The sequence below is a fragment of the Viridibacillus arvi genome, from assembly GCF_001274945.1.
Classification (GTDB): domain Bacteria; phylum Bacillota; class Bacilli; order Bacillales_A; family Planococcaceae; genus Viridibacillus; species Viridibacillus arvi.
This window is the reverse complement of the sequence record NZ_LILB01000005.1, coordinates 1,028,659-1,086,329: the sequence shown is the minus strand read 5'-3', so window position 1 is coordinate 1,086,329 and position 57,671 is coordinate 1,028,659. Positions and strand designations below refer to the sequence as shown.

General features: G+C 35.5%; 60 protein-coding genes, 1 pseudogene and 2 other annotated features (1 of these 63 running past the window's edge). Of the genes and pseudogenes, 42 read left to right on the top strand and 19 right to left on the bottom strand.

The window, feature by feature from the left end:
- Window positions 1-33: 33 nt before the first annotated feature.
- Window positions 34-1,023 (bottom strand): tryptophan--tRNA ligase, encoded by a 990-nt coding sequence (gene trpS, locus AMD00_RS14550; protein WP_053417730.1) that lies wholly within the window; start codon window positions 1,021-1,023, stop codon window positions 34-36.
- 45 nt (window positions 1,024-1,068) lie between these two features.
- Window positions 1,069-1,286 (bottom strand) — a binding site (T-box leader).
- Between the two features lie 60 nt (window positions 1,287-1,346).
- Window positions 1,347-1,691 (bottom strand): DUF3899 domain-containing protein, encoded by a 345-nt coding sequence (locus AMD00_RS14545; RefSeq protein WP_053417729.1) that lies wholly within the window; start codon window positions 1,689-1,691, stop codon window positions 1,347-1,349.
- 245 nt (window positions 1,692-1,936) lie between these two features.
- On the opposite strand from AMD00_RS14545, the gene AMD00_RS14540 reads away from it, so the two are divergent.
- The 9 genes from AMD00_RS14540 (at window position 1,937) to pepF (ending at window position 12,812) form a co-directional block, all read left to right on the top strand.
- The gene (locus AMD00_RS14540; protein ID WP_053417728.1) at window positions 1,937-3,634 is read left to right on the top strand and encodes a peptide ABC transporter substrate-binding protein; all 1,698 of its coding nucleotides are present in this window, start codon (window positions 1,937-1,939) and stop codon (window positions 3,632-3,634) included.
- 218 nt (window positions 3,635-3,852) lie between these two features.
- On the top strand, window positions 3,853-4,785 hold the full coding sequence (gene opp3b / locus AMD00_RS14535; RefSeq protein WP_038179629.1) for an oligopeptide ABC transporter permease: 933 nt from the start codon (window positions 3,853-3,855) through the stop codon (window positions 4,783-4,785).
- Window positions 4,785-5,804 carry an oligopeptide ABC transporter permease gene (gene opp3C, locus AMD00_RS14530; protein WP_053417727.1) on the top strand — a complete coding sequence of 340 codons (1,020 nt, stop codon included), beginning with the start codon at window positions 4,785-4,787 and terminating at the stop codon, window positions 5,802-5,804. Before opp3b ends, opp3C begins: the two co-directional genes overlap by 1 nt.
- Before the next feature lie 16 nt (window positions 5,805-5,820).
- Window positions 5,821-6,888, top strand: a complete 1,068-nt coding sequence (locus AMD00_RS14525; protein ID WP_053417726.1) for an ABC transporter ATP-binding protein — start codon at window positions 5,821-5,823, stop codon at window positions 6,886-6,888.
- Between the two features lie 2 nt (window positions 6,889-6,890).
- Window positions 6,891-7,829 carry an ABC transporter ATP-binding protein gene (locus tag AMD00_RS14520; RefSeq protein ID WP_053418309.1) on the top strand — a complete coding sequence of 313 codons (939 nt, stop codon included), beginning with the start codon at window positions 6,891-6,893 and terminating at the stop codon, window positions 7,827-7,829.
- Between the two features lie 448 nt (window positions 7,830-8,277).
- On the top strand, window positions 8,278-8,673 hold the full coding sequence (gene spxA / locus AMD00_RS14515) for a transcriptional regulator SpxA (protein ID WP_179078282.1): 396 nt from the start codon (window positions 8,278-8,280) through the stop codon (window positions 8,671-8,673).
- Between the two features lie 362 nt (window positions 8,674-9,035).
- A complete protein-coding gene (mecA, locus tag AMD00_RS14510; protein WP_038179621.1) occupies window positions 9,036-9,707 on the top strand; it encodes an adaptor protein MecA in 672 nt (223 codons plus the stop codon).
- A 127-nt stretch (window positions 9,708-9,834) separates the two neighbouring features.
- Complete coding sequence (locus tag AMD00_RS14505; RefSeq protein WP_053417725.1) at window positions 9,835-10,941, top strand: competence protein CoiA family protein; 1,107 nt, start codon at window positions 9,835-9,837, stop codon at window positions 10,939-10,941.
- Between the two features lie 53 nt (window positions 10,942-10,994).
- Window positions 10,995-12,812 carry an oligoendopeptidase F gene (gene pepF, locus AMD00_RS14500; RefSeq protein WP_053417724.1) on the top strand — a complete coding sequence of 606 codons (1,818 nt, stop codon included), beginning with the start codon at window positions 10,995-10,997 and terminating at the stop codon, window positions 12,810-12,812.
- Between the two features lie 932 nt (window positions 12,813-13,744).
- Here the strand turns inward: pepF and AMD00_RS14495 are convergent.
- From AMD00_RS14495 to AMD00_RS14480, 4 genes are all read right to left on the bottom strand, one after another.
- Window positions 13,745-14,557, bottom strand: a complete 813-nt coding sequence (locus tag AMD00_RS14495; RefSeq protein WP_053417723.1) for a ClpXP adapter SpxH family protein — start codon at window positions 14,555-14,557, stop codon at window positions 13,745-13,747.
- On the bottom strand, window positions 14,554-14,955 hold the full coding sequence (locus AMD00_RS14490; RefSeq protein WP_038179615.1) for a globin domain-containing protein: 402 nt from the start codon (window positions 14,953-14,955) through the stop codon (window positions 14,554-14,556). The genes AMD00_RS14495 and AMD00_RS14490 overlap by 4 nt, the downstream gene beginning before the upstream one ends.
- Before the next feature lie 253 nt (window positions 14,956-15,208).
- A complete protein-coding gene (locus tag AMD00_RS14485; RefSeq protein ID WP_053417722.1) occupies window positions 15,209-15,997 on the bottom strand; it encodes a lytic transglycosylase domain-containing protein in 789 nt (262 codons plus the stop codon).
- 3 nt (window positions 15,998-16,000) lie between these two features.
- Window positions 16,001-16,588, bottom strand: coding sequence for a CYTH domain-containing protein (locus AMD00_RS14480; RefSeq protein WP_053417721.1), 588 nt, complete (start codon window positions 16,586-16,588; stop codon window positions 16,001-16,003).
- A 173-nt stretch (window positions 16,589-16,761) separates the two neighbouring features.
- On the opposite strand from AMD00_RS14480, the gene AMD00_RS14475 reads away from it, so the two are divergent.
- From AMD00_RS14475 to AMD00_RS14450, 6 genes are all read left to right on the top strand, one after another.
- Window positions 16,762-17,157, top strand: a complete 396-nt coding sequence (locus AMD00_RS14475) for a UPF0738 family protein (RefSeq protein WP_053417720.1) — start codon at window positions 16,762-16,764, stop codon at window positions 17,155-17,157.
- An 11-nt stretch (window positions 17,158-17,168) separates the two neighbouring features.
- On the top strand, window positions 17,169-17,849 hold the full coding sequence (locus tag AMD00_RS14470; RefSeq protein WP_038179606.1) for a GTP pyrophosphokinase: 681 nt from the start codon (window positions 17,169-17,171) through the stop codon (window positions 17,847-17,849).
- Entirely contained in the window at window positions 17,846-18,649 is an 804-nt protein-coding gene (locus AMD00_RS14465) for an NAD kinase (protein ID WP_053417719.1), read from the top strand. Before AMD00_RS14470 ends, AMD00_RS14465 begins: the two co-directional genes overlap by 4 nt.
- Window positions 18,649-19,548: an RluA family pseudouridine synthase gene (locus AMD00_RS14460; RefSeq protein ID WP_053417718.1), complete on the top strand. Its 900-nt coding sequence runs from the start codon at window positions 18,649-18,651 to the stop codon at window positions 19,546-19,548. The genes AMD00_RS14465 and AMD00_RS14460 overlap by 1 nt, the downstream gene beginning before the upstream one ends.
- Window positions 19,549-19,771: 223 nt before the next feature.
- Entirely contained in the window at window positions 19,772-21,148 is a 1,377-nt protein-coding gene (gene mgtE, locus AMD00_RS14455; RefSeq protein WP_053417717.1) for a magnesium transporter, read from the top strand.
- Between the two features lie 48 nt (window positions 21,149-21,196).
- Window positions 21,197-21,595, top strand: coding sequence for a hypothetical protein (locus tag AMD00_RS14450; protein WP_053417716.1), 399 nt, complete (start codon window positions 21,197-21,199; stop codon window positions 21,593-21,595).
- Between the two features lie 181 nt (window positions 21,596-21,776).
- Here the strand turns inward: AMD00_RS14450 and AMD00_RS14445 are convergent, their stop codons facing one another.
- On the bottom strand, window positions 21,777-22,292 hold the full coding sequence (locus AMD00_RS14445; protein WP_053417715.1) for a CotY/CotZ family spore coat protein: 516 nt from the start codon (window positions 22,290-22,292) through the stop codon (window positions 21,777-21,779).
- Window positions 22,293-22,422: 130 nt separating this feature from the next.
- Between AMD00_RS14445 and AMD00_RS14440 the strand changes: the two genes are divergently transcribed.
- From AMD00_RS14440 to AMD00_RS14410, 7 genes are all read left to right on the top strand, one after another.
- Window positions 22,423-22,845 carry a YhcN/YlaJ family sporulation lipoprotein gene (locus AMD00_RS14440; RefSeq protein ID WP_053417714.1) on the top strand — a complete coding sequence of 141 codons (423 nt, stop codon included), beginning with the start codon at window positions 22,423-22,425 and terminating at the stop codon, window positions 22,843-22,845.
- Window positions 22,845-23,300: a stage V sporulation protein AC gene (gene spoVAC, locus AMD00_RS14435; protein WP_053417713.1), complete on the top strand. Its 456-nt coding sequence runs from the start codon at window positions 22,845-22,847 to the stop codon at window positions 23,298-23,300. The genes AMD00_RS14440 and spoVAC overlap by 1 nt, the downstream gene beginning before the upstream one ends.
- Window positions 23,300-24,304, top strand: a complete 1,005-nt coding sequence (locus tag AMD00_RS14430; protein ID WP_053417712.1) for a beta-ketoacyl-[acyl-carrier-protein] synthase family protein — start codon at window positions 23,300-23,302, stop codon at window positions 24,302-24,304. Before spoVAC ends, AMD00_RS14430 begins: the two co-directional genes overlap by 1 nt.
- Before the next feature lie 9 nt (window positions 24,305-24,313).
- A complete protein-coding gene (gene spoVAE, locus AMD00_RS14425; protein WP_053417711.1) occupies window positions 24,314-24,679 on the top strand; it encodes a stage V sporulation protein AE in 366 nt (121 codons plus the stop codon).
- Between the two features lie 66 nt (window positions 24,680-24,745).
- The gene (locus AMD00_RS14420) at window positions 24,746-24,901 is read left to right on the top strand and encodes a YjcZ family sporulation protein (RefSeq protein ID WP_053417710.1); all 156 of its coding nucleotides are present in this window, start codon (window positions 24,746-24,748) and stop codon (window positions 24,899-24,901) included.
- Between the two features lie 28 nt (window positions 24,902-24,929).
- On the top strand, window positions 24,930-25,175 hold the full coding sequence (locus AMD00_RS14415) for a stage VI sporulation protein F (RefSeq protein WP_053417709.1): 246 nt from the start codon (window positions 24,930-24,932) through the stop codon (window positions 25,173-25,175).
- A gap of 85 nt (window positions 25,176-25,260) precedes the next feature.
- Complete coding sequence (locus tag AMD00_RS14410) at window positions 25,261-25,575, top strand: hypothetical protein (protein ID WP_053417708.1); 315 nt, start codon at window positions 25,261-25,263, stop codon at window positions 25,573-25,575.
- 228 nt (window positions 25,576-25,803) lie between these two features.
- Here the strand turns inward: AMD00_RS14410 and AMD00_RS14405 are convergent, their stop codons facing one another.
- From AMD00_RS14405 to AMD00_RS14395, 3 genes are all read right to left on the bottom strand, one after another.
- A complete protein-coding gene (locus AMD00_RS14405) occupies window positions 25,804-26,232 on the bottom strand; it encodes a GNAT family N-acetyltransferase (RefSeq protein ID WP_053417707.1) in 429 nt (142 codons plus the stop codon).
- Window positions 26,233-26,235: 3 nt separating this feature from the next.
- Complete coding sequence (locus AMD00_RS14400) at window positions 26,236-26,751, bottom strand: YjcG family protein (RefSeq protein WP_053417706.1); 516 nt, start codon at window positions 26,749-26,751, stop codon at window positions 26,236-26,238.
- 87 nt (window positions 26,752-26,838) lie between these two features.
- Window positions 26,839-27,561, bottom strand: a complete 723-nt coding sequence (locus AMD00_RS14395) for an alpha/beta hydrolase (RefSeq protein WP_053417705.1) — start codon at window positions 27,559-27,561, stop codon at window positions 26,839-26,841.
- Between the two features lie 104 nt (window positions 27,562-27,665).
- Here AMD00_RS14395 and AMD00_RS14390 point away from each other — a divergent pair, with 104 nt between their 5' ends.
- Window positions 27,666-28,226, top strand: coding sequence for a phosphatidylglycerophosphatase A family protein (locus tag AMD00_RS14390; protein WP_053417704.1), 561 nt, complete (start codon window positions 27,666-27,668; stop codon window positions 28,224-28,226).
- Between the two features lie 102 nt (window positions 28,227-28,328).
- Window positions 28,329-29,102, top strand: a complete 774-nt coding sequence (locus tag AMD00_RS14385) for a thermonuclease family protein (RefSeq protein WP_245639525.1) — start codon at window positions 28,329-28,331, stop codon at window positions 29,100-29,102.
- Window positions 29,103-29,166: 64 nt separating this feature from the next.
- Here the strand turns inward: AMD00_RS14385 and AMD00_RS24215 are convergent, their stop codons facing one another.
- The gene (locus tag AMD00_RS24215; protein ID WP_322787049.1) at window positions 29,167-29,322 is read right to left on the bottom strand and encodes a hypothetical protein; all 156 of its coding nucleotides are present in this window, start codon (window positions 29,320-29,322) and stop codon (window positions 29,167-29,169) included.
- 20 nt (window positions 29,323-29,342) lie between these two features.
- Window positions 29,343-29,732: a GNAT family N-acetyltransferase gene (locus AMD00_RS14380; protein WP_322787048.1), complete on the bottom strand. Its 390-nt coding sequence runs from the start codon at window positions 29,730-29,732 to the stop codon at window positions 29,343-29,345.
- A gap of 152 nt (window positions 29,733-29,884) precedes the next feature.
- Between AMD00_RS14380 and AMD00_RS14375 the strand changes: the two genes are divergently transcribed.
- The 5 genes from AMD00_RS14375 to AMD00_RS14355 all read left to right on the top strand — a co-directional run bounded on the left by AMD00_RS14375 (window position 29,885) and on the right by AMD00_RS14355 (window position 35,020).
- On the top strand, window positions 29,885-30,295 hold the full coding sequence (locus tag AMD00_RS14375; protein ID WP_083446235.1) for a VOC family protein: 411 nt from the start codon (window positions 29,885-29,887) through the stop codon (window positions 30,293-30,295).
- Between the two features lie 40 nt (window positions 30,296-30,335).
- Window positions 30,336-30,929, top strand: a complete 594-nt coding sequence (locus AMD00_RS14370; RefSeq protein ID WP_053417702.1) for a histidine phosphatase family protein — start codon at window positions 30,336-30,338, stop codon at window positions 30,927-30,929.
- A 715-nt stretch (window positions 30,930-31,644) separates the two neighbouring features.
- On the top strand, window positions 31,645-32,265 hold the full coding sequence (locus AMD00_RS14365) for a DUF47 domain-containing protein (RefSeq protein ID WP_053417701.1): 621 nt from the start codon (window positions 31,645-31,647) through the stop codon (window positions 32,263-32,265).
- 15 nt (window positions 32,266-32,280) lie between these two features.
- On the top strand, window positions 32,281-33,279 hold the full coding sequence (locus AMD00_RS14360) for an inorganic phosphate transporter (RefSeq protein WP_053417700.1): 999 nt from the start codon (window positions 32,281-32,283) through the stop codon (window positions 33,277-33,279).
- A 139-nt stretch (window positions 33,280-33,418) separates the two neighbouring features.
- Window positions 33,419-35,020 carry an ABC transporter substrate-binding protein gene (locus tag AMD00_RS14355; RefSeq protein WP_053417699.1) on the top strand — a complete coding sequence of 534 codons (1,602 nt, stop codon included), beginning with the start codon at window positions 33,419-33,421 and terminating at the stop codon, window positions 35,018-35,020.
- 594 nt (window positions 35,021-35,614) lie between these two features.
- Here AMD00_RS14355 and AMD00_RS14350 read toward each other — a convergent pair.
- Together AMD00_RS14350 and AMD00_RS14345 are read right to left on the bottom strand one after the other, a co-directional pair.
- Complete coding sequence (locus AMD00_RS14350) at window positions 35,615-36,652, bottom strand: ABC transporter permease (RefSeq protein ID WP_053417698.1); 1,038 nt, start codon at window positions 36,650-36,652, stop codon at window positions 35,615-35,617.
- A complete protein-coding gene (locus AMD00_RS14345; protein WP_053417697.1) occupies window positions 36,649-37,371 on the bottom strand; it encodes an ABC transporter ATP-binding protein in 723 nt (240 codons plus the stop codon). Before AMD00_RS14345 ends, AMD00_RS14350 begins: the two co-directional genes overlap by 4 nt.
- 107 nt (window positions 37,372-37,478) lie before the next feature.
- Between AMD00_RS14345 and AMD00_RS14340 the strand changes: the two genes are divergently transcribed.
- Window positions 37,479-38,324: a class I SAM-dependent methyltransferase gene (locus tag AMD00_RS14340; protein WP_053417696.1), complete on the top strand. Its 846-nt coding sequence runs from the start codon at window positions 37,479-37,481 to the stop codon at window positions 38,322-38,324.
- A gap of 394 nt (window positions 38,325-38,718) precedes the next feature.
- On the opposite strand, the gene AMD00_RS14335 is transcribed toward AMD00_RS14340, so the two are convergent.
- On the bottom strand, window positions 38,719-39,702 hold the full coding sequence (locus tag AMD00_RS14335) for a diaminopimelate dehydrogenase (protein WP_053417695.1): 984 nt from the start codon (window positions 39,700-39,702) through the stop codon (window positions 38,719-38,721).
- A gap of 408 nt (window positions 39,703-40,110) precedes the next feature.
- Here AMD00_RS14335 and AMD00_RS14330 point away from each other — a divergent pair, with 408 nt between their 5' ends.
- The 4 genes from AMD00_RS14330 (at window position 40,111) to AMD00_RS14315 (ending at window position 45,082) form a co-directional block, all read left to right on the top strand.
- The gene (locus AMD00_RS14330; RefSeq protein WP_053417694.1) at window positions 40,111-41,298 is read left to right on the top strand and encodes a hypothetical protein; all 1,188 of its coding nucleotides are present in this window, start codon (window positions 40,111-40,113) and stop codon (window positions 41,296-41,298) included.
- A 16-nt stretch (window positions 41,299-41,314) separates the two neighbouring features.
- Window positions 41,315-42,490 (top strand): M20 family metallopeptidase, encoded by a 1,176-nt coding sequence (locus AMD00_RS14325; RefSeq protein ID WP_053417693.1) that lies wholly within the window; start codon window positions 41,315-41,317, stop codon window positions 42,488-42,490.
- Window positions 42,491-42,645: 155 nt separating this feature from the next.
- Window positions 42,646-42,887: a binding site (T-box leader), on the top strand.
- A 57-nt stretch (window positions 42,888-42,944) separates the two neighbouring features.
- Complete coding sequence (locus AMD00_RS14320) at window positions 42,945-44,537, top strand: 2-isopropylmalate synthase (RefSeq protein WP_053417692.1); 1,593 nt, start codon at window positions 42,945-42,947, stop codon at window positions 44,535-44,537.
- An 83-nt stretch (window positions 44,538-44,620) separates the two neighbouring features.
- Window positions 44,621-45,082 (top strand): GNAT family N-acetyltransferase, encoded by a 462-nt coding sequence (locus AMD00_RS14315; protein ID WP_053417691.1) that lies wholly within the window; start codon window positions 44,621-44,623, stop codon window positions 45,080-45,082.
- A 398-nt stretch (window positions 45,083-45,480) separates the two neighbouring features.
- Here AMD00_RS14315 and AMD00_RS14310 read toward each other — a convergent pair whose 3' ends face one another.
- Window positions 45,481-46,359 carry an exosporium glycoprotein BclB-related protein gene (locus tag AMD00_RS14310; protein ID WP_053417690.1) on the bottom strand — a complete coding sequence of 293 codons (879 nt, stop codon included), beginning with the start codon at window positions 46,357-46,359 and terminating at the stop codon, window positions 45,481-45,483.
- A 424-nt stretch (window positions 46,360-46,783) separates the two neighbouring features.
- Here AMD00_RS14310 and AMD00_RS14305 point away from each other — a divergent pair, with 424 nt between their 5' ends.
- Window positions 46,784-47,755, top strand: a complete 972-nt coding sequence (locus tag AMD00_RS14305) for a S66 family peptidase (RefSeq protein WP_053417689.1) — start codon at window positions 46,784-46,786, stop codon at window positions 47,753-47,755.
- A gap of 76 nt (window positions 47,756-47,831) precedes the next feature.
- On the opposite strand, the gene pdxR is transcribed toward AMD00_RS14305, so the two are convergent.
- Window positions 47,832-49,202 (bottom strand): MocR-like pyridoxine biosynthesis transcription factor PdxR, encoded by a 1,371-nt coding sequence (gene pdxR / locus AMD00_RS14300; RefSeq protein WP_053417688.1) that lies wholly within the window; start codon window positions 49,200-49,202, stop codon window positions 47,832-47,834.
- 94 nt (window positions 49,203-49,296) lie between these two features.
- Here pdxR and AMD00_RS14295 point away from each other — a divergent pair, with 94 nt between their 5' ends.
- The 6 genes and pseudogenes from AMD00_RS14295 to AMD00_RS14270 all read left to right on the top strand — a co-directional run.
- Window positions 49,297-49,881: a GNAT family N-acetyltransferase gene (locus AMD00_RS14295; protein WP_053417687.1), complete on the top strand. Its 585-nt coding sequence runs from the start codon at window positions 49,297-49,299 to the stop codon at window positions 49,879-49,881.
- Between the two features lie 69 nt (window positions 49,882-49,950).
- A complete protein-coding gene (locus tag AMD00_RS14290; protein ID WP_053417686.1) occupies window positions 49,951-50,838 on the top strand; it encodes a PhzF family phenazine biosynthesis isomerase in 888 nt (295 codons plus the stop codon).
- 216 nt (window positions 50,839-51,054) lie between these two features.
- Window positions 51,055-51,732: a YdeI/OmpD-associated family protein gene (locus tag AMD00_RS14285; protein ID WP_053417685.1), complete on the top strand. Its 678-nt coding sequence runs from the start codon at window positions 51,055-51,057 to the stop codon at window positions 51,730-51,732.
- A 540-nt stretch (window positions 51,733-52,272) separates the two neighbouring features.
- Window positions 52,273-53,790, top strand: a complete 1,518-nt coding sequence (gene cls, locus AMD00_RS14280) for a cardiolipin synthase (RefSeq protein WP_053417684.1) — start codon at window positions 52,273-52,275, stop codon at window positions 53,788-53,790.
- A 48-nt stretch (window positions 53,791-53,838) separates the two neighbouring features.
- Window positions 53,839-54,378 (top strand): DUF1572 family protein, encoded by a 540-nt coding sequence (locus tag AMD00_RS14275; RefSeq protein WP_053417683.1) that lies wholly within the window; start codon window positions 53,839-53,841, stop codon window positions 54,376-54,378.
- Window positions 54,379-54,441: 63 nt separating this feature from the next.
- Window positions 54,442-54,639, top strand: a pseudogene (locus AMD00_RS14270) (hydroxymethylglutaryl-CoA lyase); the annotation flags it as partial.
- Window positions 54,640-54,984: 345 nt separating this feature from the next.
- Here the strand turns inward: AMD00_RS14270 and AMD00_RS14265 are convergent.
- The gene (locus AMD00_RS14265) at window positions 54,985-55,788 is read right to left on the bottom strand and encodes a hypothetical protein (protein ID WP_245639524.1); all 804 of its coding nucleotides are present in this window, start codon (window positions 55,786-55,788) and stop codon (window positions 54,985-54,987) included.
- A gap of 383 nt (window positions 55,789-56,171) precedes the next feature.
- Here AMD00_RS14265 and AMD00_RS14260 point away from each other — a divergent pair, with 383 nt between their 5' ends.
- A complete protein-coding gene (locus AMD00_RS14260) occupies window positions 56,172-57,245 on the top strand; it encodes a CotH kinase family protein (RefSeq protein WP_053417680.1) in 1,074 nt (357 codons plus the stop codon).
- A gap of 205 nt (window positions 57,246-57,450) precedes the next feature.
- Here the strand turns inward: AMD00_RS14260 and AMD00_RS14255 are convergent, their stop codons facing one another.
- A protein-coding gene (locus AMD00_RS14255) for a hypothetical protein (protein WP_053417679.1) crosses the window boundary here: on the bottom strand, window positions 57,451-57,671 show its 3' end. The gene runs 457 nt beyond the window's last position; 221 of the gene's 678 nt are visible here — the last part of the coding sequence; the start codon falls outside the window, past its right edge; its stop codon occupies window positions 57,451-57,453.

Here is a 57,671-nt window from a genome sequence, read left to right as displayed (position 1 = left end):
TCAAAATTTTCATCGGCTCAAGTATTGGACTAGTTATCGTCTATTTCTCCCAAGGCCCATCGCGTCTTCCATTTTCTTGATTGTTGCACTTGCAATAGCATTCGCTTTTTCAGCACCAGCGTCTAAAATATCATCTAATTGTGGTGAATCTATTAACTCGTTAAAACGTTCTTGGATAGGTGCTAGATGATTAATAACACTTTCAGCAACGCCTGCTTTAAAAGCACCATAACCTAGCCCAGCGTATTTTGCTACAAGATTATCAATGGATTCATTTGTTAATGATGCTTCAATTGTTAGTAAATTAGAGACACCAGGTTTAGATTCAGTATTGAAAGCAACAACGCCTTCAGAATCTGTCACAGCAGATTTGATTTTCTTCTCGATCTCTTTTGGGGTATCTAGAAGGCGGATTGTTGCTTTTTTGTTTTCATCCGATTTACTCATTTTTTTCGTTGGTTCTTGAAGTGACTTAATGCGAGCTCCGTTTTTTGGTAATTGAATAGTAGGAATCGTGAATACTTTACCGTAACGTTTATTGAAACGTTCAGCTAAGTCACGTGTAAGTTCTAAATGTTGTTTTTGGTCGTCACCAACTGGCACGATATCTGTGTTGTATAGAAGAATATCTCCAGCCATAAGTGGTGGGTAAGTAAGTAAGCCTGCAGAAACTGCCTCTTTACCAGTAGATTTATCTTTGAATTGTGTCATACGCTCAAGTTCACCAGTGTAAGAAATACATTGTAACATCCATCCAGCTTGTGCGTGTGCAGGTACTTCTGATTGAATAAATAGTGTTGATTTTTCTGGATCAATACCTGTTGCTAAATATGTTGCAGCAAGCGTGCGAATGCTGTTACGAAGTTCTTTACTATCTTGAGGCATTGTAATTGCGTGTTGGTCTACAATACAAAAAATACAATCGTACTCATCTTGCAAAGTTGTAAACTGTCTGAATGCACCAATGTAGTTACCTAACGTAATGACACCTGTTGGTTGTACACCTGAAAAAATACGTTTCATAATTAAATTCCTCCTTGGATATAAAAAAACATCATGCGTCTCCTAAATAGGGACGAATGATGTTGAATCCGCGGTACCACCCAAGCTTGTCGATAAATCGACCACTCATCCTCGTAACGTGAGGTTAACGAACTGAGCTACTACATAAAGGTTCGCAAAGTTAACTCGGAAGTCCATTCCATTTAGCGTATCATCTGTTTGCACCAACCACAGACTCTCTTTACATACGACATAAATGTACTACTCTTCGTCTTCGTTTTTCTATATTACTTTGTGTGATTATAATATAGTACAAAGCCAAAAATCAAGCAATCATCTACAGATTATAAATAATAAAAAATAAGGGCAATGAACATCATCATAATGGTAGCTCCACCGATTTGTAAAATACCCAAATATGGCATTGAAACAATTTCAGATGGGGCTCTCATACTTTTAACATCCTCTAATCTAGATGACTTCACAAAAACCTTACGCATACTAACTGTAAAAATATCAAAAAAGCCCGAAGATAGAATATATGAGGCAAGTCCAATAAAAAGCACAATACCTCCAATGATAAATGAAACATTAATGTAATCGATTAATCTTAGCATTTTATATTGGAAGAGCATGATGATCACGATTAAAAATTGTAGTGCTAAGAAGAGAATACCTTTCTTTTTCAAGCAAAAACCCCCAATTCTGTATTCATTTTAGTTGAAAAAAGTTGAAAAATCAAAGAAATTTCACATCATTATATATTCAGAATATTAGAACTTTGTGCTGATAAATGTTGATGTTATCGCATTTGATAATCAAGTATACGTCAAAAAAAGACATTTTTATCAAAAGGTTACTGTACAACTTTTTTTGAATATGTATAATTAGCAATGTAATGATTTTTCAGAAAATTCAAGGGGGTTAGTTATACATGAAGAAAAGTAAACTAGTATGGCTATCAAGTCTTATCCTTGTACTAAGTGTTTTCTTAGCTGCTTGCGGCACTGGAAATGACAAAGATACAAGCAAAGAATCTGGTAGTGGTAGCAAAGAAAATTCAGGTAGTGTTGATGCTACTCAAGAACTAAATGTAATGGAAAGTGCTGAAATTCCAACAATGGACTCAGTATTAGTAACAGATACAGTAGGATCTAACGTTTTAAACAACGTTAATGAAGGATTATATCGTTTAAATCAAGAAAACTTACCAATTCCAGCGATGGCTGCTGAAGAACCAAAAGTAAACAAAGAAGGTACAGTTTACACATTTAAGATTCGTGATGCTAAATGGTCAGATGGCTCTGCAGTAACTGCCAATGACTTCGAATATGCATGGAAGCGTGCAATTGATCCTAAAACTGGATCGGAGTATGGTCCATATATGATGGACGGAGTAGTTAAAAACGCAAGTGAAATTGGTAAAGGTAAAGCAAAAGTTGCTGACCTTGGTGTAAAAGCTCTAGATGAAAAAACACTAGAAGTTACACTTGAAAAACCAGTTCCTTATTTCTTGTCTTTAATTTCACTAAGCACATTCTTACCACAAAAAGAAGAATTCGTAGTAGCGCAAGGTAAAAAATACGCTTCAAACTCAGATACAACTTTATACAATGGTCCATTCGTTCTTGAAGGCTGGGATGGAACAGGATTAACTTGGAAATATACTAAAAACGATAACTACTGGGACAAAGATAATGTAAAACTTGACACAATCAATGTTGACGTAGTGAAGGAAGTTCAGACTCAATTAAATCTTTACACTTCTGGTAAAAAAGACCGTGCAGGATTATCAGGTGAATTTGCAATGCAATATGCTGACAATCCAGATGTAGTGAAAGACGTTGAATCTTCACCTTTCTACTTGAAATTAAACCAAAAACGTGATGGTAAAACAGATACAGCTCTTGCAAATGTAAACATTCGTAAAGCAATTGCTATGGCTTTCAACAAAGAAGATTTAACTAAAGCAGTATTAGCTAATGGTTCATTCGAAGCTAACTACCTAATTCCAGCTGAATTCACATTTGATGAAGAGGGTAAAGACTTCCGTGAAGTAAACGGAGATATGAACAAATACAACCTTGAAGAAGCTAAATCATATTGGGAAAAAGGTCTTAAAGAACTTGGAACCGACAAACTTGAATTAGACTTCTTAGGCGATGATAGTGACTTAGCTAAAAAAATGGACGAGTACTTGAAAAACCAATTAGAAAAAAATCTACCTGGTTTAAGTATTAAACTGAAAGAAGTTCCTTTCTTAGTACGTGTTGATTTGAATTCTAAACAAGATTACGATATCCAAGTTGCAGGTTGGGCTCCAGACTTCCAAGATCCATACACATTCTTAAATTTATGGTTATCAGATAGTCAACAAAACAATATGAGCTATGCATCTGAAAAGTACGATAAATTAGTAACAGATGCTCAAACAATTTATGCAACTGAGCCAGCAAAACGTTGGAAAGCAATGGCAGATGCAGAAAAAACATTGATTGAAGAAGATGCAGCACTTGCACCTATTTATCAACGTGGTACTATGGCACTTCAAAAACCTTATGTTAAAGGTTTAGTGAAACATAACTTTGGTGCTCAATATAGTTATAAATGGACATATATCTCAGGTAAATAATAGTATTCTATTTTTTGAGATTATGTTAAAACCCTGAATAGGGAGAGTATGTGGTTGATTTTAAGCCATATACTCTCTTTTTAATCAAATATTAATTAATTGGAAAATCATGCTACTAAGGGTTTTGTTAATAACAACATTTACAAAGGAAAGAATTTTCTAATTGAGATATTTCTATTAGTTCCATAGTTACGACCACTATTTTAGGAGGTGCAAGAATGGCAAAGTACATTTTAAAACGAGTATTGTATATGATACTAACATTATTCCTGATTGCAACATTTACGTTCTTCTTGATGAAGATGTTGCCGGGTTCCCCTATAGCTAGCTCACCTAAACTAACCCACGAACAGTTAGCTGCGGTGGAAGCAAAATATGGATTAGATAAACCGCTTCCAGTTCAGTATGGTATATATATGAAAAAGATGGTACAACTTGATTTTGGCGTTTCTTATCAATTTAAAGGTGCAAACGTTACAGAATTAATTATTAACCGTGCTGGTCCTTCATTCCTTTTAGGTATTCAAGCGCTTATACTCGGTACTATAGGCGGTATTATTTTAGGGATGATTGCAGCTTTAAGGCAAAATACTGTATGGGATTATGGCAGTACCTTAATCGCAATATTCGGTATCTCCATTCCTTCATTCGTATTTGCTTCATTACTTCAATATTGGATTGGTGTTAAGGGAGGATTCCTTCCTGTTGGATTATGGGAGAATGGCTGGCAATCTAGTATTTTGCCGACAATTGCATTAGCAATGGGTCCTCTAGCGACATCAGCTCGTTTCATTCGAACAGAAATGATAGAGGTATTGGGAACTGACTATATTACTCTAGCAAAAGCTAAAGGTGCTAGCGGCCTTGAAATTGCATTTAAGCATGCATTTCGTAATGCATTAATTCCATTAATAACAGTAATGGGTCCTTTAGCAGCAGGTTTAGTAACAGGTTCTCTTGTAGTTGAACAAATCTTTGCTATTCCTGGTATTGGTGAACAATTCGTTAAAGCGATTAATTCTAGTGATTATTCCTTAATAATGGGAACAACAATGTTCTTTTCAGTACTATTGATTTTAGTTATTTTCATTGTTGATATTTTATATGGCATTGTAGATCCACGTATCCGTTTAACAGGAGGTAATAAATAATGACAAATGAATATCGTAAATTACCACCTGAAGCTTTTAAACACGTGCATATGGATGGCAGTCACTCTGAGAAAATTTCTAAACCATCCTTAAATTTCTGGCAGGATGCTTGGTTGCGTATACGAAAAAATAAAGCAGCTGTAGTGAGTATATTTGTACTATTATTCATTATTCTGATGTCATTTATCGGACCGATGATTAGCCCGCATGACTTTGAAACGCAAGAAATAACTCATGCAAATTTACCTCCAAAAGTACCTGGTTTAGAAAAGTTGGGAATCTTTGATGGTACAGGTAATATGGGTGGTCAAAAAGTCAATTTGTATGAAATGAAAAACGTTGATACTTACTACTGGTTTGGTACAGACGGACTTGGCCGTGATATGTTCTCACGTGTTTGGAAAGGTACTCAAATTTCATTACTAATTGCACTTGTAGCAGCTGTAATTGATATGGTTATTGGTGTAGCTTACGGTGGTATTTCGGCATTTTATGGTGGTCGTGTTGATGATGCGATGCAACGTATTGTTGAAATTTTATATGGAATACCGACATTGATTGTTGTTATTTTAATGATTCTTGTAATGGATCCGGGTATTGTGGCCATTATTATTGCCATTTCAATTACTGGATGGATTGGTATGTCTCGTATTGTTCGAGGACAAGTATTGAAATTTAAAAACCAAGAGTTCGTACTTGCAGCTAGAACTTTAGGGGCAAGTAATGGGCGTATAATTAAAAAACATTTATTGCCAAATGTTATGGCGGTTATCATTATTAACACAATGTTTACAATTCCTAGTGCGATATTCTTTGAAGCATTTTTAAGCTTTATCGGGTTAGGGTTACAATCACCAGACGCATCATTGGGTACTTTAATTAATGATGGTTACAAGCTAATACAGTTCCAACCTCATATTTTAGCTATTCCAGCAGCAATTATAAGTCTATTAATGATTGCATTTAACTTAATTGGTGATGGTCTACGTGATGCACTTGATCCAAAAATGAAAGATTAATAGGAGGAAAGCAGTTATGGAGAAAATACTTGAAGTAAAAAATCTTGAGCTTTCCTTCCACACGTTTGCTGGTGAAGTGAAAGCGATTCGTGGTGTGAACTTCGATTTGAAAAAAGGAGAAACACTAGCAATCGTTGGGGAATCAGGTTCAGGTAAATCGGTTACGACTAAAGCTATTATGCGCCTTCTACCTGAATCTAGTTCGGAATTTAAAAATGGTCAGATTTTATTTAATGGAAAAGATTTGACGAAATTAACTGATAAAGAAATGCAGAAAATTCGCGGGAAAGATATCTCGATGATTTTCCAAGATCCTATGACATCTTTGAATCCTACGATGACAATTGGTAAACAAATAATGGAGCCGATTTTAAAACATCAAAATGTAGCGAAATCAGAAGCTCAAAAAATGGCCATTGATCTATTAAAACTAGTAGGGATGCCGCAACCAGAGCAACGTATGAAACAATATCCACATCAATTTTCAGGTGGTCAACGTCAACGTATCGTAATTGCAATTGCATTAGCATGTAACCCAAAAATTTTAATTGCTGATGAACCGACAACTGCACTAGACGTTACAATACAAGCTCAAATTCTTGAACTGATGAAAGATCTACAAAAGAAAATTGATACATCTATTATTTTTATCACTCATGACCTTGGTGTTGTAGCAAATGTGGCTGATCGTGTAGCTGTTATGTACAGTGGTAAAATTGTTGAAATTGGTACAGTAGATGAAATATTCTACAATCCACAGCACCCATATACTTGGGGACTTCTAAGTTCTATGCCTTCTTTAGATGTACAGGAAGAGAAACTATATGCAATTCCAGGCACACCACCAGATCTATTGAATCCTCCAAAAGGGGATGCCTTTGCGCTTCGTAGTGAATATGCTATGCAGATCGATATGGAAGAAACGCCGCCATTCTTTAAAGTAAGTGATACACATTATGCGGCAACTTGGTTATTACATCCAGATGCTCCAGAAGTGACACCACCTGCAACAATTATTGAAAGAATGAAACGATTCCCTAATAGTCGCTATTACGAAAGTGCTAATGGAGGTATTTTAAAATGAAAATACAAAAAAAACTATTAGAAATCAAAAATTTAAAACAATACTTCAATTCTGGAAAACCAAATGAAGTTAAAGCCATCGACGATATTACATTTGATATTTATAAAGGAGAAACTTTAGGGTTAGTAGGGGAATCAGGTTGTGGTAAATCTACGACAGGGCGTACGATTATTCGCCTATATGATGCCACTGACGGTGAAGTTCTTTATGATGGTGTAAATGTCCATGGTCGTAAATCTAAAACGGAACTAAAGTCGTTTAACCGTAAAATGCAGATGATTTTCCAAGATCCGTATGCATCATTAAATCCTCGTATGAAAGTAATGGATATAATAGCGGAAGGTTTAGATATTCACGGCCTTGTGAAAAATGCAAAAGAACGTCAAGAACGTGTCTATCAATTATTAGAAACAGTTGGATTAAATAAAGAACATGCTAACCGTTATCCACATGAATTCTCAGGTGGTCAACGCCAGCGATTAGGAATTGCTCGTGCACTTGCAGTAGAACCAGAATTCATCATTGCAGATGAACCAATATCTGCACTAGATGTGTCAATTCAAGCACAAGTTGTTAACCTATTAAAAGAGTTACAAGAAGAAAAAGGATTAACCTACTTATTTATCGCCCATGATTTATCAATGGTTAAATATATTTCAGACCGAATCGGTGTAATGTATTTTGGTAAATTAGTAGAACTTGCACCTGCAGAGGATCTTTATAAATATCCAATGCATCCTTATACACAATCACTACTATCAGCTATTCCACTTCCAGACCCTGATTATGAGCGTAATCGTGTTCGTAAAACATACGATCCAAAGTCTCATAATTATAAAGATGGAGAGGACGTAACAATGCGTGAAGTACGTCCCGGACATTTTGTCTATTGCTCTCAAGCTGAATTTAAAGTATTACAAGCTCAACATGCAAATAATTAAGCATCATGATTAATTAAAGGCTGCCTCTTTAGTCAATGAAATCGGTTGACTAAGGGGGCAGTTTTGTTTTTTGTCAAATTTGATTTATGAAATTTATTTAAAATTGAAACTTTTTTGAGGATTGAACGTATAATTAGTGTAAATATAATAGACATTTTTTCAATATAGAGATTCTAAATGAGAATATTTTTTTGAAATAATAGGTTTACCGCAATGCTTTATTGGGGATACTACATATATACGCGTAATAAAGAGGTCTAACCTGTATGGAAAAACTTGAAATGATAGAAAAAACGGTCATAACTTACAATGGAAATTTTTCTTAATAGCATATATTCAAATTGGACAAAATGTTGTATAATATGCTTACAGTTCTTTTTTTAAAGTCATTCTAATTTAGGAATGTTATTATATTCGCTACACATTTTGAAAGGATGTGTTTTATATGATGGTGACATTATTTACTTCACCCAGTTGTACATCTTGTAGAAAAGCAAAAGCATGGTTAGAAGAACATGATATTCCATATACAGAAAGAAATATTTTCGCGGAGCCTTTAAGCATAAGTGAAATAAAAGAAATTTTACGCATGACTGAGGATGGGACAGACGAAATCATCTCAACTCGTTCTAAAATTTTCCAAAAACTAAAAGTGGATGTAGAAACTTTACCTTTACAACGTCTTTATGAGTTAATTCAAGAACATCCAGGACTTTTACGTCGTCCGATTATTTTAGACGAAAAACGTTTACAAGTTGGGTATAACGAAGATGAAATTCGTCGATTCTTACCTCGTAAAGTTCGTGCTTATCAATTACAAGAAGCACAGAAGATGGTTAACTAAAAATAAGAGCCATTTACATGTTGCATGCTTGCTCGGAATAGTCAGCAGTATGCAATATGTTTTTAGAGCCAGTTGTTGTTAAGTGTTACACAACTGGCTTTTTTTTATGCATTAAAAAAGTTCATTATTTACGATATAAAAGAGGCAAGTACACTTATACATAGTAGCGTTATGACTTGATTTACTAAACCTTGTCTACTACAATTCATATACTGTTGTAATTTTCCGAGTTATTTCCTTTCCATTTTCAACAAACTCATCATACAATAGTATTAGACACTGTATTATCAAGAAATTTTAAAGACTTGTTCATAAGTGGACTCGATGCATCTATTAGTATTGACCGAAGGGAGTTGTGTAATATGGACATCGAACGCATAAATGAGAATACACTTAAACTCTTCATTTCTTATCATGACATTGAAGAACGTGGATTCACGAAAGATGAAGTATGGTATAACCGGGAAAAAAGTGAAGAACTCTTCTGGTCTATGATGGATGAAATAAATGACGAAGAATATTTTGAAGTTGAAGGACCATTATGGATCCAAGTGATAGTTCAAGAGAATGGCCTTGAACTAACTATCACACATGCTAAAATTTATAAGGACGGTCAGCATATCGAACCGCCCTTCGATATAGAAGATAAACAAAGAATGATGTCATCCGCATTTGGTGGCGATGAGCCAAAAGCGCATGAATTTGATGATTTTGAAGATCTTGTAAATAGTACAATTGATGAGGACTCCGATTTTATCTTTAAATTACAGGAATTTGATGATATTATTCCTCTTGCACAAAAAATACAAGAGACATCACTATTCCATAATGCGTTGTATCAGTGGGAAGGTAACTATTATTTACACATCCGTTTTAATGAAGAGGTTTTACATGATGAAGCTGAGGACATTTTCAGTGTTATTACTGAATTTTCCACAGACGCAGAAGTAACAATCCACATTCTTCAAGAATACGGTAAAGCATTAATGGAAAAAGACTGCTTTGATACAGTCATAAAATATTTTGTTAAATGACAGTGGAAATCCTCCGAAAACCGGAGGATTTTTTTCTTGCAATTTATCCCATTAATTAATAGAATGGATAAAAATAGGAGGTGTTTGTATTTTAACTGCATTAACAATAAAAAATGAACTCTTTATATTGTCTATTTCACATTCTAAAGAAAAGCTAAAACAGTTAAGGCGGACCCATAAGTTTTTTTGTCCACAATGTAAAGAAGAGTTACGACTTCGAATAGGAGATATTGTTGTTCCTCATTTTGCTCACAATAAGAATTCGAATTGTCCTCAATTATTTTCGGATGGAGAGTCAAAAGAGCATTTAATAGGTAAGCAACAACTGTATCATTTTTTTGAAAACAAAGGAATAACTGTTCAACTGGAGCCATTTTTAAAGAACTTGTCTCAACGGCCGGATTTATTGGTAACAACTCAAAATGAGCAATTTGCGATTGAATTTCAGTGTAGTAATATTCCTATTGAAGTTATACAAGCTCGGACTAAAGGTTATATAAATGCAAGTATAGTTCCTCTTTGGCTTCTTAAAACCCCTAATTTTAAGCAGCTAACATCTACACGTATTCAACTTATTCAGCTCTCTCCATTTCGTCAGCAATTTATTACTTGTCATCCCCAACATGGATCAACCCTTCTTACTTACAATCCAACTACAGCAACGTTTATTTATTATTCTCATCTATTGTTCATACAAGGGTATCGCTTTATTGCCAAGGTACAGCAGTTACCTATTTCACATCAACATTTTCCGTTTTTGCATTTAAAAGAGCCTACAAAGGAGGAATTCGCTCAATATTGGCAATTCCATTTACATATCCGCCAGCGCTTTTTAAGGCAACGTTTCTACTTAAGTAGAAAGGGAGTTCAGGATAGGCTCTTAAAAACCTGTTACAGTGCGCGTATGAGACTTGACCAATTACCTCTTTTCATTGGCTTACCTGTTCGAAATGCCCAGTATATTGATGTTTACATTGTAGAATGGCAAGCTAAATTATTATTCTTTTTACAAGATTGTCAAATTAGTATATTACAAGTGGATGATGAGGTTATTTCAATATTTATCTTAAATAATCCGAATTATTTCCAAGATGAGCGAGGTAAAGAAGCGATTCTTCATTATATTTTGTTGTTGAAAGAACTAGGTATTCACTCTATTCATTGTTCAACAAAAGAAGCTAATATCTTACAATTATTGCATAGTGAATTCCTTGCAAAGTGTTATGAAAATTGAGAAAATAATAAAGTATTTGTTTCTCAACGTATTTACTATAGGAGGTCATAATTATGACAACGAAATCAGAACAAAAAGTATTAACAAGACAAGAAGTACCTGTTGAACTTACTTGGCGTCTTGAAGATATCTTTGAGACAGACGAAGCTTGGGAAGCAGAGTTTAAGAAAATTAGTGCTTTGAGTGAAAATGCTGCATCTTTTCAAGGAACAATTGAAAACGGTGCACAGGCACTTTTAGCGGTTCTACAATACCGAGATGAATTGTATTCAAAATTAATGCGTCTTTACACATATTCACATATGCGTTTAGATCAAGACACAGCGAACAGTTTCTATCAAGCAATGGATAGTCGTTGTAAATCACTTTATGCAAAGGTTTCAACTGGTCTGTCATTTTTAACACCTGAAATTTTAGCATTGGATGAAAAAATAATTGAACAATATCTTGCTGAAAATGAGGAACTTCAATTATACAGACAAGAATTGCTTGAAATTAACATTGGGCGTCCACATATTTTACCAGCAGAGCAAGAAGCAATCCTTGCACAGTTGTCAGAAGTAACAAGTGCATCGTCTGAAACATTTAGCACATTAAATAACGCTGATTTACAGTTCCCTACGATTGAAGACGAAAATGGTCATCAAGTTCAGCTAACACATGGGAATTATACACATTTCTTAGAAAGTGGCGATCGCAAAGTACGTGAAGCAGCATTCCGTGCAATGTATAAAACGTACGGAGAATTCCGTAACACATTTGCAACGACCCTTGCTGGTAATGTTAAAGGTGATAATGTAAATGCGCGTATTCGCAAATATGAATCAGCTCGTCAGTCAGCCATGGCTGCCAATCATATCCCAGAAAAAGTGTATGATCAACTTATCACGACAATTCATAAGTATTTACCGTTAATGCATCGTTATATTGCGCTACGAAAAAAAGTATTAGGTGTTGAGGAACTTCATATGTGGGATATATATACACCACTTGTACAAGAGTCAAAGGTGGATATGCCATATGAAGAAGCAAAAAACCACATGTTAAAAAGCTTTGAAGTACTTGGTGAAGAGTATGTAAGTATTGTCAAGCAAGGTTTAGAGGATCGTTGGGTAGATGTACTTGAAAACAAAGGGAAGCGAAGCGGCGCATATTCTTCTGGTGCATATGGTACGAATCCTTATATCCTAATGAACTGGCAAAATAATTTAGATAATCTATTTACTCTTGTTCATGAATTTGGACATAGTGTCCATAGTTACTTTACTCGTAACAACCAACCGTTCGTATACGGTAACTATTCTATTTTCGTTGCAGAAGTTGCATCAACTTGTAATGAAGAGTTATTAAACCATCATTTATTAAATACGATTGAAGATCCACAACAACGTATTTATATATTAAATCACTGGTTAGAAGGATTCCGTGGTACAATTTTCCGCCAAACAATGTTTGCTGAATTTGAACATATTATTCATCAGCTTGACCAAGACGGGGAAGCGCTAACAGCAGAAAAAATGACAGAAGTCTACTATAATCTAAATAAACAATATTATGGTGACGATATTGTTGTGGATGAAGAGATCGGTCTAGAGTGGGCACGTATCCCTCACTTCTACTACAACTACTATGTATACCAATATGCTACAGGTAAGAGTGCGGCAACGGCTCTAAGTGCTCAAATCCTTGAAGAAGGACAACCTGCAGTAGATCGTTATATTAATAATTTCCTTAAAGCCGGATGTTCTGACTTCCCGATTGAAGTATTAAAAGCAGCGGGCGTTAATATGGAATCTGCTGAGCCTATCGAAGAAGCTTGCAAAGTATTCGAGAAAAACTTAGAGGAACTAGAAAAACTTCTAGATGTATAATAATTTATGATTAAAAGTCAAGGTGGTAATATTGCATTGCGACCGTTATTGAGACAATATTTATTTATTAATTCTTCATACACAAAGGAGAAATCAACAAGGTCATTGATTTGACTGAGCTGATTATCTTTTGGCACAACGATATCGTAAATTGCCATAAATGGAGCGTTTCTTGATTAGCAATCATCGGGGACACCATCTACATTTGATAATACGATTATCTAATAAAATAGCGATTCATTCCTCTAATTAAATTTGGAATGAATCGCTTATTTTTTTATGTTTTATTTTATCTTTGTATGGAATATATTCCGTTGATTGAAGTGTAGAGCGGCGACTCCTGTGGGATTAGCGGGACAGGTGAGACCCCGCAGAAGTGAAGCGACGAGGAGGCTCACCGCCCGCCCGGAACGTAAATCAACAGTTTTAAACGTAATCCTATTTAAAAGGACTTTTTCAGTAGCCTCGTAATATTCCCCCTCGGCTTTTTAATTTGAAATCATTCTGTATAGAAAAATATTAAACAGGTAATATTTAATTAAAAACCCACAAATAATACTAATATGACTCGACAAAACCATGTCAATTTGAAGTTTAAATGGCTGTTTACTACTTGCAAACGCTTTCCTTATGACAACTTTGTGAAATCAGTTCTGAAACATTGCTATATCATTTTTTCCATGCTAAAGTGTTAGATGTGAAATAAATCACAAACAAACATACACCCCTTTGTTTGAACGTGAACATTTCTCCCATCCCCTTTGTGAAAAGAAGGCGTCTCTCGTAGAGGCGCCTCTTTTATTTTGTTTAATTTTATTAATTGGTAACTGTCATGGACATGTTAACTAGTACCTTACATATAATCAAGAAGATTTATAATTAAAAAAAAGACTAGCAACGACATAATAGATCGTTACTAGCCTATATATAATTTATTTTAAACGCCACAGCGATGATTCTTCATAATTGATGCGGTCGACTTTTTGTTGTAGCATTTTCTTTTTTAACTCTCGGTCAGCAGTTTGTTCAGTAATGTTATAAATTGATGCTACTTCTTTAGTTGATAATGTATGATACCGTTTAAATAATTCTTCTACTGATGGTGGCTGTTGACAAATAAGTTCACCGTCTAATAATTCTTCTAATATTTGTTCATAAACTTCATATGAATAATTTCCGCTTACTTTTAAACCTTCATCTTCAATATTTTCATTAAAGAATACGAAGCTTGGTACTTCTTCTACATCCATCTCACGTGTTATACATAAGTCACTTTGAAATGCACGAGAAGCTTCCAATGACTGGAAATCTGTTTGGAACTCTTGAATATCTAAATTTGCCTCTTTGGCAATTTCGAGTAAGGTCGAGCATGAACGAACGTTTTTCATATTCAATAATACATATTCTTGCAATTTCATTAGGTAGCGGTAGCCAGCTTTTTTCCCTTGTAATTCAGCAGCCTTCACTGCGATTGAAGGAAGAACCGGATGAGAGACATCGATTTCTTCATATTCACTATTACAGCTATTTACACGTTGGCAAGCGACATTAAGCGAAGCTAATTCTGTACTAAGAACAAATCGTAAAGTAAAGTATTGATTATAGTTTACTTGAAGCTTACGGATAATTGCTTGTAAATCCCAACTGTTTGGAGCAAGTGGATCAATGAATACATAAAGTTCAATCGGTCTACTAAGAGTAGTAGTAGGCGAAGGCGGTGCCGGCATGATCTGAATAGTATTCACTCTAATACCTCCTCGTCGTTATCAGGTGAATTAATCATGTGGTGCGCTGTAAGGACGAGGCGTTTATAGTATATTTCTCGAATCTTTCCATCTAATCCAACCTCATCCATTGCTTCAGCCATACATTCTAACCATGCTTGTGCACGTTCAGGTGTAATTTTGAAGGGCATATGGCGGGCTCTCATCATTGGATGCCCATGCTCTTCTGTAAAAAGATTTGGACCACCTAAATATTGAGTTTGAAATTGAATTTGCTTGCGTGCTGTTTCAGTTAAATCATCAGGAAATATCGGCTTTAGCTTCGGATTTTTAGCGACTTTGGAGTAGAAAATCTTAATCATTTTTGATAGTGTTTCTTCGCCAATTTCCTCATAAGGAATAATAGGTTTTTGCGTCATTGATGATGCTCCTTTGCTTTAGCTGTAATTCTATTCTATCAACCTAAACGTTTTTTCTCAAACAAATCGATTAAATTACATTACTTTTTTCATATAGTTTAATAAAAAAGTCCGTAAAAGTGTATGATTACTATGAAAAATCGTGTCTTCTATTCAATTTATTCATAAAAAAAATCGACATAATAATAAGTTATATGTCGATTCTAAGAGTGAATTGATATGTAATTATTCGACAACTACGGCAGTTGACTAATTAGGCTTGATAGCTATTCATGATTTTAGAAACATAGTTTGTCGTCTCTTTAAATGGTGGAATACCATTATATTTAGAAACATTCCCTGGCCCTGCATTATATGCAGCTAACATTAGATTCATATCTCCACCGAATTTATCATACATTTGTTTCAAATATTTCGTACCGCCCATAATGTTTTGTTCTGGGTCAAAGACATTGGAAACACCAAGGAATTTGGCTGTACCTGGCATTAATTGCATTAGACCAGCAGCCCCAGCATGGCTAACGACAGAGTTATTAAAATTAGATTCTTGTTTAATTACGGATTTAATCATCTTTTCGGGAATACCATAAGTTTCGGACGCTTTTTTTATAATGGTATCGTATTGCGTATTTGATGTGACATTAGTAGGTCCCGCAGTATAACCTGTTAATACTGGATTCAAAGGTGTTGTACTATATGTATTATTAGACACCGAAGTTGGTCTATAAATAGGTGAAGTACCATTATAGTACAAGCCCGACACTGCATTAATTGAGTTCGTTATTGATGACCCCATTAAACCACTACCTAATAACGAAGAATAATCCGAAGCAGGTAAAACGTTTGAGCCCGACATTGAGTTTGTTAAGCCTAGTAATTGTGAAGGGTTGTTCTGAGATGTTGATGAAGTCATCATTTCATTCATTAGTTGGGTAAACATATTAGATGAAGAAGATGATGAATCCGTAGCAGATAAGCTAGTCGATCCCATGGATTGAAGCCCTTGAATTTCAAGGAGCGTTTTCAATGCTGATATATCCATTTGTTAACCTCTTTTCTTGTTGACGGCGGCCATGAAGCGAGCAATTTTTTTATCAGCTACTCTAATAGGTATTGAATGTTTTGCTAAAAATTCCTCGAATATTAATCTACCTGTTTCCTCATTTGTCACTTCAAATTCTAGTTCATAATCGTCAGTGTCCAAATATCGAGAATGGTCGAAAACGAGAAGACCGCCATTATATTTTATTTCGGCACGCTTTGTAAAAAGTGTACCTAATAGTTGTAAATCAGCTGGATTAATCTGAAGTTTTTTCAATCGAATATCTACTTCATCTGCTTTTAGGGTAGCTCCATTTAACACGGCATTTACGTGTTCCTCAGTTAATAAATCCGTTGTTTCTAATAATCCAATACCAGCCGCAGGTTCTTTAAGTGTACATTCAAAGCGATTTTGAACTTCGCGTATTCTTAAGCCAGAGCGTACTTTCTTCAATCTGAAATCAGCTGTATCGAAATAATGATTTGCCTGTTCGTGAAAATTTTCATTTGGAATTGCAAAAGTAGTACAAAGCGCTTCATATTCCTCTTTCGAAAGTAGGTTTTTAAACTCAATTTCAAGTTGTTGTGCCATACCAATCACCCTTTCTTTTTTTGAAATCATATTAATTAATTATAGGTGAAGTATAGATGGCATTGCAATGATTGTCGAAATGGGGAAAAGCATAACAATTCACCGAAAAAGTGGGTAGTAATGAGGCTTACTATGATAAAATGATAGGAGATTCACGGAAAGGAAGATAGGCTTTGCGTAAAACATATATAGTAGAAAATGGATCACAACAAGAAAAACAAGTGCATTTACAAATATGCGGAGAAATATCTGATTGTGAATGGCGAGCTGCAGGTCAGGTTATTACTGATTCAGACGCCATGGCTTTTATCTATTTAATGGATGCAGGGGAAGACTACCATTACATAAAATTCCCTCAAGCTATTTGGCCACTATTAGTCAAAACATTACAATCTGATTTAGAGCCAATATTAACTTGGGGGAATGGACAGACTGAATTAGTGAACTTTCAGGATGAATTAAACGCACTTATATTTAATATTGAAGGAAATCATAATTATGGAGCAGACTTTTCAACAGCTGTTGAAGAAGCTTTTGCGGAAATATTGAACGAATCCCGAGAAGATTAGGGGGACTTATCATGGGACAATGGGATCGCTTTTTACAGCCCTATAAGCAAGCAGTAGATGAATTGAAAATTAAGCTAAAAGGAATGCGCGCACAATTCGAAAAATCAAATGAAACGTCACCAATAGAATTTGTAACAGGTCGGGTGAAGCCACTTGCGAGTATTTATGACAAGACGTTAGAAAAAGGCCTAGTCTTTGAACCTTCAGATATGCTAGCTCATGAGTTACAAGACATTGCAGGGGTACGTATCATGTGTCAATTCGTGGATGAAATTCCTACTGTTATTGAATTATTACGCCAGCGCAATGATTTAACAGTTGTAGAAGAAAGAGATTATATCACCAATGTTAAAGTTAGCGGATATCGTTCTTATCATATGATAATCGAATATCCTGTCGGAACAATTCAAGGTGAGAAAAAGATTTTAGCTGAAATTCAAATTAGAACACTTGCAATGAACTTCTGGGCATCTATTGAGCATTCATTGAACTATAAGTATAAAGGGATTTTTCCAGAGGAAATAAAAAATCGTCTGCAAAGTGCAGCAGAGGCAGCGTTCCGCTTAGATGAGGAAATGTCTTTAATCCGCGAGGAGATACAGGAAGCTCAAAAATATTTTACCGAATACAAAGAGGCTTCAAATCCAAAAGTTAGAGAGGATAATTCGAAGGGAGCTCATGAAAATCTATGAAATTTGCTGTTCAATCACGTAACGATCCACAATCAAATGAATTAATGGAAAGAGCTATCTCGTACTTAACTGATTTTGGATTAGAAATAGATGAAGAAAAACCAGATATCGTGTTGTCGATTGGTGGAGATGGTACACTGCTACATGCATTCCATCGATATAGTCATATCTTGTCAGATGTTGCGTTTGTTGGTATTCATACGGGGCATCTAGGTTTTTATGCTGACTGGAAGCCAATTGAAATCGAGAAATTGGTTATCTCCATAGCAAAGAGTGACTATAAAGTAATCGATTATCCTCTGTTAGAAGTTGTGATTAATTATCAAAACTCAGATGAAAATTACACTTATTTAGCTTTGAATGAATCTACAGTTAAATCCCCAGAAGTAACATTAGTAATGGACGTTGAATTAAATGGGAGACCGTTTGAACGCTTCCGTGGAGATGGGCTATGTGTTTCTACACCTTCAGGAAGTACAGCTTACAATAAGGCTCTTGGGGGTGCCATTTTACATCCATCAATAGAAGCTATTCAAGTGACTGAAATGGCGTCTATTAATAATCGCGTTTTCCGTACAGTCGGATCTTCACTAGTATTACCAGCACATCATAGTTGCGTGCTAAAGCCAGTGAAGGCTAAAGATTTTATGGTCACAGTCGATCATGTGCAGTTATTGCATAAAAATGTAAAATCAATCCAGTACAAAGTTGCGAAGGAAAAGGTGCGGTTTGCACGCTTTAGAGCATTTCCGTTTTGGCAACGTGTACATGATTCTTTTATTGATAGTGATTTGAAATAATGAAAGATTTACGATATCGCTTAACGTTTAAAGTAGAGCAAGACCAACTTTTTAGAGATGCACTTGCTATGTGGGGAATTTCTAAGAGAGCTTTAACTGCAATAAAATTTCAAGGTGGACAACTTTTAGTAAATAATATAGAGCAAAATGTCCGTCATATTCTAAAGAAGAACGATTTAGTCACAATCATCTTTCCTCCGGAAGAAATTAGTCAGGGACTAGTTCCTGAAGATGGGGAGCTCGAGGTCATTTTCGAGGATCATGAACTGCTAGTTATTGCTAAACAACCTTATCAAAATACGATTCCTTCCCATGATCATCCTAGAGGTAGTGTTGCTAATTTTGTAGCTGCTCATTTACAACAGCAGGAATTAGCTTCAACTGTGCATATTGTAACACGTCTAGATCGGGATACTTCAGGCCTTATGTGTATAGCAAAGCATCGTCACGTTCATCATCTTATGAGTGAAGCTCAAAAGAGACATGCTATACATCGAACGTATGAAGCAATCGTACATGGCCATATGGAGCAAGACCAGCAAGACATTATTGCTCCAATTGGGCGCAAAGATGGAAGTATTATTGAACGTGAAGTACGAAGTGATGGACAGTTTGCACATACCGATGTTGTCGTATTAAAACGAACAATGTTAGATGGAGAAGCAATTACTCATATCCGTTTAAAACTGCACACAGGACGTACGCATCAAATTCGTGTACATATGGCATCTATTGGGCATCCACTTATTGGAGATACATTGTATGGAGGGCGTAGAAATTTAATAGATCGCCAAGCTTTACATTGTGTAGAGCTACAGTTACACCATCCAGTGACGAAACAATATTATAGCTGGCAAATAAATTTACCAAAAGATATGCAATCACTACTAATAGAATAATTAATGTAAGGTGCTTTTATACAAAAAGCACCTTATTTTTGATTTCCCGGGAAATTTAAAGATGCCATTTGTAAAAGTGCATTAACGAATGTTAGTATTAGGGGTGTTCAAAGAGCTGTAATTAAAAAGTTTTAAAAAAATAATTGCACTTTTGAAGGTCTACACACTATTATAGTAAGGTGTTATTTTAACTGACTTAATGAGTCGAGAGGAGGGGACATGCATGATAGAAGAAACAAAGGAAAAAGATGAAGTACAATTCGATGAGCAACACCTACGTCAATTACTGGAGAATCTAGAAACAGATAATTTTCGCGAGGAGTATCTAGCACTTCATCCGTATGATCAGGCACAGTTTTATGAGAAGGTGGGGCCAGATATACGACAGATTATCTATCAGTATCTCTCCCCTAAAGAGATGGCTGACATTTTTGAAGCTATTGAACTCGATGATGATGAATATAAAGGTATTTTAGAGGAAATGGATACGACATATGCAGCGCAAATGATAGCTGCTATGTATACAGACGATGCGGTTGACGTTTTAAATGAATTAGATAAAGATCAAATCACTCATTTCCTTAAAATAATGGATAAAGATTCAGCACAAGATATTAAAGAGCTTCTGTACTATGCGGAGTATACAGCCGGTTCTATAATGACGACAGAATATGTCGCTATTCCTGAGAATTCAACCGTACGTTCAGCGATGACAATTTTACGCAACGCAGCGCCGGATGCAGAAACGATTTACTATATATTTGTAGTGGATGATACAAATCATTTAACGGGTGTTATTTCTTTACGTGACTTAATCATTGCAGAAGAAGACACATTAATACGTCAAATAATGAATGATCGTGTGGTAAGTATTAATGTAACTGATGATCAAGAGGCAGTCGCTCAAATTATGAAGGACTATAACTTTTTAGCTGTACCTGTTATTAATTCAAAAAACGAAATGCTGGGTATTATTACAGTCGATGATATTATTGATGTCATTGATGAAGAAGCGTCAGATGACTACTCCAAATTAGCCGGGGTTTCAGACATGGTAACATTCGACAAAAGCCCGTTTGCTGCAGCGAAAAAACGCTTGCCGTGGCTTGTTGTATTATTGTTTTTAGGCATGTTAACCGCTAATTTAGTAGACTTATTTACTGGAACATTAGAAAAAGTGGCGATACTTGCTGCTTTTATTCCTTTAATAGGTGGTACTTCTGGGAATAGTGGAACGCAAGCATTAGCCGTTGCTGTTCGAGGGATTGCAACTGGTGATGTTGAAGAAGAAAGTAAGATGAAGTTATTAATACGAGAAGCAATTACAGGCATAATTACAGGTGTTGTTTGTGGTGTTATTGCGTTTGGTATTGTGTTCTTTTGGAAACACATGTGGCTTTTAGGGTTATTAGTAGGAACCGCTATTTGTTGTTCAATTATTGTGGCAACAATTGCAGGATCTTTTATACCGTTATTAATGCATCGATTGAAAATTGACCCTGCGGTAGCATCTGGTCCGTTTATTACAACATTAAATGATATAACAAGTATTTTAATTTATCTTGGGATTGCAACGATGTTCATTAGTAAATTAATGTGAACTTATTTTCCGGAGGAGCATACAATATGAAAAAAAGGATGTGTTAACTTGGGGAATCGCCCACTCCTTTTTATCAAAGCTCCCCCGGCTTTTTTTATTGATATTAATAGTGATAGTACTCCTGTTTTGGTGGATGTTATTGAAGAGATAGTTGTAGAAGAGGAAACTGAGCAAGTAGAATCCATTGAACCAGTAGAATCTTTAGAACCAGTTATAGAAGATGCTGAAGTACGTCGTAAAAAAGAGCGTTTAAAATTCTTATCTGCACCGTTTCAACAGAAAGCTTATCAACCATTGCAATTTAGTTTATCGGATGGCCGTATTATAGAAGGAATCGTCGATCGCGTAATGCAAGATGAAGTGATTTTGAAAAGTTACACAGGTGTTGTATATCCAACGAAAATTAATGAACTCGTGGAAATTAAATGGCGAGGAAAAGTATTTTAATAGCTATCCCTTAAAAGGGATGGCTTTTTTTATGCAAAAATAAATATTAACTGCATAAGCTAAAAATACAATATCACAAAAAGCCCCAAAAGTTAGAAAACTAACTTCGGAGCTCATTGCCTGACACTGCTATTATCCATTTTAAAACAAAGACACTACTGCAAAGTCCTTTGACTTGATATTAGTCGCAAACACCTAAAAAGACGTCTTTTATACATTGAACTGCACAGAAGCAATTCAAGTCAACAGTAATACAGCTAGTTGATGCTTCCCAGTTTACAACTTTACAGATAGTTGATAAATCTACATCAGTACCACATTCTGTTAACAAATCGGCTACATGATCACCGTGTTTTAATGGAATTAATACACGTAATGTAGCGCAGCAACCATCGAAAATATCTTCTACTCGGAAAAAGACTGAGTAGCAGTGATGATCGCCTGATTCTCTAGTTCTGAAAAACGCTTTGAAAGGAGTGCCGTCTTTGTCTAATAGCATAAATACACGTGTGTCGGCTTGCATACGTGCGGGGCTTACTAATCCACCAAGAGGTTCTAGGAAACAGTTAGTTGGGCATGGGCCGCAACCCTCATCAACGTTTTGGTCTTGAATGTCTTTAATAGCGCGAACTACGTCGCAAACACATCCTTTTGAAACTTTGTGACCTACTGCATCATCATTTCTTCCGCATCCCATATTTAATTTCACCTCCTTTTCAATCTCTTTATACAATATGTCATATTAGAAAATGAACTAGGGCAACTGCCTCAGTTATGCATAATTTTTCAAAAGAAACGCATACTGTTTTTAAAAAAAGGTGACGTATATGAAGAGAAACGTTTTTAGGATTTTGATTTTAGCATGTAGCATCCAGTTATTAGTCGCTTGCGCTGGGGAACAGAAGGAAAAATTTGCTACCTATCATGCAGCGGGTGATAACGGATCGCAATCGGCAATTGAAAAGCTTCTGAAAGAAGAAAAATCGATTAAAAAAGGTACTGCTGTCTTTGTGGATGATGTTGTATTAGTGGGGGTACAGATAAAACCTTTTTCAAAATTGAAGAGAACCAAAATAGAAGAGAATCTACAGAAGAAATTTGAAAAGGAATTCCCTGGTAAAGACGTACTCGTAAGTACTGACTTCAAAATATCTTGGGAAGCTCAAAAACTGATGAAAAAAGAATTAACAGAAGAAGAGTTAAAAAAGAAAATTAAGAAATTACAAGATCTTGCAAAGGAAGAAACCTAATGAACCAAAAAGATTACGAGCAATTACAAACAAAACTATCACCTAAAACGCCAATTGGATTAAATGTATTAAAAGCTTTTTTAGTTGGAGGCATTATTTGTACAGTCGGTCAAGCTATTTCATTTTTTTATATTATGAATTTTGATTTTACAGAGCGTACAGCTGGTAATCCAACCGTAGCAACAATGATTTTCATTTCTTTATTACTAACGGGATTTGGACTTTATAAAAAGCTTGGGCAATTCGCAGGAGCTGGTTCAGCCGTACCAGTTACTGGATTTGGGAATGCGGTTATTTCAGCGGCTATTGAACATAAGACAGAAGGTATAGTACTTGGGGTGGGTGGCAATATCTTTAAACTAGCAGGATCTGTTATTTTATTTGGTGTTGTTTCAGCCTTTTTTGTAGCACTTGTCAAATTAATTTTAGTAACGATTGGGGTGACTCACTGGTGATGGATAAAGGTGTAATTTATTTTCCTTCTAAGCCGTCCATTTTAGCAGCCGGGGTAGTAGTTGGTCCATTGGAAAAGAGAAGTGTTTTTGCGCAAAACTTCGATTTAGTGCTTGATGATGAAAGGGCAGATCAAAAAACAAACGAGCAGGGACATCAACATTTAATTGAAGAAGCCGCACAAATTGCATTACAAAAAAAGAAATTGACAATGGATGCGGTAGATTTCTTTATCGGAGGAGATTTAGTCAATCAAATGACGCCGACGAATTTTGCCGCTAGTACTATAGGAAGTCCTTTTATCGGTATGTACTCAGCGTGTGCTACGTCCACAGCAGCCGTCATCATCGCCAGTTTATTAACGGAGCTAGGTGGTAGCCATTATGCTATTGCAGGTGCTGCGAGTCAGCATAACGCCATAGAAAGGCAATTCCGATATCCTGTCGATTATGGAGGACAAAAACCAGCAACTGCACAATGGACAGTAACTGCTGCGGGTTATGCACTTATTGGTAAGCACCAAGAAGGTGAACCTTGTATTGAGGCCGCTACTTTTGGAAAAGTTGCGGATTATCAACAATCTGACCCATTTCATATGGGTGCAGCAATGGCACCTGCAGCATTTTCAACTATTAATCAACATTTAAAGGGTAGAGGACAAACAGTTCAGGATTACGATGTTATTATGACAGGTGATTTAGGAAAAGTTGGCTTGCCCATTTTAAAAGAAATGCTAAGACAATCTGGATTTACGACAAAACAGTTAGAAACGATTCGTGATGGCGGTGCGGAATATTACGGAGATGATCCATTGTTTTTAGCTGGTGCAAGTGGAGCAGGTTGCTCCGCATCTGTTTTTTTTAGCGAAATATTAGCAGAGCTAAAAAGCGGACGGATGAAACGAGTGCTATTAGTAGCAACAGGAGCTCTCTTGTCGCAGTTATCTGTGCAACAAAATCAATCGATTCCAACTGTTGCACACGCAATCGAAGTAACGATGAAATGAGGGAATAAAATGTTTACTTCTTTTATAATCGCATTTATTGTTGGCGGATTGATTTGTGTAATTGGTCAGCTGCTGATGGATGTAGGTAAATTAACACCTGCACATACATTAGCCATCTTAGTTGTCACTGGTGCAATTTTAGATGGCTTTGGTTTATATGAACCGCTTATTGATTTTGCTGGTGCAGGCGCAACAATTCCTATTACGTCTTTCGGTAACTCTTTGACACATGGTGCTTTAGCGGAAGCTGAAAAACATGGTTGGATAGGAGTTTTAACAGGTATGTTTGAAGTGACGAGTTCGGGTATTAGTGCAGCCATCATATTTGGATTTATAGGAGCTTTAATTTTTCGGTCAAAAGGAAATATCGACTAGTTCAAACGCCCTCTTCTTTCTGTAAACCGTTGCATACAATACGGTGAGAGAGAGGAGGGATTTCTTATGTCTGGATTCTCAGGTTATGGTTACGGCTACGGCGGTGGCTACGGCGGCGGAAACGAATGCTACTATGGCGGCCATAGCGGCAATGGTTCAACGTTCATCTTAATCGTTGTTCTATTCATCTTGTTGATTATTGTTGGCGCAAGCTTTATCTAGTTTTATCGGTTAAAAAGGGGGAACTTAAATGCAAAGCTCATTCTTTCGAAAAATTGAAGGAAAAACGGGTGTACCAATGGAAGATGTACTTGCATTAGCAAATGCTATTCAATATGCAGATTTTCAAGACGAAACCCAAATTCGAAAAATTATTCGTAAAGTATCTCAACTAGCAAATAAACCAGTAACAAAAGAGCTAGAAGAAAAAATCGTCGCATCTATCTTAAAAGATGGTAATTCTTTAGATTTGAATAAAATTCAAAAAATGTTATAGCATAAAATAATATTCTCAGTAATATACTAACTTTAATCGAAAATATGTCTTTGCAGGAAAAGTTATAGTATAGGAGGGGATTGTGATGGGCTACATTCTACCAGTTCAGCCGTTACAAGCAACGCAATATGCAGAACGTATGAACACGAAAGCATTTAATTATGCTCACGTTCATACAATTGCAAAGGTAAAAAAGCAATCTCATTTTGAACGAGTGCTTGATATGCGTGCTGAACTTACTGAAATGCAATTGAACAAGGAAAAAAACAAAAATCGTGGGAACTCCCTTCAAGTCCATCAACAATTCATCCATCCTAACCCAGCAGAGTTACCAAAATTTGATCTAAAAGTTACTGATAGAGGTAAATATTATAGTAAATATGTTAAAAAAATACTATAGACGATTATTATACGGTACTTCGAATAATAAAAAGGAGCCAATCCATGGTTGAGTTTACAATCAACTGTGGTTGGCTCTTTTTGTTATAGAACTTAGGAAGTTAGATGATTGATTATAATATTTACAACTAGAAAGTCGAAAAAAACAATAAAAAAGAGATTCAAGTACCAAACAGCAAATAAAAAAGCTACTAAAACGTTGATTATTCAGCGTTTTAGCAACTTATTATTAGAATTCCTTTTCCATTGCGCGATATGGAATGCCAGAATCCAAAAATTCAGGTGATGTAATTATATAATTTTGTTTTTCGTAGAAAGGAATAGCGTGTGTTTGAGCATTTAACTTCACTTTTGCTAATTGATGACCTTTAGCGTATTTTTCTAAATGTGCCATCATTAAAACACCGATTTGTTTTCTTCGAAAATCTGGTAATACACAAACACGGTCTACTTTAGCGATATTACCGTCGACTATACGGACTCTGCCTGCTGCAATCGGTTCTTCGCCATTGTATGCTACGAAATGTGTTGCGTCTTTGTCGTATTCATCTTTTTCTAAAGGCAGAGGAACACCCTGCTCTTTAACGAAGACTTCCTCCCGAACAAAGAAAGCGTCTCGTAACTCTTTCTCTGTCTCAACTATTTTAGCAAAAACCAAAAATTACTCAGCTCCAGACAGTCTGAAAGTTTCGTAAACCGTCCAAGAACCGTCTTCTAATTGATAAAGTAAATGAATACGATCAATAACTTCTTCGGAATGAACATCAGTCATGCGTAGCTGACCATAAATATCATCATGTTCACCTGAGGACATATCTTGTGCAATAGTAATATGCGGCACAAATTTATATTCTGGTTCTAGTCCGAATGATTTAGCATGCAATGCATCATATAATTTTTGAAGTTGTTCTGTTGGTTCCACTTTAAGATAGATAGCGTTGTTCACTGGCGCAAATGAACTGACTTTTGATACGTGAATTGAAAGCGGTTTAAATTGTTTACTAATTTCTTGGAGCATACTAGTAACTTCGTTCACTTTTGAATCATCTACTTCAAAAACACTTTTTAAAGTAATATGAGGTGTGATTTTAGAGAAATGCGTGTCATATCTTTTTCTATATGAATTCGCAAAATCTTGTAGTTTCTTAGATGGAAATGCAACGATACCGTATTTCATTATTCCGTACCTCCTAAGTAGTTTTATATAGCTTTTCTTAATTTTCAGTATAACAGAAAAAAGATAATATTCATTGTGAAATACATGTTAAAGACTAAAGTTTTGTTTTATGACACGTTTTAAGTCAGGTTGCCAAAACTTCCATGAGTGATTTCCTTCGAATTCATCATAAAAAGTAGAAAAGCCTTTGTTGACTATCAACTCATGTAATGCACGATTAGGTGTAAGGAAATCTTTAATACTCTTATCCATAGTTACTACTTCATGTTCTTTTGTACCAATAACGTGATAGATTGAAAAAGCATGAACATCTTGTACCTGTTGCACTTTTTCTAAAACATTATCATTTACTAGAGGTGACTGCATTAATACCTTACCAAAAATATTGGGATATTGGATGGCTGCTAGTAAAGAAACTGTCGCAGCCTGCGAATCTCCAATCAATGCTCGACCCATCCCCATTTGATATGTAGAGTAATGCTCGTCAATATAAGGAACAAGTTCATGTGCTAAAAAGCGCAAGTATGCTTCATGTTTTTCTCCATTTGGCAAATACTTTTGTCGTCGATCCTCTACACTTTTATAAGGTACACCTACAATTATTAAATTTTCGATATCACCTTGCTCCAAATACTCATCTACTACTCGAGAGATTCGACCGAGTTGGAAATAATCTTTACCATCAGATGCGATTAACACTGAGTATTTATAAAGTGGTGAATAGTTTGCTGGTAAGTAAACTAATAGATGGATGTCCTCTTGTAAGGATTCACTGAAAAAATCTATGTCTGTGATTGTGCCACGATTCAAAGCTGTCACTCCTTCAGTTTTCTGTACGAAAATTGTAACATATAAGGAAGTAAAGGTATAATAGTAATGATAAAGGACTATAAATATGGAAATGAGGATGAGTCATGTATAACAAAAAACTTCAAGTTTCATCAGAAGTAGTCGCTAAAGCGGCGCGTGATGCATTAGAACGCCGTGGTGTTACATTAAAGGATATCGCGGAAATTGTGTATGAAATGCAATTTGCATATAATGAAGGACTATCTCTAGATCATTGTATTGAATCGGTTGATAAAGTACTTAATAAACGTGAAATTCAACATGCAATTTTAGTAGGGATTGAGTTAGATGAATTAGCAGAGAAAAAGTTACTGTCAGCGCCACTACAACAATTAGTTGAATCCGATGAGGGATTATTTGGAGTGGATGAGACAATCGCTTTAGGAGCAGTATTTACTTATGGTAGTATTGCTGTAACAACTTTTGGGCATTTAGATAAACAGAAAATCGGAATAATACAGCAACTTGATACAAAAGCGGGTGAAGGTGTTCACACATTCCTAGATGATTTAGTTGGAAGCATTGCTGCATCTGCTGCGTCACGTCTTGCACATCGTATTCGTGATTTAGAAGAGCAAGGTAAATTAATCAAAGACATTAAACCATACGGTACTACAACAGATTAATATCCATCTAGTCAATACCCAGTCCTCTGCCAAAGACTGGGTATTTTTATGCTCTAAATGCTGAAAGTAAGCCGATAACTAATAGTTTATGTTAAGATTACGATGGTGATGACAATGAAAAAATGGGGACTCCTTCTGATAGGCTTTCTAGTATTTATACTACAAGCATGTACAGAAGCTACAGTGACAAAAAAAGATGAATCAGAAAATCGAATTGATGTCGAAGTAGTAAGTATCATGGACGGTGATACGATTAAAGTAAAATACGACGGAGAAACAAAAAAAGTACGCTATTTATTAGTAGATGCGCCTGAAATGTACCATAAACAATTAGGTGAACAACCTTTTGGACGAGAAGCGCAGGCTCGTAATCGTGAAATATTGAACAACGCAAAGCAAGTTTCTATTGAATTTGATGTTGGTGAACATGAAGATAAATATGGTCGCCTTCTTGCTTATATATATGCAGATGGGAAAAGTGTTCAAGAGCAACTTATCCGTGAAGGTCTTGTACGTGTTGGATATATATATGAACCGAATACTACAAATGTGAAAGCTTTTGAGAAAATTCAAGATGAAGCTAAAGCATTGAGAAAAGGAATTTGGCAATACGACGGTTATGTAACAAATCGAGGTTTTGATAAATCGGCTGTGAGAAGCAGGGCGTCTACTGAAGGGCAAACAAAAAACTCAAATAAATCCGACAGCTCAAATCAATCAAATAAAACAAGTTGCACTATTAAGGGAAATATAAACAGCAAGGGTAATAAGCTTTATCATATGCCAGGCTCCAACAATTATGATGCAGTAAAAGAGGAAAAAATGTTCTGTACTGAAAAAGAAGCGGAGCAAGCTGGGTTTAAAAAAGCTAGCTAATATATAAAAAAAGACTTCTCGCAATTGCGAAAAGTCTTTTTTTAATTTATCTATTACCTTGTCATTATTTAATAAAATACAATACATTATCGGTCGGTTCATACTTCGCACCATAAAGAAGTTCATCTTCGTACGCATGAATATTTTCATATATCCATTTCATATGTCGAAGTATTTCTTCTTCAGCAACACCCGTTAGAGCCCAGTAATGAATATCCATTTTCAGTGGCTTTCCTGTCTTTACATGATGCCTACAATAACAAATATGTGATGCCTACAATAACAAATATGTGATGCTAAATTGAAATCGTGACGTTTATAGAAGCGTAATCGCTTGTCAGTGTCTTCTTCAGCTTGTTCAAGTGATTCTACCTCCAATAAAATTGGTTTGCCATTGCCTTTTAAATGCTCTAAAATTTCCCCACCCAATCCTTCACCACGTGCAGACGAAGAAACAAATAAATAATCGACAAATATAAAACTAGGGTGATCTACATATGTTAATACGTATTTTTCGTCTTCTAACTTTTTATAAATACCTACCTTGTCTTTCAATAAAAGTTCTATATGTTGACGTGATTTCATTTCCTCAACGGGAAAATATTCATTTAGTTTTTCAAACCAATCCATATGTATAACCCCTTTCAATTTAACTTTATTATGCAGTGTTGTACTGAAAAAATAAAACCGAAATACATCAAAAGAGTGATATGTTGTTCAATCTTCTGGCGGAACAAATAAGTTTAATTAAATGGTAATATCCTTTCAAAGGGGTGGTAAGAATGAATAACGATTGGTCAGAAAATATGCATGTTACACAGGTTAGGGTTGCTAGACCTACAGATCAGTTACGACAAGTTGAGCGTTTTTATTGTGAAGGTTTAGGATTGACTAAAATTGGGTCATTTACAGGGCGAGGTTATGAAGGTTTGTTGATTGGGCTTCCAACTGCAACATATCATTTGGAATTTACCCAACACAAAGATGGGAGCCCTTGCCCAGCACCAACTGAAGACAATTTAATTGTATTTTATATACCCAATCAACAACAGATTGATACGATTATCAAGAGATTAGGTGAATTAGGCTATAATACAGTTCCACCAGAAAATCCTTATTGGGAGAAGGAAGGTAAGACAATCGAAGACCCCGATGGCTGGAGAGTAGTGTTAATGCATACAGCTGGAATATAATATGATACTCTAAAGTAAAGATAGTTTAGGAGGTACTAACATGACAGAAATTTGTGTGGTAAGACATGGAGAAACGGAATGGAATGCACTAGGGAGATTACAAGGTGTAACAGATGTACCTCTTAATGATAAAGGAATCCAACAAGCAAAAGAATGTGGTGTGTTTTTCAAAAATACTAACTGGGCTGCAATTTATACAAGTCCATTATCAAGAGCAAAACATACAGCAGAAATAATTAACGAACAATTACACATACCTCTAATTGAAATTGAGGAATTTAAGGAACGTTCTTTCGGAGAAGCAGAAGGTATGGATATGGAAGAACGTATAAAAGCTTTTCCAGATAAACAATATCCAAATCAAGAACCCTTGGACTCAGTGCTTGCAAGGTTACGAAACGGACTTGTTGAAATACACGAGCAGCATCCAAATGAACGAGTCATTCTAGTCGCCCATGGAGCGGTTATTCATGCACTTTTTACACTACTCGAGAATGGTGGAACTTTTCCGCAGGAAGTACGATTAGCAAATGCAGGAATCAGTTATATTTCAATTCAAGATGATAGATGGATACTTGGCGATTTCAACCAATCAGCGCATTTATCGCAAGTCAGTGAAATAGGAAAGATTTAAGATGTGTATGATATTATGCACATCTTTTTTTAATTCACTTAGAAAGGGATATTCTAAAAAATCAATATTTGAGATTTACACGATTGCTTTTTTTAATGTTGGACATACTACTCTGAAATGAATTTGTTATAATTCATTTTCAATTTTCCCCACATTCATTAGTTTTATTACCGTATTCTTTTTTTGTATTCTGTGATTTCCATGGTTGAGAGAAGCGTTTATGGTGTATGTATCTTTGAAGGTATACGAGAATTTCTTTTATTGTTTAACGATTCTATAGTTTTTGAAGTTGAACTCATATTTGTCGTGTCGTCAACGACAAAAGGCTTTCCCTTTGCCGAAATCGTTAGTTTTGTAAATTGTAAAACCTACATTCTATATTAAAGTGGTAGGTATTTTGTCGAAAAATAAAGCGTTTACAAATAAATTCGATATTGACAAGGGAATGTTATATTTATCAAGGGGTTAAGCCTAGTATTTAAGGTCTTTTTATTCAACAGGATGTATATTTTTCGGTAATTTTCGACAAATGAAACTATGTGATTTTCCACATTGGAACAATTTTTTTTCGAAATTGTGAACGCTAATGTTACAGGATTGTAAAAGTTGTCATAGAATATGTAAAAATTGCAGATATTCTATTAAATTATTGTTAAGCTAATTTAGCGTTCAGGACAAATATATGTTTTGACACTAACTTTTTCAGGAGGAATTTATGTTTAATCGAAAAAAGCCAGATCCATTCTTTGAGGTTTTAGCAAAAATTGCAGTTAATGTACAAGAGGCAATGCATTATGCCAACGATTTCCGCATTCAGAGTTTGGAAGACTTAGAAGAAATTAGCAAACGAATGAAAAAATATGAAACGGATGGGGATTCTCTCATTCATGAATTAATCGTGATGCTGAATAAATCATTTATGACCCCAATTGAAAGAGAAGATATTCTTGCGCTTGCAAACAGTATGGATGACGTTCTTGATGGAATGGAAGAATGTATTGCACACTTCGACATGTTCGCGTTAATCGATATCGATGATTCAATGAATACATTTATCGGCTATATCGTGAAAAGTGCTGATGAAATTGTAAAAGCAATGGAATTATTAAAAACGAAAAACTTAATTGGTATGCGTGATCATGCCATTTTAATAAAAGATTATGAAAGCAAATGTGATGAAGTGCTTCGTACATCCATTAAGCAACTATTCTTGCATGAAAAAGATCCAATCCAACTTATTAAGTTCAAGGATATTTATGAACAATTAGAGGATATTGCAGATGATTGCCAAAATGTAGCGAATACTATGGAAACTATTATTATGCGTAATGCATAGGAGCAGGAGTCACGAATGGATACAATACTCTTATTAACAGTCTTAGTTGTTATTTTTGCACTGACATTTGACTTTATCAATGGTTTCCATGATACAGCAAATGCCATTGCTACTTCAGTATCGACACGAGCTTTGCCACCTAAAGTGGCAGTAATAATGGCTGCAGTTATGAACTTTATCGGGGCAATCACATTTACAGGTGTTGCCAAGGCAATTACGAAAGACATCGTAGATCCTTTCGCATTATCAAATGGTTCTGTGATTATTTTAGCTGCATTACTTGCAGCAATTATTTGGAACTTAATTACTTGGTATTATGGAATTCCGTCTAGTTCATCTCATGCGATTATTGGGGCTATCGCTGGTTCTGCTATAGCAGCAGCCGGTTTTGGTGTCTTGAACTACACAGGTTTCGTGAAAATATTACAAGCTTTATTATTATCACCTTTTATTGCTATAGCAGCGGGTTTCTTGATGATGTCTTTATTCAAAGTCATTTTCAAAAATGCAAATTTGTATCGTACAAATAAAGGAATCCGATATTTACAAATTTGTACGGCTGCACTTCAATCGTTTACACATGGTACGAATGATGCGCAAAAAGCAATGGGTATTATGACAATGGCTTTAATCGCTGGAGGATTACAATCTGGCGATGATATTCAAGGATGGGTTCGAGTTTCCGCAGCAGTAGCAATGGGACTTGGAACATCAATCGGTGGTTATAAAATCATCAAAACAGTTGGTGGTAAAATTATGAAATTGCGCCCTGTTAACGGTGCAGCAGCCGACCTAGCTTCTGCTTCAGTTATCTTTAGTGCAACATTAATTCACTTGCCAGTTAGTACTACACATGTTATTTCTTCCGCTATTATGGGGGTTGGAGCTGCACAACGTGTGAAAGGTGTTAAATGGGGAGTAGCTCGTAAAATTATTATGACTTGGATTATTACAATGCCATCAGCTGCAGCAATGGCTGCATTGATTTTCTACATTTTAGATATCTTTTTCTAAAACTTAACTAATAACTGAAATGCCTGACAACGGATCACAAATCTGTTGCAGGCATTTTTTTACGAATAATATTATTTGAAAATTATGAAAATATATTTATAATTGGTAGAAGTAAGAAAATAGGATGAGGGGGAGTTTTATGAAGAATAAGAGATTAGGATTCAGCGTTGTCGTAATGGCTATGTTTTTCCTATTGGTGGCATGTTCATCTGATGATACAAAAGGTGAAAAATCATCTGGTGATAAAGTAAATAACAAGGACAAACAAACTATTGTTTATGGCCGAGGAGCGGATTCAGTTTCGTTAGATCCAAGTACAGTAACGGACGGTGAATCGTTCAAAGTAGCACGCAATATTTTTGAAACATTATTAGTATTCGGCGAACAAGATACATCAACACAACCTGGATTAGCTAAAGATACGAAAATCTCTGATGATGGTAAGACGTATACTTTTACGCTTGCGGAAAATGTTAAATTTCATGATGGTACAGACTTTAATGCGGAAGCCGTTGTTAAAAACTTCGAACGCTGGATGAATGGTAGTGCAGATAAATTTCCGTATTATGCAGACATGTTCGGCGGTTTTAAAGGCGACAAAAATCATATTATTGAAAGCGTAAAAGCTGATGGAGATTATACATTCATCATCCAATTAAAGAAACCTATGATGCCACTTTTAAATAATTTGGCAATGGTGGCTTTTTCAATTGCCAGTCCAACCGCTTTTGAAAAAGACGGAGAAAAATTTGGAGAAAACCCTGTAGGGACAGGTCCATTCAAATTCTCAGAATGGAAAAGAAATGATTCAGTCATTTTGACAAAAAACGAAGGTTACTGGCAAGATGGATTACCAAAGCTTGATAGTGTTATATTCAAAGCTATGCCAGATAATGCAGCAAGGTTAAATGCATTGTTGAGTGGAGAAATCGATATTGCAGATGGAGTAGCGCCTGCATCTATTTCGACTGTAGAACAAAATGATCAAATTATTTTAATTGAACGCCCTTCATTTAATGTCGGCTATTTAGGGATGACAACAAATAAAGCACCATTTACAGACATAAAGTTACGTCAGGCGATTAGCCATGCAGTAGATCGTCAAGTAATAGCGGACACATTCTTTGAAGGCAAAGCATTAGCAGCAAAAAATCCGGTGCAACCTACGGCTTTGGGTTATAACGAAGATACGCCTTTATATGATTATGATCCAGAAAAAGCGAAAGCATTATTGAAGGAGTCTAGTTATGATGGCAAAGAATTAGAGTTATGGGCAATGCCTGTACCGCGCCCATATATGCCAGATGGCCAAAAGGTTGCTGAGGCGATTCAGAAGAATTTAGCAGATGTGGGGATTAAAACAAAAATTGTGTCATTCGAATGGGCGACATATTTAGAGAAAACAAAAGCAGGGGAAGCAGATTTATTTTTACTTGGTGGTACAAGTGATAATGGTGATCCTGACAATTTATTATCGTTGTTCTTTGATCGAGATGGATCATTAAACAACTCCCAATTTTCAAATGATGAAGTTCAAAAGCTTCTACAAGCTGGTCGTTCTGAACAAGATGTAGAAAAACGTAAAGAGATATACAAACAAATTCAGCTTATTTTGCATAAAGAAGCTCCAGTATTACCTTTAGTACATTCCACACCACTATTAGCAGCATCTAAATCAGTAAAAGACTTTAAAGCACATCCAACAGAAGCTGATGATTTAAAGAATGTCACTGTAGAATAAAAAAGCAACACGTTCGTTTTATAGACCATAGACAAACTCGAATAAATTTGAGTTTGTCTATGGTCTTTTTAAAAAAATAAATAGATAAGATCGTTGATTTCCGCTACGGTGGTCGCATTCCGCGGGCGGCGCCAAGTCGCTTTTTCCGCAGGAGTCGCCACCTCCGCTCCAATCAACTACGTATATAATATAAACAAATTTTTTGAGATGATAGAAAAGAATGACATAAAAAACTTGAAAGAGATCAAATTGAAATTGATTGCTTTGGGTCCATGAGTATCTCAAGAAAATCTTAGGAGGAAAATTGGGGAAGTGGTGACTAAACTTAAAAGGTTTTAAAAAAACCCTGTAGGAGATGCTTACTTTTGCCGCTGTGATTTAAAAAAATTCGCAAATTGAACTTGGCAAAGTTCAAAATGGGAATACAAGGTAACACTCAAAGAGTATTTTATATATAAAAGAGGATCTTAATTAACCAAAATTAATAAAAATAACAAAGGACATTCAGGGTGTAAGAATTCTGAGTACCTTTTGTCGAAGTACTGAAACAACACGCACTTTATATAGAGCGTGTTATTTTAGTATTTAGCGATATTAAATAGCGCGGTATTTTTTTAAAGCGACGAAATTTAAGGTTATGAATAGAATTGAGAATAATAGTAATGCACCGAGATCAACAAGGATATCTGTAAATGCAAACCCTTTATACATAACACCCGTAAGCGCATCTGCGGCGTAGTATAGTGGCATGATTTTACCGATTGAAAGCAACCAATCCGCCATGCCATCCAGTGGAAATAATCCTGTAAAGAAAATTTGCGGAATAATCACTAGTGGAATGAATTGAACCATTTGAAATTCCGAAGATGCAAAGCTAGATAATAGAATGCCTAATGACAGGGCAACTAATGCGAGCAATAAATTAATCAGTAGAACATACCAAATAGATCCGACTAGAACAATATCAAGTATTTTCACAGCATATAAAACGACGATTGATGTCTGAATGACAGCAAATAGTCCGTAGCCTATTAAATAGCCAAGTACAACTTCATGACGACGAATGGGTGTAGCTAATAACCTTTCTAATGTGCCTGTAGTACGTTCCTTTAATAATGCAATTCCGGCAATGAGGAAGACGAAAAAGAAAACAAAGAAGCCGACTAAAATAGGGCTAATGATGTCAAATAACTGGGTATTTTCATCACCATATACATAATTTATAGTCACTCCAAGATCCGGAATTTTACTAGAAATACTATTCATTTGGAAGGTTGTTAGTGCTTGTTTCACCTGCATTTGTAATGCTTTTGCTTTACTAGGTGAGTCATTCTGTAAGGTCAAAGAGAGTTGCTTATTTTCAATTGTTAGCCAACCGTCTAAACCTTCAGCAAGTGCCTCTTTTTGAGAAAGCTGGTTAAACTTTTCTACTTCAATATTAGCATTTTCTAATGTTTTAACTATTTTCGTATCTCCACCAATCACCCCAAGCTTCGGAGAACTATCTTCTGTATGAAAGATAAAGTACATCAAACTCAAGATGAGTAGCGGTGCAAGAAATAGTAGTGCAAGTGTCCGTTTATCTCTTAGCATTTGCTGAATTATTCTGTTTACTAAAGCAATAATTCTCATATTTTAGCACCCCCAGCTCGTAAAAACACTTCATCAAATGTGTCTGCGCTATATAGTGCTTTTAATGTAGTAGGTGTTCCAGTTGCGATTATTTTACCTACTCGCATTAAAGCGAGCTCATCGCATTTTTCGGCTTCATCCATTACATGTGTAGTTAGAAGGATGGTTTTCTTCTCTATTTTTTTCAGACGTTCAAGCTCTTGCCAGATTGTGAGTTTTAGAGCAGGGTCAATACCTACAGTTGGTTCATCTAAAATAAGAATATCTGGGTTTTGAAGCAGTGCTATGGCTAAAGAGAGTCTTCGTTTCATACCGCCAGAGTAGTTTTGTACTTTTTGAGAAAGCTCATTTGTTAGTTGGACAATATCCGCAGCATAAGCAATACGTTTGTCTCTTTCTGCTTTATTTAAAGAATATAACTTCGCAAAAAATTGCATATTCTCCATTCCAGTTAAATCACTATATAAAGCATCGGATTGTGCCATATAGCCAATTCTTTTAAGTAAATTGTAATTTGGTACAGTTTGCTGAAAAACTTCTATTTGACCTGCATCCGCTTTTAACATACCTACTATTAGTTTGATTAATGTTGTTTTACCACAACCAGAAGGACCGATTAGTCCAAAAATTTTTCCTGAGTCAATAGACAGACTGACATTTTGAATAATGGATCTTTTTTGAAAGTGCTTTTGTACATCTGTTAATTGGATTGAAGACATAAAATTCACTCCTTTTTTATACATTATTAAATTAAGTTGATTGTACACATAGTCTAATTTAGTATGGAAGATATTACAATATGAATTTAAGTGTTGGAGGTAACTAGATGGATGAAAAGATAATAGAAGAAATTGTAGACTGTATGGCCATTTATGGTAACGATAGTACAATTCAAAAAATCCAGACAGCACATCGTTTGAAGTTAGCGCAGTTTTGTTCAATCAAAAAAGGGATGAGAGTATTGGAAATAGGTTGTGGACAAGGGGATACTACAGCAGTATTAGCACATCTAGTAGGTGAAGAAGGCTTTGTTCATGGTATTGATGTCGCGGCTGCAGATTATGGTAGCCCCATCACATTAGGAGAAGCAACCAGGCATTTAAAAGCCTCAAAATTAGGTGCACAAATACAAATAAATTTAGCTACAGATGTGATTGGGGACGAAATTGATTTTCCGGAACCATCATTTGATATAGTTGTGTTATCGCACTGTTCTTGGTATTTCCAGTCAGCCGAGCAGCTAGCAGCAGTATTAAAGAAGGCTAGAAAATGGGGTAAAACATTATGCTTTGCAGAATGGGATGCAAGGGTAACAAATATTGAACAGTATCCTCATTTTCTGGCTGTATTAATTCAAGCTCAATATGAAGTATATAAAGAAACAAGTATCTCTAATATCCGTACATTATTCACGGCAGAGGATATTAAGAAAATAATTCAGCAAACTGGCTGGGAAATCCAAAAAGAGAATATAATTTTCTCTCCGGAATTACAGGATGGAGAATGGGAAGTGGACTTTACTATCCAAGATTATGCCAGTGAGCTGATGGCTGTAGATTATATTCCAGAAAAGTTGGTCCTATTACTGCATAGTGAAATATTGATACTGAAAGAAGCAATACAAAAAAATGCTATTAAACCGATGTCTACGTATGTACTAATATGTAATTAGAAGAATTTACTGATTCATTAATGTTGATATGCGTTTAATATTAGTGAGAAATGAGTTAAAGAGGATTGTGCATAACTTCATCAAAAGATCATTTTAGCGAGATACTCTTCAACTGTACATGACATAATCTACATAACCAAAAATAATTGAGTATTCAGTTATTTAAAATTCTGTAGAATAACAAAAAACCTTATGGGCCCTTCAATTGATAGAAGGCAGCATAAGGTTTCTTGTTTGAGATTATTGAGTCTTTTGTAAGAATCACTATTCATCATAGTTGTCGAGAGGATAAAAGTCAATATGACGGAAGGTTTTTAGTGAATCTTGATAATTAAATTAATCGAATAAAGGCTGACATGTCATGAAGACAGTGTCAGCCTTTTATTTTTAATTTTTATAATAACTCTTTACGCAGTTCAGCTGCTGATTTTGGTGACAACAAGCCAAAAGGTACATCGAAAACTGTTTTAGCTCCATTGTTGCCAGATTTGTTAAGTTTGAAAGCAGCACGTGCAAAGGCAACTAGGACGCTTGATGTGAAGTATGGATTGCTTTCTAAGTTTAAAGAGAACTCCATAATTTGCTTATGTTCTGCTTTAGATTCACCACTTCGAATAACAAACCCACCATGTGGCATACCGCTATGATTTGTAGCAAGTTCATCTTCAGAAATAAAATTAACAGTTGTATCATAATCAGAGAAATAGTTTGGCATTGTTTTAATTTGTTCTTCGATTTTCACTGCATCTGCGCCATTTTCTAAAACAACAAAACATTCACGGGCATGTTTTTCACGAGTAGTTAATTCTGGGTTTTCTCCATTGCGTACGCGATTTACTGCCTCTTCAATCGGTAATGTATATTGCACTGCATTTTTAACGCCTTCAATACGTCGAACTGCATCAGAGTGGCCTTGACTTAAGCCATCACCCCAAAAAGTATAAGTATTGCCAACAGGTAACACTGCTTCTCCTAAAAGGCGGTTTAATGAAAATAGACCTGGATCCCAACCAACTGAAATGATACTCACTTTATTTGCAGGTTCTGCAACCGCATTTACTGCATCAAAGAAAGTCGGAATGTTGGCATGTGTATCAAAGCTATCAATAGTATTAAACCATTGTGCGAAATGAGGTACTTGCTCCGGTAAGTCCGTAGCAGACCCCCCACACAAAATCATGACATCAATGGCTTCTTTAAATTGTTCAGCATCATTTACCGCATATACGGGCACATTAGCGCTCGCGATTTTTAATGAAGAAGGATCGCGACGAGTAAATACTGCCACTAATTCCATATCAGGGTTTTGCGCAATTGCCCCTTCAACGCCACGTCCTAAATTACCATAACCTACAATACCAATTCGAATTTTACTCAAAGTCTTTCCTCCTAAAAATATGTATAGTACCAACAAATATAATTCCAATTGTACTTTTAATTTAGAAAATTCACAATGCTATTCAGTTGATCAATAGTGAGAGGGATGGGTTTGTTTGAGCTTGTAAGTTGTGTAGATAGTACTTCGCTGAGGAGATGACTACTCATTATTTCACTAATTTTACTGAGAGAAAAGACTATTCTTTAATGAATGATATTATCTCTTATAAGGAATAAACTTACTATTTCAATAAAGAAGTTTTATCTATATTTAAATATCGAAATATGTTTTATGTTATTAATTAGCTAGATAAAGTTAATATTTTCTCGAAATATATTAATTATATACATATTCAGAAAATTTAGTGTTATTGTAATATTACAAATTTTATTACTTGGAGGTTATGTTATGGCTCAAATGCTTGCCCTTGTAATTTTATTAGGGATTTTATATATTGGCGATGTTGTGGCAACTAAAACGAAAGCATGGATTCCATCTGTATTTGTTTGCGCGGTACTGTTTTTATTGGGGTATTGGACTTTTTTCCCGAAGAATATTGTAGAGATTGCAGGTATTCCAGCAATCGTAGCAACAATGATGATGTACTTATTAATTACGAATATGGGAACTTTACTTTCATTGAAAGAATTAAGAAATCAGTGGAAAACAATAGTTATTGCACTATCAGGGATTTTAGGGATCATCGTTATTTTATTTACAATAGGTGCTTTGATTTTCGATATGCAAACGATGATCGTAGCGATTCCACCACTTGTTGGTGGATTAGTTTCAGCTCTTATTATGTCTGAGGGAGCCGCAAATGCAGGGTACGATGATCTAGCTGTTTTCGCAATTGTTATATATGTTATTCAAGGTTTTGCTGGTTATCCGCTAACTTCAATTTTCTTAAAAAAAGAAGGAAATCGTTTATTAAAGCTATATCGTTCTGGTGAGATGAAAGCACAGGAGATAACAGTTGAAGAAGAAGAAGAACTAGAAAAACCAAGATTATTTAAGAAATTACCTGATCGCTACAATACGGATTATTTCAAATTTTTCCGTTTAGCTATTGTAGGCTGTTTAGCGTATTTTACATCAACTGCATTAGCACCAATTATTACAGTAAATGCATTGGTACTATGTTTACTGTTTGGTGTTATTGCTACTTCACTAGGTTTCTTAGAAAAGCAGCCATTGCAAAAAGCAAATGGTTTCGGTTTCGCTATTATGGCATTAATGTTATTTATTTTTGATGGTTTAAAAAATGCTACACCAGAAATGATGCTACGAATAATTACACCTTTAATTGTGAGTATCGGTCTTGCCGTAATTGGCATGTACATCTTTTCATTTATCGTAGGGAAAATTTTAAAAGTAAATCCAAATATGGCGTTCGCTGTATCATTAACAGCCTTATATGGATTCCCAGCAGATTATATTATTACAAATGAAGTTGTGAACGCTGTAACTACAGATAAAAAAGAACGTGAATTCTTAAGCAGTCATATGCTTCCACCGATGCTTGTTGGTGGTTTCATCACAGTTACGATAGTTTCTGTTGTGTTAGCAGGTTTGTTTGTAACCTGGATTAAATAATAAAGGGGTCCTTCAAATGGGAAAAAATATAAAAGAAATCATTGCAAGTTATAATGATGAGTTAGTTGCCATTCGTCGTAAATTACATAAAGAGCCAGAGTTATCATGGCAGGAGTTTAAGACAACTCAGTTTGTATGCGATTATTTAAAACAACTGAATATTCCATATAGAACAACTGAACCAACAGGTGTAATTGCGGATATTACAGGAGGGAAGCCAGGTAAAACGGTTGCTCTTCGTGCAGATATGGATGCGTTATCTGTTTATGAATTAAATCGTGAGCTTGAATATCGCTCACAAGAAGATGGCAAAATGCATGCATGTGGACATGATGCTCATACAGCAATGCTATTAATTGCTGCAAAAGCATTAAATGAAATTAAAGATGAACTAGAGGGAAATATTCGTTTAATATTTCAACCTGCTGAAGAAGTAGCATTAGGTGCAAAGGAAATGGTTCGCCAAGGTGCAGTGGATGGGGTGGATAATGTGTTTGGTATCCATATTTGGTCTCAAACACCTTCATATAAAATCCAATGTGCACCAGGACCAGCTTTTGCATCGGCGGATCTCTTCAAAGTAACATTCAAAGGTCGCGGTGGTCATGCAGCAATGCCACATGATACGGTAGATGCTGTAATGATAGCATCATCATTTGCATTAAATGTACAAACAGTTGTATCTAGGACAGTTAATCCGTTACGACCAGCAGTACTAACAATAGGTAAAATGGAGGTTGGCACTCGTTTTAATGTTATTGCTGAAAATGCAGTTCTTGAAGGGACGGTTCGTTGTTTTGATGTAGAGACTCGTCAACATATAGAAACGCAAATTCATCAATATGCAGAGCAAGTTGCCGCAATTTATGGTGGTACTGCCGAAGTTGAGTATGACTACGGTACACAAGCTGTCATCAATGACAAAGATAGTGTGGAGTTAGCACGTCAAGTTATTGAACAATCATTCGGAGAAGATTCATATTACCTTGATGATCCTACAATGGGCGGAGAAGATTTCAGTTTCTATCTTGATAAAGTACCTGGTTGTTTTGCTTTAGTTGGCTGTGGTAATGCCGAAAAAGATTCACAATGGGCACACCATCATGGACGCTTCAATGTAGATGAGGATACATTGAAAGTTGGTTCTGAGTTATATGTACAATACGCAGTGAACTACTTAAAGAAAAATTAATAATCTTATTTTAAGCAAAATAAATGTCTAATCAATACGATAGTTCCTTTATGTTTATAACTATAAATTTATTCTTAAAAGAAAATTTAAATTTTTCTGATAATTATATTGACTATTAAGAATTCAAAGGTTAGAATCATAACTAATCAAATAACGAATGAGCAATGATTGGAAATAGTAAAGGGATAAATAAGCTATTCAGAGAGCCGGTGGTTGGTGGAAACCGGTAGTTATTTGCCTTTGAACTCGTCCAAGAGCTACTCCGTGAATGAATAGTAACGGATGTCGGGATTCTGCCGTTAAAAGAATAGATGGTGATAGCCATCGAACTGAGTGGGTTCATGTAGTAGACATGGATCAATTAGAGTGGTACCGCGAGCACAGCCTCGTCTCTATAGTTTCTATAGAGGCGGGGCTTTTTATTATTTTATAAAAGAAAAGGAGTGTATGTGAAATGTCGAGAAAAATATGGGTGTTTGATACGACTTTACGTGATGGGGAACAAGTTCCGGGGGCCAAACTAAATTTATACGAAAAGCTAGAAGTAGCTCATCAATTAAAGAAATTACAAGTAGATATTATTGAAGCGGGTTTCCCAGCATCATCGGCCGGAGATTTTAATGCGGTAAAAGAAATTGCGATGAAGGTCGGGAATACGGATAACATAATGATTACGGCTCTAGCACGTGCTGTTAAAGCAGATATTGATGCGGTTTATAATAGCGTGAAGTATGCTGAAAAGCCGTTAATCCATATGGTTCTTGGTACTTCAGACATTCATGTTGAAAAGAAATTTGGTAAATCAAAAAATCAAATTTTAGATATAGGAGTAGAGGCTGTCAAATATGCTAAAACGCTTTTGCCGGAAGTGCAGTATTCTACAGAAGATGCATCACGCTCTGATTTTGAATACTTATGGTCAACAATTAAAGCGGTTGTAAAAGCTGGTGCTACAATGATTAATGTTCCTGATACAGTCGGTTTTGCCGTGCCAGAAGAATTCGGTGAACTTATATTTAAATTGAATGACCGCCTAAAAAATCTGAATGATAAAGTACTTTTAAGTGTACATTGTCATAATGATTTAGGAATGGCTACAGCAAATACATTGGCTGCTATAAAAAATGGAGCGGATAAAGTTGAATGTACAATCAACGGAATCGGCGAGCGCGCTGGAAATGCAGCATTAGAAGAAGTAGTGATGGCTTTAAATACACGCTCACCATTTTTCAATGCAAATACAAATATTAAAACAAAAGAAATTATGAATACATCTAAGCTAGTGAGTAGCTTAATGGGGCTTGATGTACAGGTGAATAAAGCTATTACAGGAGATAATGCATTTGCCCATTCATCAGGTATTCACCAAGATGGTTTACTAAAATCACGTGATGCTTACGAAATTATTAGTCCTACTGAAGTTGGTTTAGATGATATGGAACTGGTCTTAACAGCCCGCTCTGGACGCCATGCAGTGAAAAATGCACTTGGAAAATTAGCCTTTAACCAACTAACAGACGAACAATTCGAAGAAATCTTTGCTGACTTTTTAGTATTAGCTGATGCGAAAAAAGAAGTATATAACCATGATCTATATATTATTGTAGAAAAATACTTCAAAAGACATGATATGAATGAAGAAATTCAACACCATAGTGACAATTTTTATGAACTGTTGGATCTTCAAGTCATTAGTAATACGATTTTCCCTTCAGCAAGTGTCAAGATTAAAAAGGGTGATCAAATTTTCAAAAGTAGCGCTGAAGCATCAGGTCCAATTGATGCACTTTACTCTTCAATCAAAGAAATCATTGATATCGATATAAATTTATTGGAGTACAAAATTAGCAGTGTATCAAGAGGGAAAGAAGCATTAGGTAAAGTAAAGTTACAGGTAGAATATAAGGGTGAAAAGTATGTTGCAAAGGCAACTGATACAGATGTCATCAAAGCAAGTGCATTAGCTTATATAAATGCAGTGAACAGTATAATTGTGGATAATTTACTGCCTGAAATAAACAAAGAACCTGTTGCACAATCACTTTAAATGCCAAAAACAACTTCTGCTTATAAGAGAAGTTGTTTTTGTTGTTGATAGAATTTTTCTATTTATGAAAGGGGAGTAATGAAATGAATGTTTTTCAAGCAGATTTAGCTGATACGGTCGGTGTAGCGGGGTTGTTCGATATGTATCGCCAATTTTATGAGCAAAAAACAAATATAGAAGGGGCTTATAAATTCATCCACAGTCGTCTAACTAATAAGGATTCGGTCATATTTGTAGTGAAAAAGGGAGAGGAGTATGTAGGATTTACACAACTTTATCCAACCTTCTCATCCATATCAATGAAAAAAGCTTGGATAATAAATGACTTGTTCGTAACAAAAGATAATCGGAAATCGGGCGTTGCGCAGCAATTATTACAATCAGCAATGGAACTAGGTAGACAAACAGATGCTAGTTATTTAACGTTAGAAACGGCTCTCACGAATATTAATGCAAAAAAGTTATATGAAAAGAATGGATTTGTTCACGACACGGAATTTGAACATTATACATTGAATTTAATTACTGTAGATAATAACGGATAATAATTCATTTTTTGCCTCTATGAAAATGATGATTTAACAAATAGATTATTTACATATAAAAAGATGTCTTTTATAAAATACTAATTTCATCTATCTCTGAATTGTATATAGCTGCACTTAAACTTACACTTTTAGAAGCAGTTGTTGCATAGTTAATAGTGTAATATTTGTGAAAGTTAGATAGAGAAAATACGAATTAAGGCAACTTTTCGTTTTATTTTATACGAAAAGTTGCCTTTGTCAGTCTAGTAATATTATGTGGTATTAATTAAGTAAGATTCTAATAATTTTAATTATTTCAAAAATTAATTTATCAAATAATGATGTATTTTATGGATGTTTTTTTCATCAACTATTAGGTAAGAATTGCAGTTTTTAAGATAGCTAACCTTAAGGAATTAACTAATTGAAAGACCTGCGCTAGCATACCCAGCTACCATATTATCAAGTGAATGACCAGTGGCTGCTGCAGAAAATACCATTAATAGTCGTGTTTGTGCTGTTACCTTTATATTTAATCCTGTAGTGATTCCGTGACTTACATAACCTAGAGGAAGATTGTCAGAGAGTTTAGGAGATAATATTACAATAGCATCTGGAACAGGAGTGAATAGATTATTTGGTGTAGTTGATTGATATAATTGAGCTGTAATTGTGATAGTGGAATTAACTAGAGATAGAGCCTCTGAAGTACTGAAGAAAGCATCCATCGAAGTGATTTTTCCATCACGAGGAATAGAAAATGCAAAATTCAGAAGTGCTCCAGCAGAACCTGTAAGATTTATTTTTGTCCCATCTAGCATAACGTTTGATGCAGAGTTCCCAAAGCCGATTAAACAAGTTGTTCCAACGTCCCCATCAACAGTTGTAAGTTTAACAGGAATACCTGATGCGAAAGGAATTATTGAGCCAGGACCAGTAGATCCGGCAGGTCCTGGTGGTCCACTCACTCCAGGGAAACCTCTTAGCCCCCTAAGACCTTGTTCACCATCAGCGCCTGCAGGACCACGTTCACCATCAGCGCCTGCAGGACCACGTTCACCGTCAGCGCCTGCAGGACCACGTTCACCATCAGCGCCTCTAGGACCACGTTCACCATCAGCTCCGGGAAGACCCATGAATCCTCTAGGCCCACGTTCACCTTTAGGTCCAGGAGGTCCAGGAGGTCCAACAGGGCCTATAGTACCTTTATACCCTCTTGGACCTCGAGCAGGGTCATTATTACAAGTACAGATATATTTACTGCACTTACTACATCTTTTCATCTCATAATTCATTATTTCACCTCCTATCATTATCATGCTATTCACTTCAAAATAATTGGTAAGGGCATCACTTTATAAAATAAATATTTTTAGAACTAAGTAAAACCTAATAGGTATTAATTTATTGAAAATCCTTCTTGGATTGTGTAATTAGTAAAAAATACGTTCCGCCATTAATAACTAAAGCAATTGTGTTTTGTTGGGATAAAAATAATTTTGCTATGACACTGTGGATTAACATTGTTTAAATCTGAAAATTTATTAATACAATTCTTAAAATACAAAGAAGGGCAGTTGAAAAATCAACACTTGATATTAGTCAGAATAATCTTTATCATTACAACTATTATTTAAAAGATTGAAGCTTTTTACTTTAAGTTATGGACGTTTCAAAATATTGTACTAGTAAACTTAATAAGAAGGAGTTGGCTTTAGAATGATTGCACCAAAGTTAAAAAAAGGTGATGAAATACGTATTATTGCACCTAGTCGTAGTATGCAAATTTTATCTAAAGAGGGTATTCAAGAAGCAATTGAGCAGTTGGAGGAACTGGGTTTAATAGTGACTTTTGGAGAGCATGTATATGATAGCGATTTACATTTCTCTTCTTCAATTCAAGCGAGAGTGAAAGATTTACATGCTGCTTTCGCAGACTCAAATGTAAAAGGAATCTTGACAGTCATTGGTGGATTTAATGTCAATGAGATCTTGCCCTATATCAACTATGAACTAATAAAGACGAATCCGAAAATTCTATGTGGCTATAGCGATATTACAGCGCTTGCATGGGCAATAACAGCTAAAACAGGTTTAGTCACATATTCTGGACCTCACTTTTCAAGTTTTGGAATGCGGAAGGAACAGGATTATCAAAGGACTTTTTTCAAAAAATGCCTCATGCAAGACGAAGCCTATGAGATTGAGCAGTCGGTTGTTTGGAGTGATGATGCGTGGTTTAGAGATCAAGATAATCGTAACTTAATTCCAAATGAGGGTTTGAAAATTTATAATGGTGGGTTAACGAACGGTACATTATATGGTGGTAATCTATGTACTCTCAATTTACTACAAGGAACGGAATTTATGCCAGATTTAAAAGATGTCATTTTGTTTATTGAAGATGATGAATTAACAGATCCACTAACATTTGCACGTGATTTTACTTCCTTGTTACAGCAGGGGAAATTAGTCAATTTAAAGGGACTGGTGATTGGTAAATTCCAAAATAAATCTCAAGTGACTGACGAGCATTTGCATTTTATTTTTGATAAACATCCAATTTTGAAGAGCATACCTGTGATGTATAATGCAAGCTTTGGTCATATTCAGCCTATGTTTACTTTTCCTATAGGAGGGATTGTAGAGATAGACACAAACAACAAGTCGATAAAAATTATTGAACACTAACATTCAATACATATAATAAGTCTATGTATCTAGGTGGAAAAAGGCTACTGATTTTAGTAGCCTTTTTAAATTCATATCAACCTATCCATGCATTGGCTAAAAGATTAATGCCATCAGTGATTTGTTCTTCATTTAGTCCACCATAGCCTAATAAAAGAAGGGTATTCTTTGGTGAAGTATGATAATAATGCGATACAGAATAAATCTTCACCCCACATTCCATACCTCTTTGGATAGCAGAGGCTTCTGAAATGTTTAGCTTTAGGTGAATAATTAAATGAAGGCCTGCGTTCTCACCTATAATCTGAACATTTTCTCCGAGTTTCAATTTTAATTGTGTAACGAGAATATCACGTTTTTTTCGATATAATGTACGCATTTTCCCCAGATGTTTATCCCAATGTCCTTGCTTCATAAACTCAGCAATAGATAGTTGCTCTATGCGCGATACAGTGGATTTTTGTTCAGTATAAAAGTCGTTAAAGTCATTTACTAGTTCATTAGGTAAAATCATATAACTTATGCGTAAGGAAGGAAGTAACGCTTTTGAAAATGTGCCAAAATAGATGACACGATCTTGGTAATCTAAACTGTGAAGTGAAGGGATTGGCTTGCCACTGTAACGAAATTCACTGTCATAGTCATCTTCAATAATATACGCATCTGTTTGTAATGCCCATTGAAGAAGTGCGTATCTTCTTTGGATGGGCATAATCATACCAAGCGGAAATTGATGTGCAGGTGTCGTGTATAACAGGCTAAGTGGCTCTTCTGGAATGGACATTCCTAGTGCATCTACAGGAATAGAAACAATATTCATTCTATACTGGTTGAAAATGGAGTAGGCGCGCGAAAACCCAGGTTCTTCAAATCCGACCGATGCTGTTGGACCGAAATATCTACACAGTAAGGAGAGCTGAGATTGAGTACCATTACATATGTATATTTGTTCTACTGTACAGGATACACCTCGCGATAAATAAACGTATTGACATATTTGCTCGCGAAGAGACCTTTCCCCTTGCCATGGACTATGATAAGTCATATCTGCTCGCATAAGATTAGTTGTTATTTTCTGCCAAGTTTTAAAGGGGAAATGATTATACGCAATCTGGCCAGAATTAAAGTCTATGTCTATAGAATCTGAAACATCATTAATAATTACTTCTTCTTGTTTAGGAAATATTTTTATTCGCCATTCATCTAGAAATGGTGCTACGTAATAGCCAGAACGCTCACGACTTGAAATAAAACCTTCAGCAGTTAACTGTTCATAGGCAATTTGTACAGTATGAATGCTCACTTGTAACTGATTTGCCAGTAGGCGCTTTGAAGGGAGTTTCGAACCTTCTACTAGCTGTTGCGACTGTATTAATTGTTTTATTTGCTCATAAATTTGTATATATAAAGCCTTCGAAGATTGGTCAAAATAAATAGTCAATGTCATAGCTTCACCTCATTTGGTATGGTTAAAACATTTACTTTTGGTGCTATTCATTAAATCAAAATCTGTTTTAATAATAGCAAAGGAGTGAAGTGTAATGGAAGATATTCAGTTATTAGGTGAACATGTATTGCTAGTACCCTTAAAGGATAGTCATCTAGAAGGTCTTTATTTGGCAGGGCAGTTCCAAGAAATTTGGACATATACATCGGCGAAAATAAGATCGATTGAGGATATGAAACAATATATAAAACAAGCTTTATATGAAAAAATCAATGGCACCCAATATCCATTCGTTATTATAGAAAAAAAGACAAATCAAATAATTGGATCCACAAGATTTTTGGACATTGATTGCCAACAAAAGCGATTAGAGATTGGATTTACATGGCTTACTCCAACAAAATGGCGAACGCCTATTAATACAGAATGTAAGTATTTATTGTTGAAGTTCGCGTTCGAGCAATTGAGTGTCAATCGAGTACAAATAAAAACTGATCACGAGAATAAACGCTCACAGGCAGCAATTGAAAGATTGGGAGCAAAAAAGGAAGGTATTTTGCGCAATCATATGATTCGACCAAATGGTACAATCCGAAATACGGTAATATATAGCATTATAGATTCAGAATGGTCAGATGTGAAACTTCGTTTAGAAGGATTGCTAATACGCCAAATGTAATAAAACAAATAATATAAAAATAGTGATAGGCTAATTGTAAATATACATTATGGATAAAGGGGTGTTCTTATTAAGAGAATAGTTGTTAAACAATATGATGCATTTTCAACTAAACCTGGTAAGGGTAATCCAGCTGGAATCGTGTTAGATGCTGATAATTTAATCGATGAAGAAATGCAAGAAATCGCATCGAAGGTTGGTTTTAATGAATGTGCTTTTCCTATGAAATCCAATGTTGCGGATCTTCGTATTCGGTATTTCACTCCAGGGCATGAAATGGATTTATGTGGCCATGCCACAATGACTACTATTTTTTCTCTTGTTACAGAGAAACATATCGAACCTAAACGTAATTTAACTATTGAAACAAAAGCAGGCATACTATCAATTCAGTTAACTGAAGAACAAAATACATATCATTTGAGAATGGAGCATGCAAAACCGCAATTTAAATCCTTTGATGGATCTGTCAATGATTTAGCCACTTCCATTGGTATTACTATAGAGGATATCCATGCTGAATTTCCAATTGTTTATGGTAATACGGGCATTTGGACGCTATGTATTCCAATTAAAAACATGAATGCCTTTGCAAAAATGAAACCAAAAAATGCAACATTTCCTGCTATATTAAAGGAAATGCCGAATGCATCTTTGCACCCTTTCTCAATGAATGCTTTTTCTGAGGATGCGGATATGCATGCTAGACATTTCTCAGCTCCTATTTCAGGTACTATTCAAGATGCAGTGACAGGGACAGCATCAGGCGTTATGGGTGCTTATGTTGCAAAGTACGTACTTCCTGAGAGAAAAGGGCAGTATGATTTGGTTGTTGAGCAAGGTCAAGAGTTAGGTAAAGACGGTAGAGTAATTGTCCATGTGGATAATAGTGAGGCTATTACAATAGCGATTACAGGAACCGCTGTTTTTGTGAAAGATATTGCAGTATATATTTGAATGTAATTTATGACTTTCGATAACATGGTTGAGTATGATGTCATATATAGCTACTCAGTTTTTGATAACTGAGTAGCCTTATTTAATAGCAAGCGCTAATAATTTTATTGTTTTGTTAGAGTTGTATAATGAAGTTAAAAAGTATTTATAAAAATTTTAAATGCTTTTATTGAATGTGCGTATAATAGCTATGCTGAGCACGATAGGAGAGAAAAGATGGCGGAAGTAAAAACTGTAGTTGAAAAGTTAAAGTTGCAAAAATACGAGAGAAAAGTAGTACTGAATATGCCGGATCATGTAACAGAATTAGATGAGCTAGAGTTTGATAAGAATTTTGAGGCAGAAAATTATGATTTAGTTTTTGCATTTGTTTTTTCTCTAAATGAGTTTACTGCACTGCTTAAGGAGATCGTGGAACAGAATAGAGTTAAGGACAACGGGTATCTTTTTGTAGCTTATCCAAAGAAAAATAATAAAGAATATACAGAATATATTGAGCGAGACACGCTGTTTCCAGCAATTTCTCCAGATGATGACGGCTATGTATTAAATAGTACAATGAAGTTTGCTCGCATGGTTAGCTTTAATGATACATTTACAGTTGTAGGGATAAAAAATGAAGTAAAGAAAGTAAAAAAATCTACTACTAGTAAAGCGAGTCAACGTGTCAGTGATTATGTTAATCGTATTCCAGATATCCAACAGTATTTAAGTAACCAAAAAGAAATACTTGATTTTTATAATGCACTAACACCAGGCTATCAGCGAGATTGGGCACGATTTGTGTATAGTGCAAAACGTATTGAGACACAGGAAAAACGTCTATCAGAAATGGCGGAGATTCTCAGTGAGGGATTCAAAACCATGAATTTATATCGAGCTAATAAGAAATAATAAACCTGCAGTTATTTTTATATATTACTTGCAACACCTTAAAACCATGAAAATAAAACCCTGCCAAATGGTAGGGTTTTTATTGTTCATAATGCTTTTTTGATATTGTGCAGTAAATTGGATGAAGGGTTTTAGCATAAGGGACTGAATTCTTTTTTTGTTCCATACTAGTCCAACTGTTTTTGTTGTTATGCTATTTTTATATGTCGAATATATTTTGTAGATAAGAAATTCGTGTAAAAAGAAATACCTAATCCACTTAGTATTAAACTGGAATTTTTTAGTTGGTTATATCTTGGGTTCAACTCAATATGTGATTGTTTTTTTCTTTTGCTACCATAATAAGACCTTTAAAACTACTTTTTATAAAAGATAATTATTTTAGATTTGGTCGTATACACATTTATGAAGTTGTCAGTGTAAAGATTATTTTAAAAGCTTAAGTTTCTCAAAAAAATAGGAGCTATTTTTTAAAAAATATACATAAGTTATAAGTGTAGATTTCTTTTGTATTAGGGATAGGAAAAGTGGAGGGATATTATGCAGAAGGTTATTCAATTTTTAGCCATTTCAGCAGTCATAATAGGCATCGGATATATATTTTCTATTTGGAATATGAAAATTGCTTACGTAGTTGGCATATTTATTGAGTTATTTGGACTAGCAATTGTCATTAAGCTAATTTTCTTTGATATACGTAATACCTTGTCAAAAGTCGCTTGGATTTCAGTTATATTAGGTCTCCCAGTCATAGGAACAGGTTATTATTTATATTTTGGAAGAGATCCAATAACACGTAAATTTTCGATTTCACAAATAAAAGAAACAGCTAAATTAGTTGAAGTAACACATGCGATACAAAAAAAATATCATTCATCAGATCTGCCCCGTTTATCAAAACGTATTTCAAATTTATCAAAGATTAACCCACTAAAAGGGAATAAGATTGATATTTTAACAAATGGAACTGCAACGTTTTCAGCTATTATGGAGGCTATAAAAAATGCCAAGTGTCATATCCATATGCAGTTCTATATTTATAAAAAAGATGATATTGGTACTGAAATTAGAGATTTATTAGTCCAAAAGGCAAAGGCAGGTGTAGAAGTACGCTTTATGTATGATGCAATAGGTGCGAAATGTTTAAATTCGTCTTTTCTTAAACCATTGTCTGATGCAGGAGCTGAGGTCATAGCATTCGATCCAATATTATCTCTGTGGTTATTACATAAGGCAAATTTTCGAAATCACAGAAAGGTAATAGTTATAGATAGTCAAATCGGTTTCACTGGCGGTTTGAATGTAGGTGATGAATATTTATCTAAGACCAATGCCTTTAAAATTTGGCGTGATACGCATCTTCGTATTGAAGGGTTATCAGTTAGTGAATTACAAGAATCTTTTCTAAATGATTGGATATTTATGAAAAATGAAAAGGGTGCAGCGACTCCTTTTATAAATGAAAAGGGAATAAAAAAATACTTTTCCCCGATTGAAAAAAGAGATGATTGGGCTCAGGTGATATATGGCGGGCCATATGATAAAGAAAATATAATTCGTGATGCCATGCTGAATTTAATCGAATCAGCGCATGAAAATGTATGGATTGCAACTCCTTATTTTATCCCAGATGCTGAAGCTTTAGCAGTGGTAAGGAGGGCAGCAATGAGTGGTATAGATGTACGAATTATTCTTCCAGGAAAAGGCGATATGGGAATTTCTTATCATGGTAGTAATGCCAATATTAAAACTTTACTTGAAGCGGGAGTACGCGTATTTGCTTATGATGAAGAATCATTTTTACATTGTAAAATTATTATTGTAGACGGTGAGAATGCTGCTATTGGAACCGCTAACTTCGACATTCGTAGCTTCCGCCTTAATCATGAACTCATGGTCTTTCTATATGAGGCTAGTGCTGCAATTCATCACTTATTGCATGATTTTAAAATAGATTTTCAAGCGAGCAGAGAACTGACAATGGCAGATATGAAAAATAAAAGCTTCGGGAAACAAATAAAAGAGTCAATAAGTAGTTTATTTTCACCGATTTTATAGATGGAATATATTACCGTATGTTAAGGTTTGTGTAAAGGGGGATTTGAAATGAACATAGGTGAGAATTATTTAAACATAGTAACTAACAGATTTATGGAAATGAAAAAGCTTGGAGATCAAACCTTCCATCAACTGGATGATGAACAACTGTATTGGTCCAAACACGAGGAATCAAATAGTATTGCGGTTATTGTAAAACATGTAGGGGGTAACATGGTTTCTCGGTGGAGTGATTTTTTAAGTACAGATGGCGAAAAACCAACGAGAAATAGAGATTTAGAATTTGATGATTCGTATTTACCTAGGGAAGAGTTAATCCGGATTTGGGAACATGGCTGGCAAATTCTATTTACGACACTCGCCGATTTAACAGAGCAAGATTTACTGAAAAAAGTTAAGATACGCGGGGAAGATCATCTGGTGATGGCAGCTATTGAGCGTCAAATTTCTCATTATTCTTATCATGTTGGGCAAATAGTGTATATCGGTAAGCTTTTAAAAACTTCTGAATGGCAATCGTTAAGTATTCCAAAAGGACAATCAGATCAGTTTAATGAAACAATGTTAGAGAAGCATAAAAAGTGTTGAAGTAAAATGCTAAATTATCATGATATATATGTTAATGCTGAATATATAAATGGGGCTGATTTAGGAGGGTTAGGGGGTTGTCCCTATGCCCCGGGAGCGAGTGGAAATGTAGCAACAGATGATTTGAATCACTTTTTAAATGAGCTGGGTATTTCTACAAATATTGACCAATTAAAATTATTCGAAGCAACGCAATTTATACAAAAGAAATTAAATAAACCAATATCAAGTCATGTCTTTAAAGTAATGGAAAAGGCATAACGACGTCTAAGTTAATTATTCGAGATCAACCATAAAACACCTTTAAGTTGAAAAGGGATTTTATAAATTTAAACTCGAAGTTGTTTTTTTCTGAATAACTTAGCATATTTTAAGCTTAAATCGTTTGGGGATAATTCAAAATGAAAATTCCTCAAACATGCTAACTAAATATATATATATGCTGTTAAGAGTCTTATTGGTAGGAGCAGTTATAGCAATATGTTAATAATTTGCCGTATTGAAGCTAACAAATAGGTAAGAAATTAATTGAGTCAATGTAAATAACTTCGGCATATTGCCGAAGTTATTAAATAGTTACGTACAGTAAGTTCTATTATGCGTGTTTTAATTAATATGACTTTTCATTGTGGCTGTTGGAGTCATTACTGCTCCGAGAGCTCTATCTAAAGCGATTACGTTTACAACCACAAGAACCTCAGCTGCCTTGAGAACCTTTACTACCGCGAGACCCCCTGCTACCGTGAGACCCTCTGCTACCGCGAGACCCCCTGCTACCGTGAGACCCTCTGCTACCGTGAGAACCACTACTACCGCGAGAGCCTCTGCTGCCGCGAGAGCCTCTGTTGCCGCGAGACCCCCTGCTACCGTGAGACCCTCTGCTGCCGCGAGAGCCTCTGTTGCCGCGCGAGCCTCTGCTGCCTTGAGAACCTTTACTACCGCGCGAGCCTCTGCTGCCGCGCGAGCCTCTACTACCGCGAGACCCCCTACTACCGCGAGACCCTCTGCTGCCGCGCGAGCCCCTACTACCGCGAGAGCCTCTGCTGCCGCGAGAGCCTCTACTACCGCGAGAGCCTCTGCTGCCGCGCGAGCCCCTACTACCGCGAGACCCTCTACTACCACGAGAGCCTCTGCTACCGCGAGACCCTTTACTACCACGAGAGCCTCTGCTACCGCGAGACCCTTTACTACCACGAGAGCCTCTGCTACCGCGCGAGCCTCTACTGCCGCGCGAGCCTCTACTACCACGAGAGCCTCTACTACCACGAGAGCCTCTACTGCTGCGCGAGCCTCTACTACCACGAGAGCCTCTGCTACCGCGAGACCCTCTACTACCACGAGAGCCTCTACTACCACGAGAGCCTCTACTGCTGCGCGAGCCTCTACTACCACGAGAGCCTCTACTACCACGAGAGCCTATGCTGCCGCGAGAGCCCCTACTACCGCGAGAGCCTCTGCTACCGCGAGACCCTTTACTACCACGAGAGCCTCTGCTACCGCGAGACCCTTTATGACATTTAGATTTAAGGTTTATGATTGAATCAAATTCTTCAGGTTCATCTGTTGGGTTATTCGACATATAGTGTAATACACCATTTGATTCTGCAATTAATGCAAGTGCTTTTACATCAAGTCCGAGTGTTTTCACCTTTATCCCTCCTTTGATTTGACATCCCTACATTTTATGCAAAGGAGAGTTAGAAGGAATAGGGAAAATGATTGCTGAAAAATAAAATACTTTCTTATTTTAATACTACAAATCAAGATTTGTATAAATGGAGGAGGTTAATAAAATGGAAAAATATTATATTGAAATGCCCGAAAATGAACTTTTAAGAATACAAAATAATATTTGGGAACATGATTATGTCGATGCAAAACTAAAAACAGCCAAACAGAAACTCTCAATAAAAATAGCTTTACGAGGGAATCAATTACGAAAACATAAAAAAAAATCCTATCATATTATTTTTGATAAACCTTATTTTATGGATGGACAGCATGAAATTCATTTAAATGCTGAATATAACGATCCTTCTTTAATGAGAAATAAGCTATCATTTGATTTTTTTGAAAGTATTGGTGTTCTTGCACCTCAATCTGTTCATATTCTCCTTTATATTAATGATGTTTGCCATGGGGTTTATTTACAGCTGGAGTCATTTGACCAGTATTTTTTGGGGAATAGAAAATTACCGGATGGAACCATTTATTATGCAACGAATGACGATGCTAATTTTTCATTGTATACACCTGACCATAAGTTAAAATTAACATTAGAAGATGGCTATACAAAGAAGTACGACTACCAGAATGATAGCTCACTTAAAAGACTACTTATTGCAATTAATACTTTTCCAAAAGAAAAATTCGATGAAGAAATAAGTACCATTTTAGATGTTCCAAAGTATTTAAAGTGGCTTATAGGTGTCGTTTGTACTCAAAATTTTGATGGATTTATTCACAATTATGCACTTTATCATAATAGTAAAAGCGAGTTAATTGAGATAACACCATGGGATTATGATGGAACGTGGGGGAGAGACTTGCATGGTAGACCTCTTGAACATAATTACATTCCAATAGAGGGGTATAATACATTGACAGCCAGATTACTAGATTGCGGTAAATTTAGACTTATGTACGGAGAGTTTCTCCAAGAGGTTTTGCAAACACAATTCACCGAGCAATATCAGAAACCACTTATTGAAAAGCTATATAATTCTATACGACCATATATCCATAAGGATCCTAATATGAAAGATAATGCAGCAACCTTTGATGATGAACCACAGTATATATTGCGGTTTATTCAAGCGAGAAATATGTATATGGAAAGTAAGCTAAACGGTCTAATAAATAAGTAAGAGGTATTTCTATTTTTACTTAATTTGATGGTCTATAGATTTCTTAGATAAAGTTACATTATTAATATAAGTACCCTATAAAACATAGAATCAATTTTGTAGATATTCTATGTTTTATAGGGTATATTTAAAATTTGGAATGATTTCTATATTGTAGAAATCAAATGACATGCAGTAAAAAATTTCCTCTTTGAATTCGAATGATTTAAACTCTGTGTATAGTTTTAATATGAAGAAGGTTAAGGAAAGTAGAAACATTTCTTGCTGTTTCAATCTCAACGATTAACCCATTAATATTTTTTATTTTTCCTGTATGGTGGAGTTTTTCACTAAGATTAAACACCACAAGTTCATTTTGCATTTTCTCAACTTGCTCTTTTAGTGAATTTAATAAAGGTTCATTATATGGCTGAATTGCAAATTCAT

What these genes read in the sequence shown, in the direction of transcription:
- AMD00_RS14330 (WP_053417694.1), top strand. Translation starts at nt 40,111, where the DNA reads ATGGCTCAAATGCTTGCCCTTGTAATTTTATTAGGGATTTTATATATT.
- AMD00_RS14360 (WP_053417700.1), top strand. Translation starts at nt 32,281, where the DNA reads ATGGATACAATACTCTTATTAACAGTCTTAGTTGTTATTTTTGCACTG.
- AMD00_RS14400 (WP_053417706.1), bottom strand. Translation starts at nt 26,751, where the DNA reads ATGAAATACGGTATCGTTGCATTTCCATCTAAGAAACTACAAGATTTT.
- cls (WP_053417684.1), top strand. Translation starts at nt 52,273, where the DNA reads ATGCAGAAGGTTATTCAATTTTTAGCCATTTCAGCAGTCATAATAGGC.
- AMD00_RS14315 (WP_053417691.1), top strand. Translation starts at nt 44,621, where the DNA reads ATGAATGTTTTTCAAGCAGATTTAGCTGATACGGTCGGTGTAGCGGGG.
- AMD00_RS14410 (WP_053417708.1), top strand. Translation starts at nt 25,261, where the DNA reads ATGGGCTACATTCTACCAGTTCAGCCGTTACAAGCAACGCAATATGCA.
- AMD00_RS14365 (WP_053417701.1), top strand. Translation starts at nt 31,645, where the DNA reads ATGTTTAATCGAAAAAAGCCAGATCCATTCTTTGAGGTTTTAGCAAAA.
- AMD00_RS14490 (WP_038179615.1), bottom strand. Translation starts at nt 14,955, where the DNA reads ATGACGCAAAAACCTATTATTCCTTATGAGGAAATTGGCGAAGAAACA.
- AMD00_RS14440 (WP_053417714.1), top strand. Translation starts at nt 22,423, where the DNA reads ATGAAGAGAAACGTTTTTAGGATTTTGATTTTAGCATGTAGCATCCAG.
- AMD00_RS14420 (WP_053417710.1), top strand. Translation starts at nt 24,746, where the DNA reads ATGTCTGGATTCTCAGGTTATGGTTACGGCTACGGCGGTGGCTACGGC.
- AMD00_RS14465 (WP_053417719.1), top strand. Translation starts at nt 17,846, where the DNA reads ATGAAATTTGCTGTTCAATCACGTAACGATCCACAATCAAATGAATTA.
- AMD00_RS14320 (WP_053417692.1), top strand. Translation starts at nt 42,945, where the DNA reads ATGTCGAGAAAAATATGGGTGTTTGATACGACTTTACGTGATGGGGAA.
- AMD00_RS14260 (WP_053417680.1), top strand. Translation starts at nt 56,172, where the DNA reads ATGGAAAAATATTATATTGAAATGCCCGAAAATGAACTTTTAAGAATA.
- AMD00_RS14470 (WP_038179606.1), top strand. Translation starts at nt 17,169, where the DNA reads ATGGGACAATGGGATCGCTTTTTACAGCCCTATAAGCAAGCAGTAGAT.
- AMD00_RS14415 (WP_053417709.1), top strand. Translation starts at nt 24,930, where the DNA reads ATGCAAAGCTCATTCTTTCGAAAAATTGAAGGAAAAACGGGTGTACCA.
- AMD00_RS14325 (WP_053417693.1), top strand. Translation starts at nt 41,315, where the DNA reads ATGGGAAAAAATATAAAAGAAATCATTGCAAGTTATAATGATGAGTTA.
- AMD00_RS14480 (WP_053417721.1), bottom strand. Translation starts at nt 16,588, where the DNA reads ATGGCACAACAACTTGAAATTGAGTTTAAAAACCTACTTTCGAAAGAG.
- AMD00_RS14385 (WP_245639525.1), top strand. Translation starts at nt 28,329, where the DNA reads ATGGTGATGACAATGAAAAAATGGGGACTCCTTCTGATAGGCTTTCTA.
- AMD00_RS14460 (WP_053417718.1), top strand. Translation starts at nt 18,649, where the DNA reads ATGAAAGATTTACGATATCGCTTAACGTTTAAAGTAGAGCAAGACCAA.
- AMD00_RS14380 (WP_322787048.1), bottom strand. Translation starts at nt 29,732, where the DNA reads ATGGATTGGTTTGAAAAACTAAATGAATATTTTCCCGTTGAGGAAATG.
- AMD00_RS14525 (WP_053417726.1), top strand. Translation starts at nt 5,821, where the DNA reads ATGGAGAAAATACTTGAAGTAAAAAATCTTGAGCTTTCCTTCCACACG.
- AMD00_RS14445 (WP_053417715.1), bottom strand. Translation starts at nt 22,292, where the DNA reads ATGGGATGCGGAAGAAATGATGATGCAGTAGGTCACAAAGTTTCAAAA.
- mecA (WP_038179621.1), top strand. Translation starts at nt 9,036, where the DNA reads ATGGACATCGAACGCATAAATGAGAATACACTTAAACTCTTCATTTCT.
- AMD00_RS14430 (WP_053417712.1), top strand. Translation starts at nt 23,300, where the DNA reads ATGGATAAAGGTGTAATTTATTTTCCTTCTAAGCCGTCCATTTTAGCA.
- AMD00_RS14305 (WP_053417689.1), top strand. Translation starts at nt 46,784, where the DNA reads ATGATTGCACCAAAGTTAAAAAAAGGTGATGAAATACGTATTATTGCA.
- AMD00_RS14485 (WP_053417722.1), bottom strand. Translation starts at nt 15,997, where the DNA reads ATGGATATATCAGCATTGAAAACGCTCCTTGAAATTCAAGGGCTTCAA.
- pdxR (WP_053417688.1), bottom strand. Translation starts at nt 49,202, where the DNA reads ATGACATTGACTATTTATTTTGACCAATCTTCGAAGGCTTTATATATA.
- AMD00_RS14350 (WP_053417698.1), bottom strand. Translation starts at nt 36,652, where the DNA reads ATGAGAATTATTGCTTTAGTAAACAGAATAATTCAGCAAATGCTAAGA.
- mgtE (WP_053417717.1), top strand. Translation starts at nt 19,772, where the DNA reads ATGATAGAAGAAACAAAGGAAAAAGATGAAGTACAATTCGATGAGCAA.
- AMD00_RS14285 (WP_053417685.1), top strand. Translation starts at nt 51,055, where the DNA reads ATGGCGGAAGTAAAAACTGTAGTTGAAAAGTTAAAGTTGCAAAAATAC.
- AMD00_RS14310 (WP_053417690.1), bottom strand. Translation starts at nt 46,359, where the DNA reads ATGAATTATGAGATGAAAAGATGTAGTAAGTGCAGTAAATATATCTGT.
- pepF (WP_053417724.1), top strand. Translation starts at nt 10,995, where the DNA reads ATGACAACGAAATCAGAACAAAAAGTATTAACAAGACAAGAAGTACCT.
- opp3b (WP_038179629.1), top strand. Translation starts at nt 3,853, where the DNA reads ATGGCAAAGTACATTTTAAAACGAGTATTGTATATGATACTAACATTA.
- spoVAE (WP_053417711.1), top strand. Translation starts at nt 24,314, where the DNA reads ATGTTTACTTCTTTTATAATCGCATTTATTGTTGGCGGATTGATTTGT.
- AMD00_RS14275 (WP_053417683.1), top strand. Translation starts at nt 53,839, where the DNA reads ATGAACATAGGTGAGAATTATTTAAACATAGTAACTAACAGATTTATG.
- AMD00_RS14295 (WP_053417687.1), top strand. Translation starts at nt 49,297, where the DNA reads ATGGAAGATATTCAGTTATTAGGTGAACATGTATTGCTAGTACCCTTA.
- AMD00_RS14345 (WP_053417697.1), bottom strand. Translation starts at nt 37,371, where the DNA reads ATGTCTTCAATCCAATTAACAGATGTACAAAAGCACTTTCAAAAAAGA.
- spoVAC (WP_053417713.1), top strand. Translation starts at nt 22,845, where the DNA reads ATGAACCAAAAAGATTACGAGCAATTACAAACAAAACTATCACCTAAA.
- trpS (WP_053417730.1), bottom strand. Translation starts at nt 1,023, where the DNA reads ATGAAACGTATTTTTTCAGGTGTACAACCAACAGGTGTCATTACGTTA.
- spxA (WP_179078282.1), top strand. Translation starts at nt 8,278, where the DNA reads ATGGTGACATTATTTACTTCACCCAGTTGTACATCTTGTAGAAAAGCA.
- AMD00_RS14540 (WP_053417728.1), top strand. Translation starts at nt 1,937, where the DNA reads ATGAAGAAAAGTAAACTAGTATGGCTATCAAGTCTTATCCTTGTACTA.
- opp3C (WP_053417727.1), top strand. Translation starts at nt 4,785, where the DNA reads ATGACAAATGAATATCGTAAATTACCACCTGAAGCTTTTAAACACGTG.
- AMD00_RS14375 (WP_083446235.1), top strand. Translation starts at nt 29,885, where the DNA reads ATGAATAACGATTGGTCAGAAAATATGCATGTTACACAGGTTAGGGTT.
- AMD00_RS24215 (WP_322787049.1), bottom strand. Translation starts at nt 29,322, where the DNA reads ATGGATATTCATTACTGGGCTCTAACGGGTGTTGCTGAAGAAGAAATA.
- AMD00_RS14340 (WP_053417696.1), top strand. Translation starts at nt 37,479, where the DNA reads ATGGATGAAAAGATAATAGAAGAAATTGTAGACTGTATGGCCATTTAT.
- AMD00_RS14390 (WP_053417704.1), top strand. Translation starts at nt 27,666, where the DNA reads ATGTATAACAAAAAACTTCAAGTTTCATCAGAAGTAGTCGCTAAAGCG.
- AMD00_RS14370 (WP_053417702.1), top strand. Translation starts at nt 30,336, where the DNA reads ATGACAGAAATTTGTGTGGTAAGACATGGAGAAACGGAATGGAATGCA.
- AMD00_RS14355 (WP_053417699.1), top strand. Translation starts at nt 33,419, where the DNA reads ATGAAGAATAAGAGATTAGGATTCAGCGTTGTCGTAATGGCTATGTTT.